Raw genomic sequence first — 56,434 nt, forward strand, 5'->3', positions numbered from 1 at the left:
CTTCCAGGGCCTACTGAACACCCGGAAGTAACAAAAAAAGCGACCTTAGGGTCGCTTTTTTTGTTTCTGCCTTTGGCAAAAAACTATCTTGTATTGCCTGTCAGGGCCTCATCGCCGGCAAGCCAGCTCCCACCTCGACCGCATTGATCTCAAGCCTTACGCTATACCTGTGGGAGCTGGCTTGCCGGCGAATGGGCTGCGACGCAGCCCCGGCAATCTCAGCGGCGACGCTCTTCTTCCCGTAAGGTGAGCACCTCAACCCCATCCTCGGTCACCGCCACCGTATGCTCCCACTGCGCCGACAAGCTGTGGTCGCGGGTAATCACCGTCCAGCCATCCTTCAGCGTGCGCGTCCCGCGTCCGCCCTGGTTGATCATCGGTTCGATGGTAAACACCATCCCCGGCTTCAACTTCAGGCCCATCCCGCGCTGGCCAATGTGCAGCACCTCCGGCCCTTCATGCATCTGTTGGCCGATGCCATGCCCGCAATACTCACGTACGACGCTGTAGCCCGCCGCTTCGGCATGGGTCTGGATGGCATGGCCGATATCACCCAGCGTAGCCCCGGGGCGTACCTGTTCGATGCCTTTCCATAGCGCGTCATAGGTGGTGTCGACCAGGCGCTGCGCCTCATCGCTGATCGGCCCGATGCTGTACATCTTTGACGAGTCGGCGATATAGCCGCCTTGTTCCAGGGTGATGTCGACGTTGATGATCGAGCCTTCCTTCAGCACTTCATCGACCTTGGGCATGCCATGGCACACCACATGGTCCACCGAGGTGTTGAGCGAATAGGGGAAACCATACTGGCCCTTGCTCGCCGGGCGGGCCTTGAGCGTGCCGACGATGAACGCCTCGGCGCGGTCATTGATCTGCATGGTGGTCACGCCGGGGCGGATGAAGCTGTCGAGGTCGGCGAACACCTGGGCAAGCAGCTGGCCGGCGCGGCGCATCAGGTCGAGTTGGGCGGGGGTCTTGATAATCACCTGGGACATGGGGGGAGGGCAGTGGCTCGTGCTGGAATGTGCCCCAGCATAGCGCCATGGGGTGTGGGGTTGCCATCGCATGGTGCACAGCCTGTACCGGCCCCTTCGCGGGTGAACCCGCTCCCACAGGGATATCGCAAGGCCTGAGGGCAGTGATGTACCTGTGGGAGCGGGTTCACCCGCGAAGAGGCCGGCACAGCTGGCCCATTAATTGCTGATCTACCGCTACCCAGGGCTATCAACGTCGACAGCCCACAAAACTTCACGACAAAGGCGCCGTGTTGCCCCGCTTGCCCAGCAAGCAGGGGCAGCCGGCGCCTTTTTGCGTTCCCTACAGGAGCCCGCCCATGGCCAACAGCGAAGTGCGCAGCGTCTGCCCCTACTGCGGCGTTGGTTGCGGCATCGTCATGAGCGTTGCCGATGGCAAGGTCGGCAAGATCAGCGGCGACAAGCAGCACCCCAGCAACTTCGGCCGCCTGTGCACCAAAGGCCTCACCGCACACCTGCCGCTGACCGCCGCCGGGCGCATGGAGGATGCCTATGTGCGCCAGCAGCGCAGCCAGCAGCCAGCGCGTACCGGCATCGACCAGGCCATCGCCGCCGCCGCCGGGCGTTTGCGCGGCATCATCGACCAGTACGGCCCCGACGCCCTGGCGCTGTACGTGTCCGGGCAGATGTCGCTGGAGGCCCAGTACCTGGCCAACAAGCTGGCCAAGGGCTTTATCCGCACCCGTCACATCGAGTCCAACTCGCGCCTGTGCATGGCCAGCGCCGGCAGCGGCTACAAGCTGTCGCTCGGTGCCGATGGCCCGCCCGGCAGCTACCAGGACTTCGAGCACGCCGACGTATTCCTGGTGATCGGCGCCAACATGGCCGACTGTCACCCGATCCTGTTCCTGCGCCTGCTCGACCGGGTCAAGGCGGGTGCCAAGCTGATCGTCGTCGACCCGCGGCGTAGCGCCACCGCCGACAAGGCCGACCTGTTCCTGCAGGTGCGCCCCGGCAGCGACATGGCCTTGCTCAACGGCCTGCTGCACCTGCTGCTGCGTAACGGCCACACCGACCCCGACTTCATCGCCCGCCACACCGAAGGCTGGGACGAACTGCCGGCCTTTCTCGATGACTACACCCCTGACCGGGTGGCCGCCATCACCGGGCTGGCCGAGGCCGACATCATCAAGGCCGCCGAATGGATCGGCGGCGCCAGCAACTGGATGAGCTGCTGGACCATGGGCCTGAACCAGAGCATCCACGGCACCTGGCACACCAATGCAATCTGCAACCTGCACCTGGCCACGGGCGCCATCTGCCGCCCCGGCAGCGGGCCGTTCTCGCTGACCGGCCAACCCAATGCCATGGGCGGCCGCGAGATGGGCTACATGGGCCCCGGCCTGCCAGGCCAACGCTCGGCGCTGGTAGCGCAAGACCGCGCCTTCGTCGAGCAGCAGTGGCAACTGGCCCCGGGCAGCCTGCGCAGCGAAGGCGGCGAGGGCACGGTGGCGCTGTTCGAGCAGATGAAAAGCGGCGTGGTAAAGGCCTGCTGGGTCATCTGCAGCAACCCGGTGGCCAGTGTCGCCAACCGCCAGCAAGTGATCGACGGCCTGCGCCAGGCCGAACTGGTGATTACCCAGGATGCCTTCCTCGACACCGAGACCAACCGCTACGCCGACATCCTGCTACCGGCTGCGCTGTGGGCCGAAGGCGAGGGCGTGATGATCAACAGCGAGCGCAACCTCACCCTCATGCCACGTGCCGTCGAACCGCCCGGGCAGAGCCTGCCAGACTGGCAGATCATCGCCCGGGTCGCCTGCGCCATGGGCTATGCCGACGCCTTCGACTACCCCGATGCCGAGGCGGTGTACGAGGAGATCCGCCGCTTTCACAACCCAACCACCGGCTACGACCTGCGGGGCATCGGCTATGCCGAACTGCGCGAGCAGCCGCACCAGTGGCCCTGCGCCCCGGGCCGCGACAACCCGCGCAGCCCGCTGCGCTATCGCAACGACGGCAGCAGCCAGACGCTGTTGCGCGATGCCCAGAGCGAGTGCCCGGTGTTGGCCTTCCCGACCACCAGCGGTAAGGCCCGCTTCTTCGCCCGGCCCTGGTTGCCGGCGGCGGAGCTGCCGGATGCCGATTACCCCATGGTGCTGAATACCGGCCGCGTGCAGCACCAGTGGCACACCCTGACCAAGACCGGCAAGGTACCGGCGCTGAACAAGCTGGAGCCCGGACCCTTCGTGGAAATCCACCGCGACGATGCTGCCCGGCTGGGCATCGCCGAAAAGGACCAGGTGGCCATTCGCTCGCGCCGCGGGCAGGCCTTGCTGCCCGCGCGAATCAGCGACCGGGTCATGCCTGGCAACTGCTTTGCCCCGTTCCACTGGAACGACCTGATCGGCGAGCAACTGGCGATCAACGCCGTGACCTGCGATGCGGTCGACCCGCTGTCGCTGCAGCCGGCGTTCAAGCATTGTGCCGTGACCCTGGAGCGGGTTGCCGGTGAGCGCATCGAAGCCCTTGATCTGAACACTGCCAATCCGGAGCCAGCCCGCATGCTGACCGCTACCCTGTCCCGTCTGCTTGGCCTGGACACCCTGCCAGCTCCGGTGCTGGCCGAGGAAGAGCGCCATTACCTGCAAGGCTTCCTGCTGGGCCTGGACCAGGCCCGCGCCGAGGGCGTGTCCTGCCTGCCGGCCAGTGCGCCGCTGGCCGCCAACCGCCGGTTGTTCGTCGATGGCTTGCTGGCCGGGCTGTTCGCCCAGCCGGCGGTGCTGCCCGATGCGGCGTTGATAGCACCACGGCACCAGGTGCTGTGGGCTTCGCAAACCGGCAACGGCGAGCTGTTGGCCGAACGCTGTGCCGAGCGCCTTCGCGGTGCCGGCCTCGACGTGCAGCTCAGTTGCATGGAAGCGGTCAGCCCGCGCCAGCTGCAGGGCGCCGCCAGCGTGGTGCTGATCGCCAGCACCTTTGGCGATGGCGACGCGCCCGACAGCGCAGCGGCATTCTGGCAAGCCTTGCAAGGCGAGGAGGGCGCCCACTGCGCCGAACTGCCTTTTGCCGTGCTGGCCCTGGGCGACTCCAGTTACGACCAGTTCTGCGGCTTTGGCCGCAAGCTCGACCAACGCCTGGCCGAGCTGGGTGGGCGGCGCCTGCTGCAGCGGGTGGACTGCGAGCCGGACTTCGAAGACGCCTTCGCCGCCTGGTTGGATGCGCTGCTGCCCACGCTAGGCAGCGCTGCTGCACCGCAACCAGTCACCGAGCCTGCGCCCGTGGCGGCCTATGGCAAGCAGCAACCCTGGGCTGCCACCTTGCTGGAAAACCGCCTGCTCAACGGCCCGGGTGCCAGCAAGGAAACCCGTCAACTGGTGTTCGACCTGAGCGGCAGCGGTTTCACCTATGCCGCCGGTGATGCCTTGGGCGTGTGGCCGCGCAACTGTCCGGCCCTGGTCGACGAGCTGCTGGTGCTGATGCAGCTCGATGGCCAGACCATGGTTCAGCTGAAAGGCCATCCCGCCATGCCGCTGGCCGAAGCCCTGCAAGCGCACCTGGAGATCGCCAAGGTCACCACGCAGCAGCTGCAGGCCTTCGCCGGCAATGCCCCGGACCTGCAGCGCCTGCTGCAGCCCGAGTGCAAGGCCGAGCTGCAGGACTGGTTGTGGGGGCGGCAACTGGTCGATGTGCTGCGAACCTTCCCCCAGCAGCTGCCGCTGGCCAGCTGGCTGGAGCTGCTCAAGCCGTTGCAGCCGCGCCTGTACTCGATCAGCTCCAGCCCGCTGGCGCACCCGCAGCAGGTGCACCTGACCGTTTCCACGGTGCGCTATGGCGCGCGCAAAGGGGTGTGTTCAAGCTTCCTTGCCGACCGTGCGCAGGCACTGAAGGTAGCCATCTTCCCGCAAGTGTCGAAGCACTTTCGCCTGCCCGAGGACGACAGCGTGCCGGTGATCATGGTCGGCCCCGGCACCGGTATTGCGCCGTTCAGGGCCTTCCTCGAAGAGCGAGAGGCACGTGGGGCGAAAGGGGCCAACTGGCTGTTCTTCGGCGAGCAGTACGCGGCCACCGATTTCTATTACCAGGAGCAGCTGCAGGCCTGGCAGGCTGCAGGGCACCTGCGTCTGGACACGGCGTTTTCACGCGACCAGGCCGAGAAGGTCTACGTGCAGCAGCGCATGCTCGAACAAGGCGCGCAGTTGTGGCAGTGGCTGGAGGCGGGGGCATACTTCTATGTGTGTGGCGATGCACAGCGTATGGCCAAGGATGTGGATGCGGCGTTGCGGGCCATCGTCGCCGAGCATGGCGGCATGGATGCAGCGGCGGCTGCGGCTTATGTCGAAGCGCTGGGCAGGGCCAAGCGGTATCGGCGGGATGTGTATTGATGTGCTCCAAGATGGGGAGTGATGCACTTGGAATGTGCATTTGCTGTACTGGCCTCTTCGCGGGTAAACCCGCTCCCACAGGTACAGCACAGGTCTGAAAAATTGTGGAGATCCCCTGTGGGAGCGGGTTCACCCGCGAAGAGGCCAGCACAGGCAAACCAGTTGGCACACTCCCTGCTTTACCCTGAATACAACAAAGCCCACTGATCAACGGCGATCAACCCGGGCCCCCTACCGTGATGAATACAGGCAAAGGCGCCTGGAGCTTCGGCTCCAGGCGCTTTTTTTTTTGATCGAGGATCGGCTTATGAAGGCAACAGCGAGCAGCGGGCAACGAGAGCGACTGGTCATCGTCGGCAACGGCATGGTCGGCCACCATTGCGTCGAACAACTGGTCAGCCGCGGCGCCCTGCAGCGCTTCGAGGTGCATGTGTTCGGCGAAGAGCGCCAACGCGCCTACGACCGCGTGCACCTGTCCGAGTACTTCGGCGGCAGCTGTGCCGAAACCCTGGCCCTGTGCGAGCAGGACTTCTACGGTACCAACGGTGTGCACCTGCACCTCGGCGAAGCGGTGCTGGAAATCGACCGTGAGCGCGGCGAAGTGGTCACCGCCGAGGGCCGCTATGGCTACGACCAGCTGGTGCTGGCCACAGGTTCCTACCCCTTCGTGCCGCCGATCGAAGGTTCCAGCGGCAATGCCCGCCTGGTCTACCGCACCCTTGACGACCTCGACGGCATCCGCGCTGCCGCAGCCAGTGCCCGCCGTGGCGTGGTAGTGGGCGGTGGCCTGCTTGGCCTGGAAGCAGCCAACGCCCTCAAGTCGCTGGGCCTGGAAGCCCACGTGGTGGAATTCGCCCCGCGGCTGATGCCGGTGCAGCTGGACGGCGAGGGCGGTGCCGCGCTCAAGGCACAGATCGAAGCGCTGGGCGTTGGCGTGCATCTGTCGCGCGCCACCCAGTCGATCAGTGCGGGTGAAGACTACCGCTACCGCATGAACTTCGATGGCGGCGAGCACCTGGAAACCGACCTGATCGTGTTCTCCGCGGGTATCCGCCCGCAGGATGCCCTGGGCCGTGCCTGTGGCCTGGACATCGCCGCGCGTGGCGGCGTGGTGATCGACAACCATTGCCGCAGCAGCGACCCACGCATCTTTGCCATCGGCGAGTGCGCCTCGTGGAACGGCAGCGTGTTCGGCCTGGTTGCCCCGGGCTACAGCATGGCGCGCAACCTGGCGGCATTGCTGATGGGTGAAGCCGCTGGCGAATTCACCGGTGCCGACATGTCGACCAAGCTCAAGTTGCTGGGCGTGGATGTCGGCTCCATCGGCGATGCCCATGGCGCCACCCCGGGCGCACGCAGCTACCGCTTCATCGACGAAGCCAACAGCGCCTATCGCCGGCTGGTGGTGGATGCCAGCGGCAAGCATGTGCTCGGTGCGGTGCTGGTGGGCGACAACAGCTACTACGACACCCTGCTGCAGTACGCCCAGAACGGCATCGCCCTGCCAGCCGACCCCGCGGCACTGATCCTGCCGCAAGGCGGCGGCGCACCGGCCCTGGGCGCCGATGCGCTGCCCGACAGCGCGACCATCTGCTCGTGCCACAACGTCAGCAAGGGCGCGGTCTGCGCCGCCATCGACAGCGGCTGCGGCGACCTTGCCGCAGTCAAGGGCTGCACCAAGGCCGCCACCGGTTGTGGTGGTTGCGCGGCACTGCTCAAGCAGGTGTTCGAGCATGAGCTGACCGCCCGTGGCGTGGCGGTGGACAAGAGCCTGTGCGAGCACTTCGCCTACACCCGTCAGGAGCTGTACGGGCTGGTGCGGGTAGAGGGTATCCGCACTTTCAACGAACTGCTCGAACGCCACGGCAAGGGCCACGTTGGCTGCGACATCTGCAAGCCGGCGGTGGGCAGTATCCTCGCCTCGTGCTGGAACCAGCCGATCATGGACCCGGCGCTGGTGCCGCTGCAGGACACCAACGACACCTTCATGGCCAACATGCAGAAGAACGGCACCTACTCGGTGGTGCCGCGCATCCCCGGTGGTGAGATCACCCCCGACAAGCTCATCGTGATCGGCCAGGTGGCGAAAAAGTACGACCTGTACACCAAGATCACCGGCGGCCAGCGCATCGACCTGTTCGGCGCCCAGTTGCACGAGCTGCCGCTGATCTGGGGCGAGCTGATCGAGGCCGGCTTCGAAACCGGCCATGCCTACGGCAAGTCGACCCGCACGGTGAAATCTTGCGTCGGCAGCACCTGGTGCCGTTACGGCGTGCAGGACAGCGTCGGCATGGCCCTGCGCCTGGAAGACCGCTACAAAGGCCTGCGCAGCCCGCACAAGCTCAAGTTCGCGGTGTCCGGCTGCACTCGCGAATGCGCCGAGGCACAGAGCAAGGACATCGGCGTGATCGCCACCGACAAGGGCTGGAACCTGTACGTGTGCGGCAATGGCGGCATGCGCCCGCGGCATGCCGAACTGTTTGCCACCGACCTCGACGACGAAACCCTGGTGCGCCTGATCGACCGCGTGCTGATGTTCTACATCCGCACCGCTGACAAACTGCAGCGCACCTCGGTGTGGCGCGAGAACCTGGAAGGTGGGCTGGACTACCTGAAGCAGGTGATCATCGACGACAGCCTGGGTCTGGCCAGCGAGCTGGAGGCGCAGATGCAGCATGTGGTCGACCAGTATGAATGCGAATGGGCCAACGCCCTCAACGACCCCGAGAAGCTCAAGCGCTTCCGTACTTTCGTCAACGACCGCCGCGCCGACCCGGACGTGCACTTCGTGCGCGAACGCGAACAGCGCCGGCCTGCTGCGCCACTGCACCTGATCCCAACCGTCGAGGAGGCTGTCTGATGAACTTGTCCAATGCTGCTGTGAAAACCCACGAGAACTGGCAGGCGGTGTGCCAGGCGGATGACCTGGTGGCCGACTCCGGGGTGGTGGTCTGGCTCGACGGGGCCCAGGTGGCGCTGTTCTACCTACCGGGGCAGGCGCAGCCGCTGTACGCGGTGGACAACCGTGACCCGCGGTCCGGCGCCAACATCATCGGCCGCGGGCTGGTGGGCAGTGTGCAGGGTGAGCTGGTGGTGGCCGCGCCGTTGTACAAGCAGCACTTCAGCCTGGAGAGTGGGGAATGCCTAGAAGATGGCGGGCAGCGGCTGCGGGTGTGGCCGGTGCGGTTGAACGGGGAGGCGGTGGAGTTGGCTGTGGCCTGATATTCGTCTGCCGCCTGCACCGGCCCTTTCGCGGGCGCGCCCGCTCCCACAGGTACTGCACAGGTCTGGAGAGCTGTGGAGATCCCTGTGGGAGCGGGTTCACCCGCGAAAGGGCCGGTACAGGTTAGTTGCATGCGGTAAGCTTGAGCCCATGAACCTCGACACCCGCATCAAGTACCGCCACCTGCTGTGCTTCCTGGAGATTGCCCGGCAGGGCAGCCTGGCCAGGGCTGCCGACATCCTGGCAATCAGCCAGCCAGCCATCTCCAAGACCCTCAAGGAACTCGAAGACCTGCTGGAAACGCGCCTGTTCGCGCGCAGCCGCCAGGGCGTCGAGCTGACCCCGGCCGGCACGCGTTTCATGCGCTACGCCGGGCCCAGCGTGCAGGCCCTGCGCGATGGCGTCAGCAGCCTGCGTGGCGAGGCGCGGGCGCCGTCGCAGGTGCGCATCGGCGTGTTGTCCACGGTCGAAGGCCTGCTCATGCCCGAAGTGCTGTGCCGCCTGCACCAGCGCCATGAGGCGCTGGTAATCAGTGTGGTCACAGGGGTCAGCGCGCAGCTGCTCGGCCAGTTGCGCCTGGGCGAACTGGAACTGGTGGTCGGGCGCATGACCGACAGCCCACAGATCCAGGGCCTGTCGTTCGAGCACCTGTACAGCGAATCGATGAGCCTGGTGGTGCGGCCCGGCCACCCGTTGCTGGCCGGCACGCCGGTGGAGCGGGCGCAGGTGGGCCGTTACCCGTTGGTATTGCCGCCCGCAGGCACCACCATCCGCCAGCATGCCGACAGCCTGTTCGTGCAATGTGGCATCCAGATGCCCGCCCAGCGCCTGGAAACCCTGTCGCTGGCACTGAGCCGGCGCTACCTGCTGGGCAGCGATGCCGTGTGGGTGGCACCGCGCGATGCGGTGCTGCTCGACCTGCGCCGGGGCGAGCTGGTCGAGCTCGACCTGGGTGTGCGCGAGCCTGGCGGCTCGGTCGGCATCTGTCGCAATGCCGCCTTGCCGCAGAGCCTGCCCGGCCAGTGGGTATGCGAGGTGTTGCGCGAGGTAGCGGGGCAGTACCGAGAGGGCAGCTACCCCTGAACGCAGGTTTGGCCCTATCGCCGGCAAGCCAGCTCCCACAGGGATAGCACCTGCTTCGGGGCCTGTGGTCAATCTGTGGGAGCTGGCTTGCCGGCGATAGGGCCAGTGCAGGCTTCTCAGCATTCAGCTAAATAAATCCCCCGCAAAACCGGGCAAAGGCGCCGCAACCGGTCAATACTGGCCAGTGGCTGCACATCCTTTGATGAATAAGCGTTTAACTACTGAACTTCCTTACCAAAACCCGCTCCTATGCCGGTAGCCATTGGTCATGGCCGCCTGCTAAGCTCGCGGCTTTACCCTGATTGCCCTTTTGGCGCATGAACAAGGAAATAGCATGAAACAGCATCGTTTGGCGGCTGCGGTTGCCCTGGTAGGCCTGGTACTGGCTGGCTGTGATCAACAGACCAGCAGCCCCGAGCTGAAGACTCCGGCACAGAAAGCCTCCTACGGTATCGGCCTGAACATGGGCAAGAGCCTGGCTCAGGAAGGCATGGAAGACCTTGATTCGAAAGCAGTCGCCCTCGGCATCGAAGACGCCGTTGGCAAGAAGGAACAGCGCATCAAGGACGAAGAGCTGGTAGAGGCCTTCACCGCGCTGCAGAAGCGTGCCGAAGAGCGCCTGGCCAAGGCCAGCGAAGAAGCCGCCTCCGCCGGCAAGAAGTTCCTCGAGGAAAACGCCAAGAAACCAGGCGTGGTCACCACTGCCTCGGGCCTGCAGTACGAAGTGGTCAAGAAGGCCGACGGCCCGCAGCCCAAGGCGACCGACGTGGTCACCGTCCACTACGAAGGCAAGCTGATCGATGGCAAGGTGTTCGACAGCTCCGTCGAGCGCGGCAGCCCGATCGACCTGCCGGTCAGCGGCGTGATCCCGGGTTGGGTCGAAGGCCTGCAGCTGATGCACGTCGGCGAGAAGTACAAGCTGTTCATCCCGGCTGAACTGGCCTACGGTGCGCAGAGCCCAAGCCCGCTGATCCCGGCCAACTCGGTACTGGTATTCGACCTGGAACTGATCGCCATCAAGGATCCGGCCCAGCTGCAAGGCGCCGAGCCGGAAGCGGAAGCTCCTGCCGAGGCCCCGGCCGAAGCGCCTGCCAAGTAACACTGGCTGGCCTACGCAAAACGCCCCGTCCTGACGGGGCGTTTTCGTTTGTGCCGGGTAGTTGGACGAACCTGCAACTGCTGATACTGTCCGAGGAAATGCAGCGTGAAGAAGCAGAATGCTTCTGACGCAAACCGTTTGCGGCGTACGCACCCAAGGTGTGAAACGACTGTGTAAAAAACGCCCGATCTGACCGGGGCCCTTGCCTGGCAGGCACCCGGGGTCGGAAACGTCGCCCTGTTCACAAGGTTATCCACAATAAATGTGGATAACCTTTTCCTCTTGGAGGCTCCATGAGCGCACCCTGGAATTTCGCCCGTTTCCTGCCCTTGGCCGAGCGCCTGCTCAGCCGTGGCCGGTTGCCGGCCTTGCTGTTTGCGGTAGCCCGCAAAGGCCCGCGCATCGGCCAGTTGCGTGAAGACGTGAAGCTGCTGCAGTCGCTGTGCCTGGCCTGGTGGCGCGGCGAGTATCGCGCCATCAGCCCCAAGGCGCTGGTCACCATCGTCGCCGGGCTGCTGTATTTCGTCAGCCCCATCGACGCCATCCCCGACTGGCTGCTGGGCGTGGGTTTTCTAGACGACATCGCGGTACTGGGTTGGGTGCTTAAGACCGTGGCCGACGAACTGGCGCGCTTCAAGGCCTGGCGTGACAGCCAGGCGCCCGAACGGCTGCGCGTGGTCGAGCGCCTGCCAGCCACCCCCGAAGCGCTGCGGTTGGAACGCAACACGCAGTGAAACTGGCCGCAACCGCAGCGCAACTGCACAGACCCCAGAGTTGGTAATATAATTGGCATAAGGGTTATGCCTACGGATTACATGCTGTAATCCTTTTTAAAGGGGTTTGTAATGGGTATTCAGGTCATCAGCCGGGACGGTCAACCCGAGTACGCCGTCGTTCCCTGGGAACAGTACCAGGCACTGCTCAAGGCCGCAGGGCAGGCACCTGCCGAGGTGGTTGCCAGTGAAGCACAGGGCGATGCAGCCAGTGCGCCATTGCCGGCCTTCAGCGAGGTGGCACAGATTCGCCAGGCCAAGGGCATTGCCCCTGAGCAACTGGCGCGCAATGTCGGGGTAAGCCCGGCTTACCTGGCCATGATCGAATCGGGCGAACGCCAGCCGGATGCTGCCATCCGCCGAGCCCTGGCCTGGCATCTGGGGGTGGCTGGCTGGAGCGAGCCATCATGAGCCAGGTCAGGATCAGCCGTCAGCACTGGGATAACCTGCTGGGCGAGCTTGACCTGGCCCGTCGTCAACGTCACTTGCTGACGTATCGAGCGCTCATCGAGCGCTTGCAGTTGCCCAGCCCGGCCATGCAGACGCTGACAGCCGCGCTGGAGTACCTGGCGGTGCTGGATGCCCGCGCCGAGCAGCCATTGCGCAGCTCGCTGGTGATCAGCCAGGGTGCCAGCCGTTTGCCGCGTACTGGTTTTTTTGAGTGCGTTGAACGGTTGGGCCGATTTTCCGGGCCGGTCGACGGCATGGAAGCGGCCTCATGGCATGCCTCCGAGGTGGTCAGGGTGTTCGAGTACAGCTACCCCGAAACGGCCTGAAGCGTTACCTGTTCTGGCCTCTTCGCGGGTAAACCCGCTCCCACAGGTTCACCACAGGTCTTGAGTCTTGTGTTGTACCTGTGGGAGCGGGTTTACCCGCGAAGAGGCCGGAACAGGCAAAGCATCTCTGTGGATCAGCCCACAAGCCCTGCCATCGGCATCTACCACCGCCAATGACTCCAGGTGCCGGTGCCGGCCAAACAACTCCAGCAACTGCCCAATCGTGGCATTGAGCCGCACCGTCGGCTGTCCGGCCTGCGGAACGTTCATCAGCGCCGGTAGCGGCCTGCTTTCGCGCGCCCCCAGCTCCTGCGGCCGCCCCAGCAGGTAGCCCTGCACCAGGTCCACGCCCATCTCCATCAGCACCGCCAGCTCTTCCGCCAGCTCGATGCCTTCGGCAATTACCTGCGCCTTCGACGCCCGGGCAATCTGCAGTATCGAACCGACGAACTCACGCTTGAGCGGGTCGCGGTGGATGCCATCGATAAAATGGCGGTCGATCTTCACGTATTCGGGGCGCAGCTCCGACCACAGGCGCAGGCTGGAATAACCCGCCCCCAGATCGTCGATGGCAATCGAGAAGCCCATGTCCCGGTAGTGGTGCAGGGCATTGGACAGCAGTTGAAAGTCGTCGGTCGGGGTGTGTTCGGTCAGTTCGATCACCACCCGGCTGGGTGGCAGGCCGACCTGTTCGAGCAGTTTCAGGGTCTGGCCGGAGGGGTAGTGCGGCTCCAGCAGCGATTCCGGAGAGATGTTGAGAAACAGCTTGCCCTGCAGCTGCTGTTCGCTGAAACGCCGGCAGGCGCTTTCCCGGCAGGCAGCCTCCAGCTCGGTCAGGCGGCCGGCCTGGCGGGCGATGGTAAACAGGTTCAGCGGCGCGTGCAGCGGGCTGTTGGACGGCCCTCGGCTCAATGCTTCATGGCCGAAAACCCGTTGCTCGCTCAGGCACATGATCGGCTGGAACAGACTGTGGATGCTGCGTTGAGCCAGGATGGCACTCAAGGCACTGAGCTGTTCGGCGACGGTCATGACGTATTCCTGAAAATGAAAGGGCCGGGCGTTTCCACGCCCGGCCCCTCTATTTCACGACAGCGCGATGACTGTTTGATGACAAGTGAAGCTAATTTGCCATCATTGCCGCAGTGCCTTACTTCTTGGCCACCTTGGTGCTCGCGCTCAGGTAGTCGATCAGGATGCGACCGGTTTCCGACAGATAGGCATCGTCTTCCGGCTTGGTGTTTTCATCCTCGGTCGGCAGCGCGTCCTCGTCCTCTTTCTTCAGCTCCTTCAGCGGCTCTTCACCCTTGGCCTTGCGGCGGATGTTCTCCAGCGCCAGCTGCTTGGCTTCGATTTCGTCGTGGCGTGCACGGCGGTCCTGCTCGTTGAGGCTGACGGTCTTCTCGTTCATCAGCTTCTGGGTCAGGGCCAGGCGGTCGCGGATGTAGGTGAACTCCGCGTCCTTGTCGCTGCGCGCTTCATGCTGCGCCTTGAGTTGGGCCAGGAACGGCTTGAACGGGTCGGCCGCCGGCTTGACCACCGGGCGAATGGTGTCCCATGGCATGGCCTCGGGCAGGGCGCTCTCGCCGATTTCCTTGGTGTCGATGATCGACGGGTAGTCGATGTCTGGCAGCACGCCCTGGTGCTGGGTGCTCTGCCCGGAAACCCGGTAGAACTTGGCCAGGGTTAGCTTCAGCTCGCCATGGTTGAGTGGCTGGATGGTCTGCACGGTGCCCTTGCCGAAGGTCTGGCCACCGATGATCAGCGCACGGTGGTAGTCCTGCATGGCACCGGCGAAGATCTCCGAAGCCGAGGCCGACAGGCGGTTGACCAGCAGCGCCAGCGGGCCCTTGTAGAAGGCACCGGGGTTTTCGTCTTCCAGCACGTCGACACGGCCGTCGCTGTTGCGCACCAGCACGGTCGGGCCTTTCTCGATGAACAGGCTGGTCAGCTCGGTGGCTTCCTGCAGCGAGCCGCCGCCGTTGTTGCGCAGGTCGATGACCACGCCGTCGACTTTTTCTTTCTGCAGTTCGGTGAGCAGCTTCTTCACGTCCCGCGTGGTGCTCTTGTACTCCGGGTCACCGGCGCGGTAGGCCTTGAAGTCGAGGTAGAAGGCCGGGATCTCGATGATGCCCAGCTTGTAGTCACGCCCGTCCTGCTTGAGCTTGAGCACCGACTTCTTCGCTGCCTGCTCTTCGAGCTTCACCGCCTCGCGGGTGATCGACACGATCTTGCTGGTCTGGTCGCTAGGCGCGTTGCTCGCCGGGATGATCTCCAGGCGCACCACCGAGCCTTTCGGGCCGCGGATCAGCTTGACCACTTCGTCCAGGCGCCAGCCGACCACGTCGACCATTTCCTTGTTGCCCTGGGCCACGCCGATGATCTTGTCGGCCGGTGCCACCTGCTTGGTCTTGGCCGCCGGGCCAGCCGGCACCAGGCGCACGATCTTGACCTGGTCGTTGTCGCTCTGCAGCACTGCGCCGATGCCTTCCAGCGACAGGCTCATGTTGATGTCGAAGTTTTCCGCGTTGTCCGGCGACAGGTAGTTGGTGTGCGGGTCGTAGGACTGGGCGAAGGTGTTGATGTAGGCCTGGAAGATGTCCTCGGCACGGGTCTGGTCCAGGCGCGACAGCTGGTTCTTGTAGCGCTTGGTCAGGGTTTCCTGGATTTGCTTGGGTTCCTTGCCGGCGATCTTCTGGCGCAGCACTTCGTCCTTGACGCGTTTGCGCCACAAGTCGTCGAGCTCGGCCTGGTCCTTCATCCACGGGGCGTCCTTGCGGTCGATCAGCAAGGTTTCCTTGGCGTTGAAGTCGATCTTGTCCACGCCCTTGTTCAGCTCGGCCAGGGCGAAGTCCAGGCGTTGCTTGACGCGGTCCAGGTAGCGTTTGTAGATGGTGAAGCCCGGGTCCAGGTTACCGCTCTTGAGGAAATCGTCGAATTGCGTTTTCCATTTGTCGAATTCGGCGATGTCGGCAGCGGTGAAGTAGCTGCGCGCCGGGTCCAGCAGCTTGATGTAGCTGTCATAGATGATGACCGAACGGGCGTCGTCCAGCGGCGGCTTGCTGTAGTGGTGGCGCTTGAGCAATTCCACCACGTTGAGGCTGGCGACGATCTCGTCGCGGTCCGGCTGCAGGCTGTCCCATTTGTTGGCGGCCGCCGCATTGCCGCCGAGCGTGAGGCTGCCCAGGCCGATCATCAGCGCCAGGGCGGTGCTTGGGAGGAAATGCTTCATGCTGATTCGACGTGGAGACAATTGATCACGCATAGTAGGCCGTCTTTTCTGTTCACCGGTTGCAAAAAACCGGATGCATACTGCAAAAAGCCTGGGGACTTGGCGTTCCCAGGCTCGGTCATATGATTCAACTATGGAGGCACTGTGAAGGCATTGCAAGGCGTTGACGGACATGTGGCTTGGGTCGAGGCTGAGCGCCCGGCCTGCGACGCGGGTCAAGTGCGCATTCGCGTGGCCGCAGCGGGGCTGAACCGCGCCGATCTGCTGCAGATGAAAGGTTTGTATCCACCACCGCCAGGCGCCAGCCCCTACATGGGCCTGGAGTGCGCCGGGGTGATCGAGGAAGTGGGTGCCGGTGCCGACTGGCGGGTGGGTGACCGGGTGTGCGCGCTGCTGGCAAGCGGCGCCATGGCCGAGGAAGTGGTGGTGGATGCCCGCCACGTGCTGCCTGTGCCCGAAGGCCTGAGCCTGCACGAGGCGGCGGCGTTGCCGGAGGTGTATGCCACTGCCTGGCTGAACATCTTCCAGCTGGGTGGCGTGAAAGCTGGCGAGAAGGTGCTGGTGCATGCTGGCGCCAGCGGCGTTGGCTCGGCCGCCATCCAGCTGTGCAAGGCATTCGGCAGCCCGGTGTGGGTCAGCGTCGGTTCGCAGGACCGCCTGGCCTACTGCGAGGCGCTGGGCGCCACCGGCGGTGTGGTGCGCAACGAGAACCTGGAGGCGCTGGAAGGTTTCGGCCCGTTCGATGTGATTCTCGACCCGGTTGGCGCCAGCTACGGCGAGCTCAACCTCAAGCTGCTGGCGCGTGACGGGCGCTGGGTGATCATCGGCCTGATGGGCGGGCGCAAGTTCGAAATGGACCTGGCACAGGTACTGGGCAAGCGCCTGGAGATTACCGGCTCCACGCTGCGCAACCGCGACGACGGCTTCAAGGCCGAGTTGCTGCGCGATTTGCAGCAGCAGGTTTGGCCGCTGTTTGCCGAAGGGCGCCTGTCGCCGCAGCTGGTGGATACCTACCCGGTGGAGTTTGCCCAGGCGGCGTATGCCGAGCTTGAGACCAACCAGGTGTCGGGCAAGTTGGTGATGGTGATCGACCCAGGCCTGGTGTAGGCAGGCCCGGCCTCTTCGCGGGTGAACCCGCTCCCACAGGGATTACCACAGGCTTGAAAACTGTGTGGTCCCTGTGGGAGCGGGTTTACCCGCGAAAGGGCCGGTGCAGGCGATGTGGTTACCTCAGGCCCAGCTCAGGATCGGCCACTTGTTGACCTCGGCATGCTCCCGCAACACCGCATCCGGGTTCACCACATGCGGATGATCCACCTTCAACAACAACGGCAAATCGTTCCGCGAGTCGGAATAGAAACTCGCCCCCTCCAGGTTCTCCTGCTCCTGGTCCAGCCACTCCAGCAACCGCGTGATCTTCCCTTCGCGATAGGTCAGCACACCGTGGGTCTTGCCGGTATAAACCCCGTTCACCGCCTCCAGTTCGATCGCCAGGTATTCGTCCACCCCAAGCCGCGCCGCAATCGGCCCGACCAAGTGCGTACCCGACGCCGAAATGATCAGGATGCGATCCCCGCGCTTGCGGTGCTCGGCAATGCAGCGGCAGGCGTCGCCGTAGATGATCGGCTCGATCACCTCTTCGACCCACGGCGTCACCAGGTGCTCGACCTCTTCCAGGGTGCGCCCGGCAATCGGTTCCAGGCTGAAGGCCATGTACTCCTCCATCCGCAGATGGCCCCTGCCGTAGGCTTCCATCAACTCATGGTCGCGGCGCAGGAAGTCCTTGCCGTCGACCCAGCCCAGCCGGGCCATCTGCTCGCTCCACAGCGACGCGCAGTCGCCGTGGATCAGGGTTTCGTCCAGATCGAAAATTGCCAGTGCCATGGTGTTGATTCTCCTTAGGCCACTTCTCGTAGCGCCGTGGGGTCGATCGACAAGCTTACCCGTTGCCCGTCCGCGTGCAGGTCGGACGGTGAGCGGTTGAGCACGTCGACCACCAGTTCCACCTCGCGCACCCGCACCCGGTAGCGGATCACGTTACCCAGCAGGCTGTGGCTGCGCACTTCGGCGTCCAGTTCGCCGTTGATGCCCAGGGTGATCGACTCGGGGCGGATCGCCAGGCGGCTGGCCACCGGGCGCTGCAGCAGGCGGCTGGCGCTGTCGGCGTCGAGCAGGTTGTAGTTGCCGATGAAGCCGGCGGCAAACAGGTCCACCGGCGCGGTGTAGAGGGTTTCGGCATCGCCGCTCTGGACGATGCGGCCCTGGTTCATCAGGAAGATGCGGTCGGACATGGTCAGCGCTTCTTCCTGGTCGTGGGTGACGAAAATGGTGGTCAGCCCCAGCTCGCGCTGGATGGCGCGGATCTGCTCGCGCAGGTGCTTGCGGATGCGCGCATCCAGCGCCGACAGCGGCTCGTCGAGCAGCAGCAGGCGCGGGCGGGTGACCAGCGAACGGGCCAGGGCCACGCGCTGGCACTGGCCGCCGGACAACTGGTGCGGGTAGCGCCCGGCGAAGTTGCCCAGCTCCACCAGCTCCAGCGCCTCGCGTACCCGGGCCTGGCTTTCGTCGGCCTTGACCTTCTGCATGCGCAGGCCGAAGGCGACGTTCTGCTCCACGGTCATGTTGGGGAACAGCGCATAGCTCTGGAACACCATGCCGATACCGCGCTTTTGCGGGCTCAGCGGCACGATGTCATGGCCGTCGAGCAGGATCTGCCCGCTGTCCACCGGGGTGAGCCCGGCGATGCAGCGCAGCAGCGTGGACTTGCCGCAACCGGACGGGCCAAGCAGGGTAACGAACTCGCCGCGTTCGATACGGCAGTCGATGTTCTCGAACACCGGGCTGCCGGCATAGCTTTTTTGCAGTTTCTGTACGCTGACGAAGCTCATGTCAGGTCTTGTCCTTGTTCAGGCGGTTGGCGACCCACGTCAGTACCAGCACGAAGGCGAAGTACGAGATCACCAGCGCGCTGTTGAAGTGGCCGCTGCTGTTGCGCATGTTGTTCAGGTAAACCTGCAGGGTCTCGTAGCGGGTGCCGACCAGCAGGTTGGCGAACACGAACTCGCCAAACAGGAACGAGAACGACAGCAGCAGTGCCACCATCAGGCCCTTGCGCAGGTTCGGCAGCACCACCAGCAGCGCCGCCTGCCAGGTGCTGGCGCCCAGCAGCTGGGCGGCGTCCATCAGGTCGCGCAGGTTGATCGCCTGCAGGTTGTTGGTAATGGCCCGGTACATGAACGGCAGGGCAATGGTGAAGTAGCAGCCGATCAGGATCCACGGCGTGCCGACCATGGCCATGGGCCCGCTGCCATACAGCTGCAGCAGCCCCACCGACGACACCACCGGCGGTACCGCGAACGGCAGCAGGATGAGGATGTTCATCAGCGCGTCGAGCCTGGGGAAGTGGTAGTGCACCACGAACAGCAGTGGCAGGATCAGCACCACCGACAGCAGCAGTGCGCCCACGCACACCAGCAGCGACTGGCCGAAGGCAGCCAGGAAACGCGGCTCGCTCCACAGCGCGATGTACCACTTGAAGGTCAGGCCGCTGGGCAGCAAGCTGGCCGACCAGCTGGTGGCCAGCGAGTAGAGCAGGGTGCCGGCCAGCGGCAGCAGCAGGATGAGGAACAGCAGGTAGACCACGGCGCGGTGGTACCAGCCGCCGGAACGGGCGTCAGCGCGCATGGTAGCTCCTTTTCAGCAGCCATTGATGCACCACCGTGACCAGCGTCATCAGCCCCACCAGGACCATCGCCAGGGCGCTGGCCAGGTTGGGATCGAGGCTGATGTCACCGGCCACCAGGCCGGCGATGCGGATCGGCAGTACGTTGAAGTTGCCGGTGGTCAGCGCGTACACGGTGGCATAGGCACCGAGGGCGTTGGCCAACAGGATGACGAAGGTGCCCAGCAGTGCCGGGGTCAGCACCGGCAGGCCGATGTGCCGCCAGAATTGCCAGTGGTTGGCGCCCAGCAGCGCGGCCGACTCGCGCCAGTCTTCACGCAGGGCGTCGAACGCTGGGTACAGCAGCAACACGCCAAGCGGGATCTGGAAGTAGGTGTACACCAGGATCAGCCCGCTCTTGGAATAGATGCTGAAGTCCTCCAGCAGGCCGACCTGCTTCAGCAGCAGGGTCAGCGCGCCGTTGAAACCGAGCAGGATGATGAAGGCGAAGGCCAGCGGCACCCCGGCGAAGTTGCTGGTCATGTTGGCGAAGGCGCTGACGAAGTCGCGCAGCTTCGAGTCCACCTGGCGCAGCGAGTAGGCGCCGAGGGTGGCGATGACGATGCCGAACAGGCTCGACCAGAAGCTGATCTCCAGGCTGCGTTGCAGCGCCTGCAGGTAGAACTTCGAGGCGAATACCTTGCTGAAGTTGTCCACGCCCCAACCTGCTTCCGATTGCAGGCTGTTGATCGCCACCCAGGCCAGCGGGGCGATCTGGAAGATGACGAAGAACACGGCGAACGGTAGCAGGCAGAGCAGGGCCAGGTAGCGGCCACGGGCGCTGCTGCTCTTGGGTGTGGTCACTTCAGCAACTCCCGGCAGACACTCTTGTCATGCGGTGCGCCGAGCAGCTCGCAGATGGTCCCGCACAGCTCGGTCTGCAGCGGTTTGGCCGCAGGGTCGAGGCTGAAGGCATCGCCGAAGACGAACAGTGGCACTTCGCGCTCCTCGGTCAGCAGGCCATTGTGCGAGCGGTCGTTGTTCATGCCGTGGTCGGCGGTGACCAGTACCTGGTAGCCCTCTTCGAGCCAGCCTGGCAGGTAGTCGGCCAGCAGGATGTCGGCGCTGCGCGCGGCGTTGCGGTACTGGCTGCTGTCCAGGCCGTGGTGGTGGCCGACATCGTCGATGCTCATCGGGTGCACCAGCAGGAAGTTGGGGGCGTGGCGGCGGCGCAGGTATTCGCCATCGGCCAGCAGGTGCGAATCGGGGTAACGGTCGTCCCAGTAGAACAGCCCGTGCTGGATCGGCAGTTTCGGTGCGTGGGTATGGCGGTCGCGCTGCGGGTCGAAGGGCGAGCGGTTGTACAGCTCGCTCATCCAGTGATAGGCCGCCGCCGCAGTGCCCAGGTTGGCCTCGCGGGCGTAGTGGAACACGCTGCGCTGGTTGGACAGGCGGTTGACGTTGTTGTGCACGATGCCGCTGTCGATCGGCGGCACACCGGTGAGGATGCACTCGTACAGCGGCCGCGACAGCGACGGTAGTTCGCATTCCACGCGGTACAGCGCGGCACGGTCGGCCTCGACGTAGGCGTGCAGGTGGCCCATGGCGTGGTGGGCGACCTGGTAGTTGAGGCCGTCGAGCAGGACCAGGATGACGTTGTGGCTCATTCAATACTCCGCAAAGGAACCGGGGAGGGCTTCGCCCTCCTTTCGCGACACAAGGCCGCTCCCACAGGGACAGCGAAAACCTCTGGGGCGACGCAGGCCCTGTGGGAGCGGCCTTGCGTCGCGATGGGCTGCGCAGCAGCCCCAGGATGGTCCTGCCTTACTCCATCTCGATGATCACCTGCTCCTGCCACATCTGCGGCAGTTTCTTCGAGCTCGCTTCCCAGGCCTCGGCATTCTTGATCGGCTGCGCGGCCTTGTACTGTTCGTTGGGCAGCAGCTTGGCCTGCACATCGTCCGGCAGCTTCAGGTGCTCGGCACGGATCGGCCGCGCATGCCCCTTGGCCAGGTTGATCTGCCCGGCGTCGCTGAAGATGTATTCACGCGTCAGCTTGGCCGCGTTCGGGTGCTTGGCGTACTTGTTGATGACGGTGGTATAGCCGGAGATCACCGAGCCATCCGACGGGATCAGCACTTCGAAACGCTTGGGGTCGATCTGTTCACGGTAGCTCAGGCCATTGAAGTCCCACACCACGCCCACTTCCACTTCGCCCTTCTCCAGGGTCTGGATGGTCGGGTTGGCCAGCGACAGGCGCTTCTGCTGGGCCAGCTTGGTGAACAGCTGCAGGCCCGGTGCCAGGTTGGTCTCGTCACCCTTGTAGGCGATCGCCGCAGCCAGCACGCCGTTGGCGGCCTGGGCAGCGGTGCCGACGTCACCGATGGCGACCTTGTACTTGCCTTTTTCCAGGTCATGCCAGGAGGTTGGCCGCTCGCCTTCCTTGACCAGGTCCTTGTTGATGATGAAGGCGATGGTGCCGGTATAGGCCAGCGCCCAGTGGCCGTCCTTGTCCTTGGCCCAGGTCGGCACCTGGTCCCAGGTGCTCGGCTTGTACGCTTGGCTCACGCCCTTGCTCACGGCGATCGGGCCGAAGGCGGCACCCACGTCGCCGATGTCGGCGCTGGCGTTGTCCTTCTCGGCTTCGAACTTGGCGATTTCCTGGGCCGAGCTCATGTCGGTGTCGCTGTGCTTGAGGCCGTACTTGCTGGCCAGGTCTTCCCAGGTGCCTTTCCAGTTGGCCCAGGCATCGGGCATGCCCACGCTGTTGACGTTGCCTTCCTTGCGGGCGGCGTCTTCCAGGGCCTTGAGGTCGGTATCGGCGGCCATGGCCGTGGTACACAGGGCGATGGCCGAACCGAGCAGTGACGCCATGAACAACTTTTTCATCCGAAGCTCCTTGGGTGGGTGCCTTTAGCGATGGTTGTTATGAGTGAAGCCGTTGTCTGGTGACCGTTGGTCTAGGTCAGCAAACCTTGAGCCAAGGTAGGCTGCTTGCGTGACAGTTTGATGTAGGGAAGGGCCGGTGAAGGCCCTGAAGCTACAGCGTAGACCACGGAACCGCCCCGGTTCTGCTGGGTTGGCGCGTTTCTGGCAGTGCCTGGCCAAAGCCTTGTCACAGGATGTTCATCAGCCCTGCCTAGGCTTGCACTATTCTCCAAGTGCCCTGTTCTGGGGCTGGACTAGTCCAGATAGGTAACCTTTGATGCAGTCGATGCCACCGCGTGCGGTAACAGCCATCTGTCACGCTCTGCAGGAGCAGATCGAGCACGGCCTGCTGGCGCCGGGCGGCAAGCTGCCGGCCGAGCGCAAGCTCAGCGAGGTGTTCGATACCACGCGCATTACCCTGCGTGAGGCGCTGGTGCAGCTGGAAGCCCAGGGGCTGATCTACCGCGAAGAGCGCCGCGGCTGGTTCGTCGCGCCCGAACGGCTGACCTACGACCTGATCGAGCGCAGCCACTTCCATGCCATGGTCCGCGACCAGGGGCGGGTGCCCAGTACCGAACTGTTGTCGGCGCGGCTGCAGCCGGCCTCGGCGGCCATCTGTGCGCGCTTGCAGCTGCCGGCGTTGTCCAGTGTGGTGCGTATCTGCCGGTTACGGCGGATCGATGGGCGGGCAGTGCTGTATGCCGAGCACTACCTCAACCCCCGGTACTTCCCGGAGATTCTCGAACAGGACCTGGCCCAGTCGCTGACCGAGATTTATGGGCGGGTGTATGGCATCCAGTATGGGCAGGTGTGCTTCGAGATCTTGCCGACGGCGTTGCCGGTGGAGGCGGCCAGTGCCTTGAAGGTGTCGGCGGGAAGCCCAGGGCTGCATATCACCCGGGTCAACAGTGACCAGCATGGGCACCTGATCGACTGTGACCTGGAGTATTGGCGGCATGATGCCATCCGCATCCGCGCCCAGGCTGGATGAAAAGTTGGCTTCTTCGCGGGTAAACCCGCTCCCACAGGGACCGCACAGGTTTCAGCCTTTGCACAGTACTTGTGGGAGCGGGTTCACCCGCGAAGAGGCCCTAACTGGAGGAACCGGCAGTCACTACCTGCACTGACAACCTTGGCGTGGCCAAATCCAGCCCCGCCTCATCCAGCTGCCGCTTCAACGCCAGGTTGAACGCCCGCGAAACCTCCCACTGCTTGATCGGCGCAGTCTTGAACCGCGCCCGCAATATCGCCGACCCCGACTCGAAGCTCTCCACCCCCTGAAGCTCCAGCGGCGACCAGATGTTGCGGCGCATCAGCGGGTCGTTGCGCAGCTTCTGCCCAACTTCGCGAATCAGCGTGATCGCCTGGTCGATGTTCATGCTGTGCGGGATCGCCACGCGGAAGATCGCGTAGCCGAACTCGCGCGAGTAGTTCTTGATGCTCTTGATCTCGCTGAACGGGATGGTATGCACGATGCCGTCGATGTCACGCAGGCGCACGGTACGGATGGTCAGCCCCTCCACCGTGCCCAGGTGGCCACCCACATCGACGTAGTCGTCGATGGCCAGCGAGTCCTCGATGATGATGAACAGCCCGGTGATCAGGTCGGCCACCAGTGACTGCGCACCAAAGCCGATGGCCAGGCCGATCACACCGGCACCCGCCAGCAGCGGGGTGACGTTCATGCCCATGTTGGCCAGGGCGACGATCACCGCGATGATGAAGATGACCACGAACATCACGTTGCGGATCAACGGCATCATGGTTTGCGCGCGGGCGTTGGCCAGGCCTCGGCGCGAACGCACCAGGGCGTGGTGCACGGCGGTGTCGGCAAGGATCCACACCAGCCAGGCGACGATCAGCGTGCCGGCCAGGCCCAGCAGGCGCACGCTTATGTCGTGGCCGTCGCCTTCGGCGAAGCTGATCATCGACAGGCCCCACACGCGCAGCCCCAGCTCGATGAACACCAGCCAGATGAACAGGTGCACCAGCAGGTAACCGAAGTTGCGCAGGCGCTCGGCATACACCGCCTGGCGCTTGTTGGCGCGCTTGGGGTTGGCGGCGTGGCGGCGCACCAGGCCGTTGAGCACCATGCACACCACCACCAGCACCGTGCACATCAGCGACTGGCGCAGGGCGGTGCTGGTGTCGCCGGCCGAGATGAAGGTAGCGAACAGCGAAATCGCCACCAGGATCAGTGCCGGCACGAACCAGAAGCTGCCGAGGATCTCGATGGTGTCGCTGAGGGTGCGCCGGGTCAGGCGCCGTGACAGTGGCTGGTTGCGGATCAGGTGGGCGATCGGGCGGCGGAAGCGCAGGATGAACAGCCCGGTGCACAGCGCCGCAATCACGTTGGCCAGGGTGGCCAGTGCGTGGGCCAGGTGGGTGCCGAGGGCGACCATCAGGCGCGGGTCGCTCATCGCTTCGCCAAACGCGGCGAAGCTGCCGATCAGCCATAGCGGGCGAAACGCCTGGTGGCGCAGGATGTGCAGGGCGCGGTGGCGGTGGGGGCCGTCGAGCAGCGAGAAGGCGATCACGCAGATGGCCGAGAAGCAGGTGCCGACCACCAGTGCGTAGGCCAGCACCATGGCCAGCGACTTGCCCAGCGACGGCGGCAGCACGAAGCTCAGGTACACGGTGAACAACAGCGCAACCAGCCACGGGCCCAGCTTGCGCAGGGCAAAGCGCACAAGGTCCCAGGTGCGCGGGTGCTGTGGCAGTTCCTCGCTCAGGCCAAAACGCAGGCGTACCCGATGCCCGACCCAGTTGAAGACGTAGGCCAGCACGCTCCAGACGGCAATGACGGCGGCAAAGCCGAACAGGATGGCCGGCCACTGGTGCACCGGCACCATCAACTCGGTCAGTTCGGCCTGGGCCTGTTCGATTTCCGCGGCCCAGCGATGGAACGGGCTGGCATCGCCGCTGAACTGCTTTTCGAAGTCATGCAGGGCGCCGCCGATCAGGCCGAGCACGCCCTGTTCGACGGTGGGTTGCGATTGCCTGGTGGCGTCGCGCAGCTTTTTCAGGTCGGCCAGCAGCTTGGCCCGCTGCTGGTCGTTTTCCAGGTTCTTGATCACCTCGTCCAGCGACTTGCCCAGCGGTTCGCTGGCCTCTGGCTGCGCGGGCGCGCTGCCACCCAGCAGGCCTGGCAGGCCCGCAGCCTGTAGCGGGGTGACAAACAGGAACAGCAGCAGGAACAGGCAACGCAGGAGGGCAGGCACTGGCAAAACTACCTCAGGTCAAACGATTGGCCGAGTGTAGAGGTTTATGACGGCAGTTTCTCGAGGATCTTCCAGCAGGTGAGGCCGAAGATGCCCAAGGTACCGATCCACATCATCAGTACGCCGATGTTGCGCTCGCGCAGGCTGAAACCGATGGTCAGCAACATCAGGAACAGAAACACCGGCACGAACAGGGACAGGAACGGGGACATGGACAGCAATCCTTTTGCAGTGGGGCCATGTAACAAGCATAGCGGGTAGCGGGCGAAGCGGGATTGACCTTGAGCAGGCCCGGCCTCTTCGCGGGCATGCCCGCTCCCACAGGTACTGCACAGGCCTTGAATGCTGTGATGCTCCTGTGGGAGCGGGCGAGCCCGCGAAGAGGCCGGTCCTGGCTACATCAAAGCATCAAGGCAACTCGCGGCAACGGTAGAAGGCGCTCAGCACCTTCACCAGGTGCGCCAGGTCATGGCTGCCGCACAGCTCGCGAATCGAATGCATGGCAAAGGTCGGCAAGCCGATATCCACCGTACGCACGCCCAGGTGGCTGGCTGCAATCGGCCCGATGGTCGAGCCACAGCCCATGTCGCTGCGTACCACGAAGCTCTGCACCGGCACTTCCTCGGCCATGCACAGGTGGCGGAAGAACCCGGCGGTCTCGCTGTTGGTAGCGTAGCGCTGGTTGTTGTTCACCTTGATTACCGGCCCGGCGTTGAGCTTGGGCCCGTGGTTGCCGTCGTGCTTGTCGGCGTAGTTGGGGTGCACGCCGTGGGCGTTGTCGGCCGACACCATCAGCGAGCGCTGGATGGTGCGCACGTAGGCGTCGCCATCCGGCAGCAGGCGTTGCAGGGTCTGCTCCAGCATCGGCCCGTCGGCGCCACAGGCCGAGCAGCTGCCGACTTCTTCATGGTCGTTGCACACCAGTACACAGGTTTCGTCGCTGTCGGCGGCCAGCAGGGCCTGCAGGCCGGCGTAGCACGACAACAGGTTGTCCAGGCGCGCACCGGCGATGAAGTCGCCGTTCAGGCCGACCAGCGCGGCGTCCTGGGTGTCGTAGAAGCTCAGCTCGTAATCCAGCACCACATCGGCGATCAGTTCGTGCTCGCGGGCCAGTTGCTCGGTGAGCAGGGCGCGGAAGTCGATGCGTTCGTCACCTGCTACCTGGGCCAGGATCGGCGGCAGCTCGTTCTGCGGGTTGATCGCCCAGCCTTCGTTGGCGGTGCGGTTCAGATGGATTGCCAGGTTGGGGATGACCGCGATCGGCAGCTTGAAGTCGATCAGCTGGCTTTCGACTTTGCCGTCACGGCGGTAGGTGACCCGGCCGGCCAGCGACAGGTCGCGGTCGAACCAGGGCGCCAGCAGGGCGCCGCCATACACTTCGACGCCCAGCTGCAGGAAGCCCTGGCGCTGCAGCTCGGGCTGCGGCTTGACCCGCAGGCACGGGCTGTCGGTGTGGGCGCCGACCATGCGGATACCGTTCAGCAACGGTGCCTGCTTGCCCAGCTTGATGGCGATGATCGACGAGTCGTTGCGGGTGACGTAGTAGCGGCCGCCAGGCACTGTGGCCCAGCTGTCGCGCTCGTCCAGGCGCTGGTAGCCGGCAGCTTCCAGACGCTGGGCCAGGCTGGCGGTGGCGTGGAAGGGCGTGGGGGAGGCCTTGAGGAAGTCGATAAGGCCAGAATTCAGTACGTCGCGCATAGCTCACTCCAGACAGCAGTGGCGCGAGTTTAGCGTATTAGGTCGACAAATTGTGTCTGCCTCTTCGCGGCTGAAGCCGCTCCCACAGGTACTGCACAACCGTCGAAAGTGGTGCGGTCCCTGTGGGAGCGGCTTTAGCCGCGAAGAGGCCAGTACAGGCTGTACACAATCAGAAGGGCGCAGGGCACTCGAACTTCAACCGCTCCCCGGACACCGGGTGGGTAAAGCTCAGCATCGAGGCATGCAGGCACAGCCGCTCGTGGGCAGCCAGTGCCTCGGGGTTGGCATACAGCCGGTCGCCCAGCAGCGGGTGCCCGATCGACAGCATGTGCACGCGCAACTGGTGCGAACGCCCGGTAATCGGTGTCAGCTCTACCCGGCAGTAATCACCGCAGCGCTCGACGATGCGCCAGAAGGTCAGCGCATGCTTGCCCTGTTCGTGGTCCACCACATGCCGTGGCTTGGTCGGCGGGTCGTAGCGCAACGGCAGGTCGATGCTGCCGCTGTCCAGCGCCGGCTGGCCCCAGCACAGCGCGGTGTAGGCCTTTTCGGTTTCGCGGTCGTGGAACTGGCGCGACAGCTCACGGTGGCTGTCGGCATCCCGGGCCAACAGGATGATGCCGGAAGTTTCCCAGTCCAGGCGGTGCACGATCAGCGCGTCGGGGTAGCCGTTTTCCTGCAGGCGGGTGATCAGGCAGTCCTTGTTGTCCTCGGCGCGGCCGGGTACCGACAGCAGCAGGGTCGGTTTGTTGATCACCAGGATGGCGGCGTCTTCGTGCAGGATCTGGATGTTGGACAGCGGCATTGCTTGGTCTCGGTTATATCGGGGAAAACACTGGGGCCGCCTTGCGGCCCATCGCCGGCAAGCCAGCTCCCACAGGTACAGCGCGAACCCTGTGGGAGCTGGCTTGCCGGCGATGGGCTGCAAAGCAGCCCCAATGATCCAGGCCTGGTCGCGAAATCAGCGATCCGGCAAGGTGATGTTCAGCTCCAGAATCGAACAGCTACCCTGGTTTTCCAGCTCGATATGCACATCATCGTTGCCGATGTTCACATATTTGCGGATCACTTCCAGCAGTTCTTTCTGCAGCGCTGGCAGGTAGTCCGGTTCGCTGCGTTGGCCGCGCTCGTGCGCCACGATGATCTGTAGACGCTCTTTCGCTACCGACGCGCTGGTAGTTTTCTGTCTGCCACGAAAGAAGTCAAAAAGGTTCATGGTTTACTTGCCTCCAAACAGGCGCGCGAAGAATCCTTGCTTCGGCACTTCGATGAACCGCAGGGGCTTTTCTTTGCCCAGCAGACGGTCGACGGTATCGCTATAGGCCTGGCCGGCATCGCTCTGGTCGTCGAGGATGACCGGGATACCCTGGTTGGAAGCCTTGAGCACTGCCTGGCTCTCGGGGATCACACCCTTGAGCTTGATCGCCAGGATCTCTTCGACGTCGGCGATGCTCAGCATTTCGCCCTTTTCCACGCGCTCCGGGTGGTAGCGGGTGATCAGCAGGTGTTCCTTGATCGGCTCTTCGCCGTTCTCGGAGCGGCGCGACTTGCTCGACAGGATGCCCAGCATGCGGTCGGAGTCACGTACCGAGGACACCTCGGGGTTGGTGACCACGACGGCCTCGTCGGCAAAGTACATGGCCAGGTGTGCGCCTTTCTCGATACCGGCCGGCGAGTCGCAGATGACGAAGTCGAAGTCTTTCTTCAGCTCCATCAGGACCTTTTCCACGCCTTCCTGGGTCAGCGCGTCCTTGTCACGGGTCTGGCTGGCGGCCAGCACGTACAGGTTCTCGAGGCGTTTGTCCTTGATCAGGGCCTGTTGCAGGTTGGCTTCGCCGTTGACCACGTTGACGAAGTCGTACACCACGCGGCGTTCGCAGCCCATGATCAGGTCGAGGTTACGCAGGCCCACGTCGAAGTCGACGATGACGGTCTTGTGGCCACGCAGTGCGAGGCCGGTACCAATGGCGGCGCTGGTGGTGGTCTTGCCCACACCCCCCTTGCCGGAAGTAACCACGATAATCTTGGCCAAGGTGTTTCACCCCTAAAATAATCGGGACACAAGTCCCTGCAAAAATACAAATAAACGGCAACGGTAAGAAAAGTTGCACTAAAAATGCTGGCAAGTATCCGTTAAAGACGGGTGATGTTCAACACGTCGCCAGACAGGCTGACTTGCACGCCAGTGCCCCACAGCGGGTCGCGGCGCAGGTCTTCGCATACCTTGTACTGGCCGGCGATGGAAACCATTTCGGCGGTCATCTGCTGGCAGAAGATACGTGCCTTGGTATTGCCTTTGATGCCGGCCAGGGCGCGGCCGCGCATGGCGCCGTACACATGGATGTTGCCATCGGCCAGAAGTTCCGCCCCCGGGCTGACCGAGCCGGTCACCACCAGGTCGCCGCCCTGGGCGTAGATCTGCTGGCCGCCACGTACTGGCGAAGTGATGATGCGGGTCGGGCGCACCTCGGGTTCGAGGATTGGCGGCGGGACAGGGGCCGGCTCGGGCTTCTTCACCTCGGGTTCGGGCTCCAGCGGCCGTTCGCGGGCGCCGGATGGCGGCAGCACCGGCAGGTCGATGGCGATGGCGGCGGCGATGTCCTCGATGCGGTTGGCGCGGATGGCCAGGGTACGCAGGCCGTGGTGGCGGCAGATCCGCATCAAGCCGGGCAGGTCGATTGCCCCCTCGTCGGCCGGCAGCTTGTCCAGCGCCAGCACCAGCGGCGTGTTGCTGAAGAAGTTCGGTGCCTGGGCGACTTTGGCCGCCAGTTGGCGGTCGAGGGCTTCAAGGTCATTGCGCGCCAGTTCCAGCACTGTAATGGCGAGCATGCTGCCCTTGAGCTGGAACACGGAGGCGGTGTCGGGTGTGTGGTTTGGGCTCATGGTCTGCATAGACGGCTTGTTGCGAAAAAAGTGCCCTGACTTATAACGATAAGACCGGTTGCCCGCAACATGCGCTGATCCGTTGTAGAATGCGCGGCCTTTGTCTTTCCGGAAGCTTCAATGGAACGCCCGCGTTTTCGTCCCTATTTCCTTCACCCACGTTTCTGGGGCCTGTGGCTGGGCCTGGGCCTGCTGTGGCTGGTGGTCCAGTTGCCGTACCGGGTCCTGTTGAAAGTCGGTGCCGCGCTGGGAGCGGTGATGTACCGCTTTGCCGGTGAGCGGCGGCGCATTGCCGCGCGCAACCTGGAGCTGTGCTTCCCGGAGCTGTCGGTCGACGAACGGCAGCGCCTGCTCAAGGCCAACTTCGCCTCCACCGGTATCGCCTTCTTCGAAATGGCCATGAGCTGGTGGTGGCCCAAGGCCCGGCTGGCGCGCCTGGCCCATGTCGAGGGGCTGGAGCACCTGCAGGCCGCCCAGCAGGCGGGGCAGGGGGCCATCCTGATGGCGGTGCACTTCACCACCCTGGAAATCGGCGCCGCGCTGCTGGGCCAGCAGCACACCATCGACGGCATGTACCGCGAGCACGGCAACCCGCTGTTCGACTTCATCCAGCGCAGCGGCCGCGAGCGGCATAACCTCGACTCGCTGGCGGTGGAGCGCGAGGACGTGCGCGGCATGCTCAAGCTGCTGCGTTCGGGCCGGGCGATCTGGTACGCACCCGACCAGGACTACGGCGCCAAGCAGAGCCTGTTCGTGCCACTTTTCGGCATCCCGGCGGCGACGGTGACTGCCACCACCAAGTTTGCTCGGTTGGGCAAGGCGCAGGTGATTCCGTTCACCCAGAAGCGCCTGGAGGATGGCAGTGGCTATCGCCTGGTGATCCACCCGCCGCTGGCGGACTTCCCCGGGGAGAGCGAAGAGGCTGACTGCCTGCGCATCAACCAGTGGGTGGAAAGCGTGTTGCGCGAATGCCCCGAGCAGTACCTGTGGGCGCACCGCCGGTTCAAGTCGCGGCCCGAAGGGGAGCCGCGGCTGTATGACAAGAAGAAGCGCTGAATTTTCTTTTGCCTGTGCAGGCCTATTCGCGTGTGAACCCGCTCCCACAGGTTCCCCGCAGGGCCGGGCATTGTGCGGTCCTGTGGGAGCGGGCAAGCCCGCGAATAGGCCGGGCCTGAAAGCACACCAACCCCAGGAAGGACTCCTATGGCCCCACCCCCGGTAACCGGTCTTATCCTTTCTGGCGGCGGCGCCCGCGCTGCCTACCAGGTCGGCGTGCTGGCCGGCATCGCCGAGCTGCTGCCCGCTGGCGCGCACAACCCGTTCCCGGTCATCGTCGGCACCTCCGCCGGCGCCATCAACGCCGTCACCCTGGCCAGCGGCGCCACTCATTTCAACGATGCCGTACAACGGCTCACCGCCTTCTGGCAGAACTTCCGCAGCCACCTGGTCATCCGTAGCGACTGGCCCGGTGTGGTCCGCCAGGCCAGCCGCTTCGTCGCCCACAACCTGCTGGGCGTGGGCGGCCCGGCACCAGTGGCGCTACTGGACAGCAGCCCATTGCGCGGCTTGCTGCAGGCGCACCTGAACCTGGACGGTATCGCCCACTCCCTGGCCGCCGAGCAACTGCGCGCCGTCGCGGTGACCGCCTTTGGCTACGAGTCCGGCCAGGCGGTGACCTTCTACCAAGGGCGCGGCACCATCGAAGCCTGGTTGCGCCACCGCCGCATCGGCATGCCCACGCCGTTGACCATCGACCACCTGCTGGCCAGCGCGGCCATCCCGCTACTGTTCGCCCCGGTGCGGCTGGGCGACGAATATTTCGGTGATGGCGCGGTACGCCAGTCGGCGCCGATCAGCCCGGCCCTGCACCTGGGTGCCAGCCGGGTACTGGTAGTCGGGGTCAGCGGCAACCCGCAGCGGCCGGCGCCACCATTGCCGACCCAGCGCGTGTTCAGCGGCCAGCAGCCGAGCCTGGCGCAGATCGGCGGGCACATGCTCAACAGCACGTTCATTGACAGCCTGGAAGACGACATCGAGCTGCTGCAGCGCCTCAACCACCTGAGCCACCTGTTGCCGGCGCACCTTGACGCCCGGCGCCTGGGCCTGGCGCCAATCGACGTGCTGGTGGTGGCGCCCAGCCAGCCGCTGGACGAAATTGCCGCGCGGCATCGGCGCGAGTTGCCGGCGGCCTTGCGCATGTTCCTGCGCGGGCCGGGGGCGACACGTACCAGCGGGGCGGGGGTGTTGAGCTATTTGCTGTTCGAGGCCAGTTACTGCAGCGAGCTGATAGAGCTGGGGCGAAAGGATGCCTTGGCCAAGAAGCGGGAGCTTTGCCAGTTCCTGGGGATTTGATGTTGCTTGTGCCGGCCTCTTCGCGGGTAAACCCGCTCCCACAGGGATCGCACGATACCTGTGGGAGCGGGTTTACCCGCGAAGAGGCCTGGCTTGCCTACTCGGCTATCTGCAACTTGCGCGCCTGGGTATACACATACCGCACCTTCTCGTACTCGAACGGCGAGTTGAGCTGGCCATAGCGGAATTTGGTGCTGTAGCGCTTGTCCACCACGCGCAGCACGGTAATTTCCGGGTGGTCGCTGCTGGCTTCGGCCACGTTCAGGTAGTTGATCGCCTGTTCGCCTGCATAGTCCACCACCAGCCCGGTGGTATCGCGCAGGTTCGACGGCCCCAGCACCGGCAGCATCAGGTACGGCCCGTCCGGTACGCCATAAAAGCCCAAGGTCTGGCCAAAGTCTTCACTTTGCCGCGGCAGGCCCATCTTGGTCGCCGGGTCCCACAGCCCACCCACGCCGATGATGGTGTTGAACATCAGCCGCGCGGTGATCTCCGCCGAGCGCTTGGCCTTCAACTGCAACACGCTGTTGAACAGGTTCGGCACGTCGCCCAGGTTGTTGAAGAAGTTGGTCACCCCGGTGCGCACGAAGCGTGGGGTGACGTACTGGTAGCCGCTTACCATCGGCAGCAGCACCCATTGGTCCAGGCGGTAGTTGAAGTGATAGACGCGCCGGTTGATCGACTCCAGCGGGTCGTACACGTTCAGCGCTTGCAGGGTGGAGCGCTCGAACTCGCGCTGGTCCAGCCCCGGGTTGAATTTCAGCTCGCGCAACGGGTCGACGAAACCATCGGCCTCGGGCGCCAGTGGTGCCTCGGTGACTTGCGGGTCGGCCTCGATCACGCTGGCCCGGGGGGCGGTTTCGGCGGCCAGGGCCTGGCCGGCGGCGAACAGGGCAGTGGCGAAGAGGAGTTTGTTAACCACGGAAGAACTCCAGCATGGCGTCACTGTTGACGCGGTAATTGAGGTTGCCGCAATGGCCGCCATGGGGGTAAAGGGTCAGGCGCTCACCGAACACCTTGCGCAGGAAGCCGATGTCACCGGGGCCGAGGATGACGTCGTCGGCGTTGTGCATCACGGCGATCTTGTCGCTGCTGCTAAGGTAGTCTTCCAGCGCATACAGGCTGACCTGGTTGACCAGTTGCAGGATGCTGTTGCCGTCGGTGCGGGCGCGCCACATGGGGATGACCTGCTCGGTCATGTAGCAGTCGAAGTCGCACTGCAGGGCACGCTTGAAGAACGGCGTGAGGCTGCTGCCCTCGGTGATCGGGAACTTCGGCGGAATGATCAGGCCGCGGCGGTTGATCAGGTCGGAGGTGAAGGCAATGTCGGCCGCCGAGAAGCGGAACGAGGTGCCGATCAGCATGGCCATCTGCTCGTTGGACAGGTGCTGGCGTGACTGCTGGAAGTCGTACAGCAGGGCTTCATTGAGGTCGATGTAGCCCTTTTCCTGGAAGTAGCGGGTCAGCTTGGCCAGCATCAGCTCGTAGAAGGTGGTGCTGCGGTCGATGCCCTTGACCTGGGTCTGCACCAGCTTGTCCAGGTTGTTGATCGAGGTGTACAGGTTGACCGGCGGGTTCAGCAGCAGCACCCGCTTGAAGTTGAAGCTGCGGCGGGTTTCGTCCAGGTGGCTGACGAAGGCAGCGTCGAGTGCGCCCAGGCTGTAGCCGGTGAGGTAGAACTCGCTGATCGGCAGGCGCGGGTGCTGGGCGCGCACGGCCTGCATCACCCGGTACATGTCTTCGGCATCATCCTGGCTGACGCCTGGGGTGGCGAAGCGCGAGGCGGCGCTCATGAAGTCGTAGCTGGTGGGCGAGGACAGCTGCACCACGTGGAAGCCGGCCTGGTAGAACAGCTTTTTCAGGTATTCGTTGATGCTGCTGGTGTAGGGCGCACCGGTGCCGGCGATGATGAAGATCAGCGGCGCCTCGTGGTCCTGGCGGGCTAGGCGGTACTTGAGCTTCTTCACTGCCCAGAAGTTGTCGGGCAGGGTGAACTCACGGTCCGGGCGCAGGTTGAGGCTGTAGTCGGACTGGCTGATTTCGTCGTCGCCGGGCAGGGTGGGTCGCTGGTCCGGCGGCGTGGTGGCGATGGTTGCCTCGAACGGGTTGGTCAAGGGGTAGCCATAGCTTGCGGCGTCGATATCCCGCGCCGAAGCGGCCACAGCCATGAGCAGGCCGCCGAGCAAGGCAGCGAGGCGCAAAGATCGAAGCATGTAATCCCCCAAAAGAACGCAAGGTCGAGCAGTGTGCAGGCTAGGACCACAACGGGCCGGGCAAAGTTGCCAGGTGCGGTGGTCTTTGGTGTGCTTGTTATCTGCAACATAGCTGCAGGGATGTGATTTTGCCTTACAACTGGGCATAAGCGATCATGGATGCTTTCGATTTCCGCTATTGGAGAACTGGATGTCTCGTTCGCTGCCGGCTGCGCTGCTTGTGCTGTTTCTGGGGCTTTGGCTTGCTGCCAGTTATGGCGTGCGCTACGGGCTGATGGAGGACGGGCAGTGGGTGGGACTGTGCACGGCGCCGGCGGCGTACTGGCAGTGTGAGGTACGGTCGTTGCTGGGGCTGGGCATTCATCTTCAGGTGATGGCCTGGGGCGGGCTGGGGCTGGCGCTGCTGGCGCAGTTGGTTGCAGGGCGTGGCGGCTGGTGGCTGGCAGTGGTGGCGTTGGTGTTCGCGGTGCCGGCACTGGTGCTGTATACCGCCAGTATTGCCGTGTTCGCGCTGGTGCTGGCGGGGTTGCGGCTGGTCAGGTCGCCGGAGTAAGGCTGAAAGGGGCCGCTTTGCGGCCCATCGCAGGCAAGCCAGCTCCCACAGGGACCGCGCCGATTTGATAGGCAGCATAACTCCTGTGGGAGCTGGCTTGCCTGCGATGGAGCGCGAAGCGGTCCCAAGGATATCAGGCCGGGCGCAGGCGCAAGCTCCGCCACAAGGCTGCGGTCATCAGCACACTCACCCCGGCCCACCCCCAGGCCTGTTGGTTCTCCAACCCTTCCACAAACAACTGCGGCGCCACCCCGGCACCGACGATGAAGGCCAGCAACGCCACCTCCGCCCGCCGCGCCGGCACCGGCCACAGTGCAAACACCAGCGCCGGCAATGCCAACGCTGCGCTGGGGAAGCTGCGATAGCGTGGGTCGAACACCATCGCCAGCATGCTCACCGCCGCGGCAAAACCCGCTGCCAGCAACAGCCAGCCGGCCCGCGCCTGCAGCCAGGCGTACAGGCGCTCGCGCCAGCCCGTGCGCCGCGCCAGGGCCAGCACGGCATGGGCCAGCACCAGCAGGTTCAGCCCTGCCAGCAGCACCGCCCACAGCCACTCCCCGGCAAAGCGCGCATGGGTGCGCATCAACTCGCCCCAAAGCCCCAGGCAGCTTGCCCCAAACGCCGCCAGCAACGGCAGCAGCATGGCCGCCGCCGGGGTGGCGGGGCGCCCGGCAAGCATCAGCATCAGCACCATCAGCAGGGCACTGGCCAGCAACCACTGCGGCCAGTAAGGCAGGTTGCTCACCGGCCCTTCGAGTACGCCCTTGTCCTGCCGGTCGGCATCGTAAAGCCCCCAGTAGCCGCCGACCGCCCCCTCATTGGCGCGCTTCCATGGCTGGTCGAACGCCTCGATCAGGTTGTAGTGCCAGCCGTTGCTTTCAGCCATGGCCACGAACCCGCGAATGAAGCGCGCCTCGTTGACCCGGCTGGGCTCCGCGGTTTCGCGCTGGCGGCCTTCGCTGGGCCAGCCGGTTTCGCCTATCAGGACGTCCTTCGGCGCGAAGCGTGTGCCGAACACCCGGCGTACATCGGCGACATGGGCCAGGGCTTCGTCGATGCCACGCGGGTCGTCTTCCCAGTAAGGCAGCAGGTGGATAGTCAGGAAGTCCACCGCAGGCGCCACCTGCGGGTGCTGCAACCAGAACTCCCACACATCGGCGTAGGTCACCGGCACCTTGACCTGGCTTTTCACCCGGGCGATCAGCGTGGCCAGGTGCGCGCCGGTCACTTCCTTGCGCAGCAGCGTCTCGTTGCCGACGATCACCGCGCTGACCACGTCGGGGTTGGCATTGGCGGCGGCGATCAGCAGCTCGATTTCTTTCTCGGTGTCGGCCGGGTGGGCGTTGACCCAGGCACCCAGCATCACCTTCAGGCCATGCTTGCGTGCCAGCGCCGGGATTGCCTCAAGACCGGTCTGGGAATAGGTACGGATGCACTGAAAACGCTCGGCCAGCAACGCCAGGTCGGCATCCATGCGCGCCGGGCGCAGGCGCAACGGCTGGTCGTAGGGCGACTGGTCCTTGTCGAACGGGGTGTACGAGGCGCATTGCAGCTTGTGCGTCGGGCTGGCCGCGTCGGGCAGTTGCACCGGCTTGCCAAGCCCGTACCAGAGCCCTCCGAGCCCGAGCAGGGCGAGCAGGCAGGCAAGCAGGTACAACGGCAGCAGCAGGCGGGTAGAACTGGGCATCGGGCGGTCCATCGTCAGGCGCAAAAGGGTAGATAGTAGCCCGGCGCCAAACCTTTGGCATGCAAGGATCGCGCAGGTCGGCGCAGGCCGATGGCGCTAATGGCATAGTGCTGTCGCATATGGGGCGGCTACAGGTCGTAGCTGGAGCAGGTCGACTATTGTTGCAGGACGATGATGCAAATTCCGAGACCTGACGAGGGGATGCTTTGATGGCTGCTATTACAAGAATGCGACGTTTCCTGGGTGTGGGCACCGCCATGGTACTGGCCATGAGTGCGGCACAGGCAATGGCCAAAGAAGTCAGCATTGGTTACGTGGATGGTTGGGCTGACAGCGTGGCGACCACCAACGTGGCCGCCGAAGTGATCAAGCAGAAGCTCGGCTACGACGTGAAGTTGCAGGCCGTGGCCACCGGGATCATGTGGCAGGGCGTGGCAACCGGCAAGCTCGATGCCATGTTGTCGGCCTGGTTGCCGGTGACCCATGGCGAGTACTGGGCCAAGAACAAGGACAACGTGGTCGACTACGGCCCGAACTTCAAGGACGCCAAGATCGGCCTGATCGTCCCTGAGTACGTCAAGGCGGTGAGCATCGCCGACCTCAAGACCGACGACACCTTCAAGCAGAAGATCGTCGGCATCGACGCCGGCTCCGGCGTAATGCTCAAGACCGACCAGGCCATCAAGGACTACGACCTGACCGGTTACAAGCTGCAGGCAAGTTCTGGCGCGGCGATGACTGCGGAACTGGGCCGTGCCTATGCCAAGCAGCAGTCGATTGCGGTGACCGGCTGGGTACCGCACTGGATGTTCGCCAAGTGGAAACTGAAGTTCCTCGAAGACCCGAAAGGCGTGTATGGCGCCGCGGAAACCGTGAACAGCATCGGCAGCAAGGAACTGGCCACCAAGGCCCCGGAAGTGGCGGAGTTCCTGAAGAAGTTCAACTGGCAGTCGAAGGACGAGATTGGCGAAGTGATGCTGGCTATCCAGGAAGGCGCCAAGCCTGAAGCGGCGGCCAAGGACTGGGTGGCCAAGCATCCTGAGCGTGTGAAGGAGTGGACTGGCAAATAACAACCTGTCAGGGCCAGTTTTGCTGCTTCGCGGGTGAACCCGCTCCTACAGGGATATCACTGCCTTCCGGGCTGGTGATACCCCTGTGGGAGCGGGTTTACCCGCGAATGGGCCATCACTTTGTTACGCAACCGGTAAAACACCGTTGCATCTAAGACTAAGGTCGTCTGGTTGGCGTCCGATAGCCGCATAAAGTAAGGGTCGTGGGTTCCACCCCTATCTGTGCTGCTAGGACAAAAACAATGAACGACAGCATTTACCTCTCGATACAAAACAGCCCCCGCTTCAAGGAGCTGGTCACCAAACGCGAACGGTTCGCCTGGATTCTCTCGGCGATCATGCTCGGCCTGTACTGCGCCTTCATCCTCCTGATCGCCTACGGTCCTCAGATTCTGGGCACCAAGCTCAGCCCTGAGTCGTCGATTACCTGGGGTATTCCCCTGGGCGTCGGCCTGATCGTCTCGGCATTCGTCCTGACCGCCATCTACGTACGCCGCGCCAACGGCGAATTCGATGAGCTGAACAAGGCCATCCTGAAGGAGGCGCAACAATGATTCGCCACGCCAAAGCCCTGGCCGTACTGGCCTGCGGAGCCTTCGCACCCGCCGTGTGGGCCGCCGATGCCCTGACCGGCGAGGTGCAGAAGCAACCGCTGAACGTCTCCGCGATCGCCATGTTCGTGGCCTTCGTCGCCTTCACCCTCGGCATCACCTACTGGGCCTCCAAGCGCAACAAGTCGGCGTCGGACTACTACGCCGCCGGTGGCAAGATCACCGGCTTCCAGAACGGCCTGGCGATTGCCGGTGACTACATGTCGGCCGCCTCGTTCCTGGGTATTTCCGCACTCGTGTTCACCTCTGGCTACGACGGCCTGATCTACTCGATCGGCTTCCTGGTCGGCTGGCCGATCATCCTCTTCCTGATCGCCGAACGCCTGCGCAACCTGGGCAAGTACACCTTCGCCGACGTGGCCTCGTACCGCCTCGGGCAGAAGGAAATCCGCACCCTGTCGGCCTCCGGTTCGCTGGTGGTGGTGGCGTTCTACCTGATCGCACAGATGGTCGGTGCCGGCAAGCTGATCGAGCTGCTGTTCGGCCTGGACTACCACGTGGCGGTGATCCTGGTGGGTATCCTGATGTGCCTGTACGTCCTGTTCGGCGGCATGCTGGCCACCACCTGGGTACAGATCATCAAGGCCGTGCTGCTGCTGTCCGGTGCCAGTTTCATGGCGCTGATGGTGATGAAGCACGTGGGCTTCGACTTCAACACCCTGTTCTCCGAAGCGATCAAGGTGCACGCCAAGGGCGAGGCGATCATGAGCCCGGGCGGCCTGGTCAAGGACCCGATCTCGGCGTTTTCGCTGGGCCTGGCGCTGATGTTCGGTACCGCCGGCCTGCCGCACATCCTGATGCGCTTCTTCACCGTCAGTGACGCCAAGGAAGCGCGCAAGAGCGTGCTGTACGCCACCGGCTTCATCGGCTACTTCTACATCCTCACCTTCATCATCGGCTTTGGCGCCATCCTGCTGGTCAGCACCAACCCGGACTTCAAGGACGCCGCTGGCGCCCTGCTGGGTGGCAACAACATGGCAGCGGTGCACCTGGCCAATGCCGTGGGTGGCAGCGTGTTCCTCGGCTTCATCTCGGCTGTTGCCTTTGCCACCATCCTGGCAGTGGTTGCCGGCCTGACCCTGGCCGGTGCTTCGGCGGTGTCCCACGACCTGTACGCCAGTGTATGGCGCAAGGGCAAGGCCAACGACAAGGACGAGATCCGCGTGTCGAAGATCACCACCGTCGCCCTGGGCGTACTGGCGATCGGCCTGGGCATCCTGTTCGAGAAGCAGAACATCGCCTTCATGGTCGGCCTGGCGTTCTCCATCGCGGCCAGCTGCAACTTCCCGGTACTGCTGCTCTCGATGTACTGGAAGAAGCTGACCACCCGCGGCGCCATGATCGGCGGTTGGCTGGGCCTGGTGAGCGCGGTGACGCTGATGATCCTCGGCCCGACCATCTGGGTGCAGATCCTCGGCCACGAGAAGCCGATCTACCCGTACGAGTACCCGGCGCTGTTCTCGATGCTGATCGCCTTCGTCGGTATCTGGTTCTTCTCGGTCACCGACAAGTCCAAGGCTGCCGAAGACGAACGTGCGCTGTTCTTCCCGCAGTTCGTGCGTTCGCAGACTGGCCTGGGCGCTTCGGGTGCTGTTTCGCACTGATCCTTCCGGCAATGAAAAAACCGCGCTTCGGCGCGGTTTTTTTTGTGTTTTCGTTGCTAGATCATGCCTAGTAGCAACAAAACCAGCAGAACTACCAGCACCACGCCGATGATGCCGGACGGGCCATAGCCCCAGCTGCGTGAGTGCGGGAAGACCGGTAAGCCACCAATCAGCAGAAGGATCAGGATGATGATGAGAATCGTGGTCATGACGGAGTCCTTGCGTGGTTGAGGGTCAAGGGCCTCGGACTGCTGGCCTCTTGTATATAAGGACTGGTGGTGAACGTTAAAGATTCCATTTGAATGGTTGCCAGTGCCGGCCTCTTCGCGGGTAAACCCGCTCCCATAGGGACAGCGCAACCCTCAGGCTTGTGATGATCCTGTGGGAGCGGGTTTACCCGCGAAGAGGCCGGTACTGACCACACAGTCATGCCCCTCCATTCACTACCTTGATGAACCCTGCCTGCCCCCCAGGCCTTGATTAGACTGGTTGCACAACCCATCAGAACAAGGCCAGCCACCATGCAAAACCGCATCATGATCACCGGCGCCGGATCCGGCCTCGGTCGCGAGATCGCCCTGCGCTGGGCGCGTGAGGGCTGGCGCCTGGCGCTGGCCGATGTCAACGAAGCCGGCCTGCGCGAAACCCTGGAGCTGGCCCGCGCAGCTGGCGGCGAAGGCTTTGTCCAGCGTTGCGATGTGCGCGACTACAGCCAGCTCACCGCCCTGGCCCAGGCTTGCACCGAACAGTTCGGTGGTATCGACGTGATCGTCAACAACGCCGGCGTCGCTTCGGGCGGGTTCTTCGCCGAACTGTCGCTGGAAGACTGGGATTGGCAGATCGCGGTCAACCTGATGGGCGTGGTCAAGGGCTGCAAGGCCTTCCTGCCGCTGCTGGAGCGCAGCAAGGGGCGGATCATCAACATCGCTTCGATGGCCGCGCTGATGCAGGGCCCGGGCATGAGCAACTACAACGTGGCCAAGGCCGGCGTGCTGGCCCTGTCGGAAAGCCTGCTGGTCGAGCTACGCCAATTGGAGGTGGCGGTGCATGTGGTGTGCCCGTCGTTCTTCCAGACCAACCTGCTGGACTCGTTCCGCGGGCCGAACCCGGCGATGAAAGCCCAGGTTGGCAAGCTGCTGGAAGGCTCGCCGATCAATGCGGCGGACATCGCCGAGTACATCCACCGGCAGGTTGCCGCTGGCGAGTTCCTGATCCTGCCCCATGAGGCCGGGCGCCAGGCCTGGCAACTGAAGCGCCAGGCCCCTGAGCGGCTGTACGACGAGATGGCTGAAATGGCGGTGAAAATGCGGGCCAAGGCTCAGTCGCGATGATTCGTCTGTAAGGAAAGTTACCTGGAAATGTAGGGCGCTTCTGAAACACGGCAGAGCTATTGAGTAGCCCTATGCCGTCAAGGCAGGCTCCGGTTTTCCCTTTCGCTGGAGGATCGGAGCATGCTGGTAATAGGGCGCGAAGTGGGAGAGATCATCGTGATTGGTGATGACATTCGGATCATGGTCGTGGAAACGCGGGACGGGGTGGTGCGCTTTGGCGTGGATGCACCACGGCAGGTGCCGGTGCATCGGGCCGAGGTGTACAAGCGCATCAAGGAAGGGCAGCAGGCCAAAGCCCGCAGGGTTTGATGTTGCCTGTGCCGGCCTCTTCGCGGGCACGCCCGCTCCCACAGGTACTGCACCGCTCTCAGACTTGTGAAATTCCTGTGGGAGCGGGCGAGCCCGCGAAGAGGCCAGGCCTGCTAGTCGAGCAGCTCGCGGGGCACATCATGCTTGGCCAGCAACTGGCACTGCTGGCTTTCCAGGTCGAACAGGATGAACGCCTGGCCCTTGGCCAATGCCTGGCGCACCCGCAGCACGCGGGTTTCCAGCGGGGTGTCGTCGCCGTTGTCGGTACCGTCACGGGTGACGAAGTCCTCGATCAGGCGGGTCAGGGTTTCGGCTTGCAGTTGGTCGTAGGGGATCAGCATGGTGGGCGTTGCCTAGGGTGTTGGTGGGGGCATGCTACGCGAAACATTCGGGATTTTGGGGCCGCGTTGCGGCCCAATCGCCGGCAAGCCAGCTCCCACAGGGACAGCACAAAGCCTGGGCCTGTGGTGATCCTGTGGGAGCTGGCTTGCCGGCGATTGGGCTGCAAAGCAGCCCCAGGGCCCTCAGCCCTTGTTGCCAACCAGGCTATCCACCGCCGGCACCCGCGTATCGCTTTCCATCTGCGCATCATGTTCAAGCTGATGGCTGAAGCGCTCCAACGACGCATTGGCCGGCTGCGAATCACTGGCGAACACCGGCGGGCTCAGCAGGTACGCCGACAACAAGCGGCTCAACGCCGCCAGGCTGTCGATGTGTGTGCGCTCGTAGCCATGGGTGGCATCGCAACCAAAGGCCACCAGCGCGGTACGAATATCGTGCCCCGCCGTCACTGCCGAATGGGCATCGCTGAAGTAGTAGCGGAACAGATCGCGCCGCACCGGCAGGTCGTGGTCGCCGGCCAGCTTCAGCAGGTGCCGGGACAGGTGGTAGTCGTAAGGCCCCGACGAGTCCTGCATGGCCACGCTCACCGCATGCTCGCTGGAGGCCTGCCCGGGCGCCACCGGGGCAATGTCGATGCCGACGAACTCGCTGACATCCCAGGGCAGGGCGCCAGCCGCTCCCGAGCCGGTCTCTTCGGTGATGGTGAACAGCGGGTGGCAGTCGATCAACGGTTGGCGGCCGCTTTCCACCACGGCTTTCAGCGCCGCCAGTAGTGCTGCCACGCCGGCCTTGTCGTCCAGGTGGCGGGCGCTGATGTGGCCGCTTTCGGTGAATTCGGGCAGCGGGTCGAAGGCAACGAAATCACCGATGCTTACACCCAGCGCCTCGCAGTCGGCGCGGGTGGCGCAGTAGGCGTCCAGGCGTACCTCAACGTGCTCCCAGCTGATCGGCATCTGGTCGATGGCGGTGTTGAAGGCATGCCCGCTGGCCATCAGCGGCAGCACGCTGCCCCGGTATACGCCGGTATCGGTGAACACGCTGACCCGGCTGCCTTCGGCGAAGCGGCTGGACCAGCATCCGACCGGTGCCAGGGCCAGGCGGCCGTTGTCCTGCAACTGGCGCACGCTGGCGCCGATGGTGTCCAGGTGAGCGGACACGGCGCGGTCAGGTGAGGTCTGGCGGCCCTTGAGGGTGGCGCGGATGGTGCCGCGGCGGGTCAGCTCGAAGGGGATGCCCAGCTCGTCCAGGCGCTCGGCCACATAGCGCACGATGGTGTCGGTGAAACCGGTGGGGCTGGGGATGGCGAGCATCTCCAGCAGCACGCGCTTGAGGTAGTCGAGATCGGGTTCGGGATGTCGGTCGGACATGGTTGGGGACTCCTTTACTCCTGTGCCGGCCTCTTCGCGGGTAAACCCGCTCCCACAGGTCCACCACAGCCCTCGATACTTGTGGGGTCCCTGTGGGAGCGGGTTTACCCGCGAAGAGGCCAGCAGCGGTTACGCCAAAGGCCGGCTATGCGGAAACAGCAGGTCGATAAAACGCTCGGCGGTCGGTTGCGGTTCATGGTTGGCCAACCCGGCACGCTCGTTGGCCTCGATGATCACGTACTCCGGTTGCCCGGCATCACGCACCATGAAGTCCAGCCCCACTACCGGGATCTCCAGCGCCCGTGCAGCGCGCACGGCGGCGTCGGCCAGCACCGGGTGCAGGCGTTCGGTCACGTCTTCCAGGGTGCCGCCGGTGTGCAGGTTGGCGGTGCGTCGCACGGCCAGGCGCTGGCCGGCGGGCAACACGTCGTCGTAGCCAAAGCCCGCCGCGCGCAGGGTGCGCTCGGTTTCGTCGTCCAGCGGAATGCGGCTTTCGCCACCGGTTGCGGCCTGGCGCCGACGGCTCTGGGCATCGATCAGCTGGCGGATGCTGTGCTTGCCATCGCCCAGCACCTGCGCCGGGTGACGGATGGCTGCGGCGACCACTTCGTAGCCGATCACCACGATGCGCAGGTCATGCCCGGCATGGAAGCTTTCCAGCAACACGCGGCTGTCGAACTGGCGAGCATGCGCCACGGCGTGGGTGATGTCGTCGATGCAGGTGAGGTTCACCGCCACGCCCTGGCCTTGCTCGCCATCGACCGGCTTGACCACCACCGCGCCATGCTCGTCGAGAAACGCCAGGTTGTCGTCGGCATTGCCGGCCAGTTGCTGCGCCGGCACCTGCAGCCCGGCATTGTGCAGGGCATGCTGGGTCAGGCGCTTGTCCTGGCACAGGGTCATGGTCACGGCGCTGGTCAGGTCGCTGAGCGACTCACGGCAGCGAATGCGGCGCCCGCCCAGGCTGAGGGTGAACAGGCCGCCGGCGGCATCGTCCACTTGTACCTCGATGCCCCGGCGCAGCGCCTCGTCGACGATGATGCGTGCGTACGGGTTGAGGTCGGCTTGAGGCCCCGGCCCCAGAAACAGCTGCTCGTTGATGCCGTTCTTGCGCTTGACCGCGAAGGTCGGCAGGTTGCGAAAACCCAGTTTCTGATACAGGCGCTTGGCCTGGCGGTTGTCGTGCAGCACCGACAGGTCCAGGTAGGCCAGCCCACGGCTCATGAAGTGTTCGATCAGGTGGCGCACCAGCACTTCACCCACGCCGGGGCGGGTGCAGTGCGGGTCTACCGCCAGGCACCACAGGCTGCTGCCGTGCTCGGGGTCGTCGAACGCCTTGGCGTGGTTCAGGCCCATGACGCTGCCGATCACCGCGCCGCTGTCTTCGTCCTCGGCCAGCCAGTACACCGGGCCGCCCAGATGCAGAGGGGTGAGCAGCTCGGCGTCGACCGGCAGCATGCCGCGCGCCTGGTACAGGGTGTTGATCGCCTGCCAGTCGCCCGGGTTCTGCGCCCGGCGCACGCGGAAGCCGCGGAACACCCGCTGCGCCGGGCGGTAGTCGGTGAACCACAGGCGCAGGGTGTCGGACGGGTCGAGAAACAGTTGCTGCGGGGCCTGGGCCAGCAGCTGCTGGGGCGCGGCCACGTACAAGGCGATGTCGCGCTCGCCGGGGCGTTCTTCCAGCAGGTCGGCGGCGAGGTCGGCCGGGTTGGGGTAGGTGTGTCCGATCAGCAGCCGGCCCCAGCCGCAATGCACGGCGCGCGGCTGGTCGTGGGGCTGGCTGCCATCGCCGGCCAGGCGCGCCTGCAGGCGCTCGTAGGACGGCGCCTGGCCGCGCAGCAGGCGCTGACCGTAAGCGATTTCATGGGCTTTCATCGGTCAGATTCCTTGTTCGCTCAGCCACAGGTTCAGCGCCGCCAGCTGCCACAGTTTGGAGCCGCGTAGCGGTGTCAGCTGGCCGTGCGGGTTGCTCAGCAGGCGGTCGAGCATGGCCGGGTTGAACAGCCCGCGGTCCTGGCTGGGGTCGGTCAGCAATTCACGTACCCAGCCGAGGGTGGCGCCTTCCAGGTGCTTCAGGCCCGGCACCGGGAAGTAGCCCTTCTTGCGGTCGATCACCTCGTGCGGGATCACCCGCCGCGCCGCCTGCTTGAGCACCTGCTTGCCGCCGTCGGGCAGCTTGAAGCGTGCCGGAATGCGTGCCGAAAGCTCCACCAGCCGGTAGTCGAGGAATGGCGTGCGCGCCTCCAGGCCCCAGGCCATGGTCATGTTGTCGACCCGTTTGACCGGGTCGTCGACCAGCATCACCGTGCTGTCCAGGCGCAGCGCCTTGTCAACCGCATCGGGGGCACCGGGGCGGGCGAAGTGTTCACGGACGAAGTCGCCGGCCGCGTCGGTTTCCAGCAGCCAGGGTGCCTGCACGGTGTCGCGGTACTCGGCGTGGCTGCGATCGAAGAAGGCCTCGCGGTAGGCGGCAAACGCATCCTCGGCGCCGTCCACCTGCGGGTACCAGTGGTAGCCGGCGAACAGCTCGTCGGCGCCCTGGCCGCTTTGCACGCCCTTGCAGTGCCGGGCCACTTCCCGCGACAGCAGGTAAAAGGCGATGCAGTCGTGGCTGACCATCGGCTCGCTCATGGCGCGGAAGGCGGCTGGCAACTGCTCGATGATCTCGTGCTCGGCGATGCGCAGCTGGTGGTGACGGGTGCCGTAGTGCTTGGCGATCAGGTCGGAATACTGGAACTCGTCGCCGCGTTCGCCGCCGGCATCCTCGAAACCGATGGAGAAGGTCGACAGGTCGTCCACGCCCACTTCGCGCAGCAGGCCGACCAGCAGGCTGGAATCGACCCCACCGGACAGCAGCACACCCACGTCCACCGCTGCCCGTTGGCGAATGGCCACGGCGTCGCGGGTGGCGTCGAGTACGCGGGTGGTCCAGCCTTCCAGGTCCAGCTCACGTTCATCGGGGTTGGCGCCGTAGTGCAGTTGCCACCAGGTCTGGCGTTCCACTTCGCCATGGCGGTCGACGCGCATCCAGGTACCGGGTTCCAGCTTTTGCACGTTGGCCAGCAGGGTACGTGGCGCCGGCACCACGGCGTGGAAATTCAGGTAGTGGTTGAGTGCCACCGGGTCGAGCATCGGGTCGATGTCACCACCCTTGAGCAGCGCCGGCAGGGTCGAGGCGAAGCGCAGGCGCTCGCCGTTGCGCGACAGGTACAAGGGTTTGACGCCCAGGCGGTCGCGGGCGATGAACAGGCGCTGGTTGTCGCGCTCCCAGATGGCCAGGGCGAACATGCCATTGAGCTTGGGCAGCAGGGCCGCGCCCCAGGCGTGGTAGCCCTTGAGCAGCACCTCGGTGTCGCCGTCGGACCAGAAGCTGTAGCCCAGGGCCTGCAGCTCCTGGCGCAGTTCGGGGAAGTTGTAGATGGCGCCGTTGAAGGCCAGCGAAAGGCCCAGGGTGTTGTCGACCATCGGCTGGGCAGAGCCGTCGGACAGGTCCATGATTTTCAGGCGCCGGTGGCCGAGGGCGATCGGGCCTTGGCTATGGAAGCCCCAGGCATCCGGGCCGCGGGGCGCCAGGTGGTGGGTTATGCGCTCTACCGCAGCCAGGTCGGCTGGGCGAGGGGCTTGGTCGATGGGGGTGAAACGCAACTCTCCTGCTAATCCGCACATAGGTCCTTACCGGTTTTTCCGTTGGGGAGGGGGTGCCCCGGATTAGGGCACCTTAAGGAACTGACCCATGTGGTTTGTGAGAGTTTTAGATCGATCTGTTATATGGGGCTGCTGCTCAGCCCTTGGCGGGCTCGCCCGCTCCCACAGGTTCACCACAGGCCTGGGGACTTGCGCGGTCCCTGTGGGAGCTGGCTTGCCGGCGATTGGGCTGCGCAGCAGCCCGGCCCGATCACTTGCCGCGAATCAACCTGCGCAAGGCAAACCGGTTCGGGTGGCACGCCTCCGCCACCGCCCGTGGCAACGGCAGCGGTTCCCCGCATACCCACGCCGCCACCAGTTCGCCGCTCAACGGCGCCGTGATCAATCCGCGCGAGCCATGCCCGCTGTTCACATACAACCCATCCAGCCAGGGGCAGGCTACATCCGGCACCTGCCGCGCATCCCGGCCCAGCACTGCGTAGGCCTGGGCGAACGCCTGCGCATCCGCCACCGGCCCGACGATCGGCAGGTAATCCGGGCTGGTGCAACGGAACGCCGCACGCCCCTGCAATTGCCCAGGGTCCAGCTCGGCGGTACCCAGGCGCTGGGCCAGGTCGACCGAAATCTCGTCCAGCAATGCCAGGTTGCCCTGGTGCTCGGCCACCGTCGGTGCCAGGTCTGTGCTGTGGAAGTCGAAGCTCGCGCCCAAGGTGTGTTCATCCCCGCGCGGCGGCGCTACATAGCCTTCCGCACACACCACGGTGCGCAGCGCGCGGCTGCTGGCCGTGGCCGGCAGGCGGGTAATCTGGCCGCGGATGCGCTTGAGCGGCAGCTGCGCGCATGGCTCGAAGCGCAGTACGTCGGCGGCACCGGCCAGGACCACCACCGGCGCGCTGGCCAGCAAACGTTCGCCAGCCCAGGCTTGCCACTGCCCGTCGACCTTGCGCAGTTCGAGCACCTCCTGGTGCGTCAGCAGGCGAATACCCGGGTGCTGCAACTGCTGCTGGCACAGCGCCGGCGGGTGCACCCAGCCACCTTCGGGATAGAACAGCCCACCAGACGGCAAGGCCACGCCGGCGATGGCTTCGGCCTCTGCACGCTCCAGCGAGTGCAACAGGCCAGGTTCGAAGGCGCCAGCCAGCTTGCCCTGGCGTTCGGCTTCCTTGCTGTCGAAGGCCAGTTGCAGCACGCCGCAGGCATCCCAGTCGCGGCCACGTTGCAGGCGCTGCAGCTGGCGCCGGGTGTAACCGAAACCGGCCAGGATCATCTGCGACAGCGCCGTGCCGTGGGCGGACAGCTTGAGGTACAGCACCCCTTGCGGGTTACCCGAAGCTTCCCGTGCCGGGGTGTCGTGGCGTTCCAGCACGGTAACCTGCCAGCCACGCCGGGCCAGGCTGGCGGCGGTTGTGCTGCCGGCGAGCCCGGCGCCTATCACCAGCGCTTCACGCGGCTCCGCCACGGCAGCCGGGCGCGCGTACCATGGCGCGGCGGGGCTGGGCACAGGGCCGACATAGGCGCCGCTCATCACTTCCCATTTCTTGCCGATGCCCGGCACCTTCTTCATGGCGAAGCCGGCGTCGACCAGGCTGCGGCGTACCCAGCCGGTGGTGGTGAAGGTGCCTAGCACCGTGCCTGGGTGTGACAGCCGTGCCAGCTGCGCGAACAGCTCCGGGGTCCACATGTCGGGGTTCTTGGCCGGGGCGAAGCCGTCGAGGAACCACACATCGATCTGCGCATCGAGTTGCGGCAGCTGTTCCAGTACGTCGCCTATCAACAGGGTGAGGGTGACCCGGCCGTTGTCGAAGGTGAACTGTTGGAAGCCAGGGTGCACTGCCACGTACTGCTCCAGCAGGGGCTCGGCATAGGCGGCAAGTTCAGGCCACAGGCATATGGCGCGGGCCATGTCGTCGCGATCGAGGGGGTACTTTTCGACGCTGACGAAATGCAGGCGGGCCTCGGCATGGGCGTGCTGCTCGAACAGTTGCCAGGCGCAGTAGAAGTTCATGCCGGTGCCGAACCCGGTTTCGCCGATCACCAGGCAGGCGTGCGGGGCGAGGTTGGCAAAGCGCTCGGCCAGGCGGGTTTGCCCAAGAAACACGTGCTTGGTTTCTTCGATGCCTTCGTTGACTGCGAAATAGACGTCGTCGTATTGCCGCGAATGGGGGCGGCCCTGGTCGTCCCAGTCGATCTGGGCGTGCTGGAGGAGGGTGGACATGGTTGGCTCGGTTGCAGCGGATGGGCGGATTTTATGCCATCTGATGATTTTGCGCTGGCTGTACCGGCCCTATCGCCGGCAAGCCAGCTCCCACAGGTACCCCACAAGGTTTGGGCCTGTGGTGACCCTGTGGGAGCTGGCTTGCCGGCGATAGGGCCCATACAGGCGATACATAAATCCGCTAGTCTTGCTTATCCATTGAAGGAGCCAGTGCATGTTCGAATCCGCCGAAATTGGCCACAGCATCGACAAGGAGGCTTACGACGCCGAGGTACCCGCTTTGCGCGAGGCCCTGCTCGAAGCCCAGTACGAACTCAAGCAGCAGGCGCGTTTCCCGGTAATCGTGCTGATCAACGGTATCGAAGGCGCCGGCAAGGGCGAGACGGTCAAACTGCTCAACGAGTGGATGGACCCGCGCATGATCGATGTGCTCACCTTCGACCAGCAGACCGACGAAGAGCTGGCGCGCCCGCCGGCCTGGCGCTACTGGCGGGCCCTGCCACCGAAGGGGCGGATGGGCGTGTTCTTCGGCAACTGGTACAGCCAGATGCTGCAGGGGCGGGTGCACGGGGTGTTCAAGGACGCCGTGCTCGACCAGGCCATCACCGGCGCCGAGCGGCTGGAGGAGATGCTGTGCGACGAAGGTGCGCTGATCATCAAGTTCTGGTTCCACCTGTCCAAGAAACAGATGAAGGCGCGGCTGAAATCGCTCAAGGACGACCCGCTGCACAGCTGGAAGATCAGCCCGCTGGACTGGCAGCAGTCGGAGACCTACGACCGTTTCGTGCGCTTTGGTGAGCGCGTGCTGCGCCGCACCAGCCGTGACTATGCGCCGTGGCATGTCATCGAGGGCGTCGACCCGAACTACCGCAGCCTGGCGGTAGGTCGCATCCTGCTGGAAAGCCTGCAGGCGGCACTGGACAACAACCCCAAAGGCAAGCACCGGGGCAACGTTGCTCCGCTGGGCCGCAGTATCGACCAGCGCAGCCTGCTTGGCGCGCTGGACATGACCCTGCGCCTGGACAAGTCCGACTACCAGGAGCAACTGGTCACCGAGCAGGCCCGCCTGGCCGGCCTGCTGCGCCACAAGCACATGCGCCGGCATGCCTTGGTGGCGGTGTTCGAAGGCAACGACGCTGCCGGCAAGGGCGGTGCCATCCGCCGCGTGGCCGCCGCGCTGGACCCGCGCCAGTACCGCATCGTGCCGATTGCCGCGCCCACTGAAGAAGAACGCGCGCAGCCATACCTGTGGCGGTTCTGGCGGCACATTCCGGCGCGTGGCAAGTTCACCATCTTCGACCGTTCCTGGTATGGCCGGGTGCTGGTGGAGCGGGTGGAAGGCTTCTGCAGCCCGGCCGACTGGATGCGTGCCTACAGCGAGATCAACGATTTCGAGGAACAGCTGGTGAATGCCGGCACGGTGGTGGTCAAGTTCTGGCTGGCGATCGACCAGCAGACCCAGCTGGAGCGCTTCGAAGAGCGCGAGCAGATCCCGTTCAAGCGCTACAAGATCACCGAGGACGACTGGCGCAACCGCGACAAGTGGGACGACTATGTCCAGGCGGTGGGTGACATGGTCGACCGCACCAGCACCGAGATTGCACCCTGGACGCTGGTGGAGGCCAACGACAAGCGCTGGGCGCGGGTGAAGGTGTTGCGCACCATCAACCAGGCGCTTGAGGCGGCGTTTGCCAGGGACAAGAAATAATCGAAGTTCCTGTTTGCCTGTGCCGGCCTCTTCGCGGGTGAACCCGCTCCCACAGGAATACCACAGGGCTGAATCTTGTGTGATCCCTGTGGGAGCGGGTTTACCCGCGAAGAGGCCAGAACAGGCAGCATATCTGCCAAGCCATGCCGCAGAAGAATGACCTGATGAATTCTTTTCCCGGCACTTGCCACCGTCCCCGCCCTCCAAGCCCGTAGAATTCAACTACCCCCACCACGGGCTTGATCGAGGATTTTATGCACACCATTACCGGCCGCTGGGGCTATGGCCTGTTCCTGGCACTTCTGACTGCATTGCTCTGGGGCATCCTGCCGATCAAGCTCAAGCAGGTGCTGCAAGTGGTAGACCCGGTCACCGTCACCTGGTACCGCCTGCTGGTTTCCGGTGGCCTGCTGTTTGCCTGGCTGGCCGCCAAGCGCAGGTTGCCCTCCTTGCGCAAACTGGCGCCCAAGGGCAAAGGCCTTGTGGTAGTGGCCGTGCTTTGCCTGATGGGCAACTACGTGCTGTACCTGATCGGCCTCAACCTGCTCAGCCCGGGCACCGCGCAACTGGTCGTGCAGATTGGCCCCGTTCTGTTGCTGGTGGCCAGCGTGTTCGTGTTCCGCGAGCGTTTCAGCCTGGGGCAGGGCGTGGGCCTGCTGATCCTGCTGGCGGGGTTCGGGCTGTTTTTCAACCAGCGTTTGGAAGAGCTGCTGACCTCGCTCGGCACCTATACCACTGGCGTGCTGACCATCCTGCTGGCCACCAGCATCTGGGTGTTCTATGCGCTTAGCCAGAAGCAGTTGCTGACTGTGTGGCATTCGCAGCAGGTAATGATGGTGATCTACCTCAGCTGCGCCGCGCTGCTGACGCCCTGGGTCCAACCGTTGGAGGCGTTGCAGCTGACCCCGGTGCAAGGCTGGCTGTTGCTGGCCTGTTGCCTGAATACCCTGGTGGCCTATGGCGCGTTCGCCGAGGCGCTGGCGCACTGGGAGGCGTCGCGGGTGAGTGCCACGCTGGCGCTGACCCCGCTGGTGACCTTTGTCGCGGTGGCGTTGGCGGCGTTGGTGTGGCCTGAATATGTGCACGCCGAGGACATCAATGCCCTGGGCTATGTGGGGGCGGTGACCGTGGTGCTGGGCTCTGCGTTGGTGGCGCTGGGGCCTTCGCTGGTGGCCGGGTGGCGCGCCCGCAGGGCGCGGTTGGCCCAGGTCTGACAGGCCTGCGCGCTCTTGTGGGAGCGGCCTTGTGTCGCGAAAGGGCTGCAAGGCAGCCCCAGCAATTTCTGCATCAAGGCAGAGATCCTGGGGCCGCTTTGCGGCCCTTTCGCGACACAAGGCCGCTCCCACAATGACCGCGTAATGGCCTGCTGCCCTGGTTAGCCCTTGCCCCCCGGAGCCAGCATGTTCTCCGGCCTCACCCACTGGTCGAACTGCTCATTGGTCAGGTACTTCAACTCCAGTGCCGCCTCGCGCAAGGTCTTGCCTTCGCCATAGGCCTTCTTGGCAATTTCCGCCGCCTTGTCATAGCCAATATGCGGGTTCAGTGCCGTCACCAGCATCAGCCCCCGTTCCAGGTGCGCCGCCATCTGCTCGGCATCCGGCTCGATGCCCGCCACGCAGTGCTGCTGGAAGTTGCGGCAGCCGTCAGCCAGCAATTCGATCGACTGCAGCAGGTTGTGGATGATCACCGGCTTGAACACGTTCAGCTGCAAATGCCCCTGGCTGGCGGCAAAGCCGATCGCCGCGTCGTTGCCCAGTACCTGGCAGGCCAGCATCGACAGCGCTTCGCACTGGGTCGGGTTGACCTTGCCTGGCATGATCGAGCTGCCCGGCTCGTTGGCCGGCAGGCGTACCTCGGCCAGCCCGGCGCGGGGGCCGGAACCCAGCAGGCGCAGGTCGTTGGCGATTTTCATCAGCGCCACGGCCAGGGTCTTCAGGGCGCCGGCCAGGCTGGTCAGCGGCTCGTGGCCGGCGAGGGCAGCGAACTTGTTCGGTGCAGTGACGAACGGCAGGCCGGACAACGCCGCCAGCTCGGCGGCGATGGCTTCGGCAAAACCATGCGGGGCGTTGAGCCCGGTACCCACGGCAGTGCCGCCCTGGGCCAGTTCGCACACCGCCGGCAGGGTGGCGCGGATGGCGCGCTGGGCATAGTCGAGCTGGGCGACGAAGGCCGACACCTCCTGGCCGAAGGTGATCGGCGTGGCGTCCATCATGTGCGTGCGGCCGGTCTTCACCAGCTTGTGGTGGCGTGCCGACAGCTCGGCCAGCCCCGAGGACAGCTCTGCGATGGCCGGCAGCAGCTTGTCGTGCACCGCGTGCGCCGCAGCGATGTGCATGGCGGTGGGGAAGCAGTCGTTGGAACTCTGCGAGCGGTTGACGTGGTCGTTGGGGTGTACGGGTGCCTTGCCGCCACGGCCCTTGCCGGCCAGTTCGTTGGCACGCCCGGCGATCACTTCGTTGACGTTCATGTTGCTCTGGGTGCCGCTGCCGGTCTGCCAGACCACCAGCGGGAACTGGTCGTCATGCTGGCCGCCCAGCACTTCGTCGGCGGCCTGCTCGATCAGCCGGGCGATGTCGGCTGGCAAGTCGCCGTTACGGTCGTTGACGCGGGCCGCGGCCTTCTTGATCAGCGCCAGGGCGTGCAGCACCGCGATGGGCATGCGTTCCTTGCCAATGGCGAAGTTGATCAGCGAACGCTGGGTCTGCGCACCCCAGTAGGCGTCCTCAGGAACTTCGACCGGGCCCAGGCTGTCTGTCTCGATACGGCTCATTCTGTACTCACTCCTGTGTAGTTCGAAATCGCAGTTTAGGCCCTGATTCGACCGAGCGGTTCCGTCGCTCGTCGTGCCACTTGAGCACATCGCCACCACGGCGCAGAATGCTCTACTCTGAGGTACCCGCCTCCCTCTCTTCTGAAGGAAATGCAATGACCCGTCTCCGTGTCCTTTGTGCCGCCGTTGCCCTGGCTTGCGCCAGCGGCCAGGTACTCGCTGCCACCGCCAGCCACAACGCTGCTGCCGAGAAATTCCTGACCCTGGCCAACGCCGACAAGCTGGGCACCCCGGTGTACATGCAGGTCCAGCAGATGTTCGCCCAGCGTTTCGCCCAGACCAAGGCCCCGACCACCAAGCAGGCGGTGCTGGAAAGCTACCAGGCCAAGGCCAACGCCGCGCTGGACAACGCCATCGGCTGGAACAAGCTGAAGCCGAAGATGGTCGACCTGTACACCCAGACCTTCACCGAGCAGGAGCTCAAGGACCTGGTCAAGTTCTACGAATCGCCGCTGGGCAAGAAAGTGCTGCGCGAAATGCCCAAGGTCACCCAGCAGTCGGCCCAGCTGACCCAGCAGAGCCTGGAGCCAGCGGTACCGGTGGTGAACAAGCTGCTGGACGACATGACCAAGGAGCTGGACCCGAACGCTGGCAAGGCCGCCGCCCCGGCGAAGAAGTGAGTACGCCGCGATGACCATGCAACAGCGTATCGAACAGCAGCTGGCCGCCCTGGCGCCGCAACACCTGCAAGTGCTCAACGAAAGCCACATGCACAGTCGTGGTCAGGAGACCCACTACAAGGCAGTGATCGTCAGCGAGCAGTTTGCCGGGTTGAACAGCGTCAAGCGCCACCAGAAGGTGTACGCCACCATGGGTGAGCTGATGGGCGAGATCCATGCCCTGGCCATCCACACCTACACCGCCGAAGAGTGGGCCAAGGTCGGCGTTGCACCGGCCTCGCCGGTGTGCGCGGGCGGCGGGCACTGAAACCTTGCTGTTGTTCTGGTAGAATCCGCAACATCCCAAAAGGGGGCTGCTGTGCAGCCCATCGCCGGCAAGCCGGCTCCCACAGGTAAAGCGCCCTTCTTGAGTGTGGCGCAATACCTGTGGGAGCTGGCTTGCCGGCGATGGGGCGCGCAGCGGCCCCCTGTTTCTTGTGTAACCCGGTCCGCCCCTTACGAGGGCAACCACTGGAGATCCTGCTTCATGTCCCAACCCATCGTCGTCGCGGCGCTGTACAAGTTCGTCACCCTGGAAGACTACGTCGAGCTGCGCGAGCCGCTGCTCAAGACCATGCTCGACAACAACGTCAAGGGCACCCTGCTGCTGGCCCACGAGGGCATCAACGGCACCGTGTCGGCCACCCGCGAAGGCATCGACGGCCTGCTGGCCTGGCTGCGCAACGACCCGCGCCTGGCCGATGTCGACCACAAGGAATCGTACTGCGACGAACAGCCGTTCTACCGCACCAAGGTCAAGCTCAAGAAAGAGATCGTCACCCTCGGCGTACCTGGCGTGGACCCGAACCAGGCGGTCGGTACCTACGTCGAGCCCAAGGACTGGAACGCGCTGATCAGCGACCCGGAAGTGCTGCTGATCGACACCCGCAACGACTACGAAGTGGCCATCGGTACCTTCAAGGGCGCCATCGACCCGAAGACCGAAACCTTCCGCGAGTTCCCCGACTACATCAAGGCCAACTTCGACCCCAGCAAGCACAAGAAGGTTGCCATGTTCTGCACCGGTGGTATCCGTTGCGAAAAAGCCTCCAGCTACATGCTCGGTGAAGGCTTCGAGGCGGTCTATCATCTTAAGGGCGGCATCCTGAAATACTTCGAGGAAGTGCCTCAGGAAGAAAGCCTGTGGGACGGCGACTGCTTCGTCTTCGACAACCGCGTCACGGTGCGCCATGACCTGAGCGAAGGCGAGTACGACCAGTGCCACGCCTGCCGCCACCCGATCAATGCAGAGGAGCGCGCGTCCGAACACTATTCGCCAGGGGTCAGCTGCCCGCATTGCTGGGACACCCTGAGCGAGAAGACCCGGCGCAGCGCCATCGACCGGCAGAAGCAGATCGAGCTGGCCAAGGCGCGCAACCTGCCGCACCCGATCGGTTACAACTACAAAGCCGAGGCTTGATGCATGTCTGCACGCCTGATCTATGTGATGGACCCGATGTGCTCCTGGTGCTGGGGTTTCGCACCCGTGGCCGCGGCCCTGATCGCCCAGGCGCGTGACGCAGGCGTGCCCACCCGCCTGGTGCCGGGCGGGCTGCGTACCGGCGGCAGTGCCCTGGACAGCTCTACCCGCAAGTACATCCTCGAACACTGGCAGGCGGTGGCCGATGCCACCGGCCAACCGTTCCGCTTCGAGGGGGCCATGCCCGACGGCTTCGTCTACGACACCGAGCCGGCCTGCCGTGCCCTGGTCACCGCCCGCGAACTGGACGCCGAGCGCGTCTGGCCGCTGCTGGCGCTGATCCAGCGCTCGTTCTACGAGCAAGGCGTGGACGTTACCGTTGCACCGCATCTGGTCGACCTGGCCGAACAGGCAGGCTTCGACCGTGCCGTGTTCGCCGAGGCCTTCGCCCGTGCCGATACCCGCGCCGCCACTGCAGCCGATTTCAGCTGGGCCCAGGACCTGGGCATCGCCGGTTTCCCGACCTTGCTTGCCGAACGCAATGGCCAACTGGCCCTGCTGACCAACGGCTACCAGCCGCTGGAT

50 protein-coding genes (1 of these 50 cut by a window edge) are annotated in these 56,434 nt (G+C 64.6%); 24 read left to right on the plus strand and 26 right to left on the minus strand.

Annotated elements, in window-relative coordinates:
- Positions 1-218: 218 nt before the first annotated feature.
- Positions 219-1,067: a type I methionyl aminopeptidase gene (gene map, locus RYH74_RS18320; protein ID WP_084785070.1), complete on the minus strand. Its 849-nt coding sequence runs from the start codon at positions 1,065-1,067 to the stop codon at positions 219-221.
- A 266-nt stretch (positions 1,068-1,333) separates the two neighbouring features.
- Here map and RYH74_RS18325 point away from each other — a divergent pair, with 266 nt between their 5' ends.
- The 8 genes from RYH74_RS18325 to RYH74_RS18360 all read left to right on the plus strand — a co-directional run bounded on the left by RYH74_RS18325 (position 1,334) and on the right by RYH74_RS18360 (position 12,313).
- Complete coding sequence (locus tag RYH74_RS18325) at positions 1,334-5,359, plus strand: bifunctional nitrate reductase/sulfite reductase flavoprotein subunit alpha (protein ID WP_317409866.1); 4,026 nt, start codon at positions 1,334-1,336, stop codon at positions 5,357-5,359.
- Positions 5,360-5,666: 307 nt separating this feature from the next.
- A complete protein-coding gene (nirB, locus tag RYH74_RS18330) occupies positions 5,667-8,219 on the plus strand; it encodes a nitrite reductase large subunit NirB (protein ID WP_025338051.1) in 2,553 nt (850 codons plus the stop codon).
- Entirely contained in the window at positions 8,219-8,581 is a 363-nt protein-coding gene (nirD, locus tag RYH74_RS18335; RefSeq protein WP_075044032.1) for a nitrite reductase small subunit NirD, read from the plus strand. The genes nirB and nirD overlap by 1 nt, the downstream gene beginning before the upstream one ends.
- Before the next feature lie 151 nt (positions 8,582-8,732).
- Complete coding sequence (gene pcaQ / locus RYH74_RS18340) at positions 8,733-9,665, plus strand: pca operon transcription factor PcaQ (protein WP_085692390.1); 933 nt, start codon at positions 8,733-8,735, stop codon at positions 9,663-9,665.
- A 334-nt stretch (positions 9,666-9,999) separates the two neighbouring features.
- Entirely contained in the window at positions 10,000-10,764 is a 765-nt protein-coding gene (locus tag RYH74_RS18345; RefSeq protein ID WP_003257347.1) for an FKBP-type peptidyl-prolyl cis-trans isomerase, read from the plus strand.
- 293 nt (positions 10,765-11,057) lie between these two features.
- The gene (locus RYH74_RS18350; RefSeq protein WP_015269270.1) at positions 11,058-11,498 is read left to right on the plus strand and encodes a YkvA family protein; all 441 of its coding nucleotides are present in this window, start codon (positions 11,058-11,060) and stop codon (positions 11,496-11,498) included.
- 111 nt (positions 11,499-11,609) lie between these two features.
- Entirely contained in the window at positions 11,610-11,948 is a 339-nt protein-coding gene (locus RYH74_RS18355; RefSeq protein ID WP_039614580.1) for a multiprotein-bridging factor 1 family protein, read from the plus strand.
- Positions 11,945-12,313 carry a hypothetical protein gene (locus RYH74_RS18360; protein ID WP_013971408.1) on the plus strand — a complete coding sequence of 123 codons (369 nt, stop codon included), beginning with the start codon at positions 11,945-11,947 and terminating at the stop codon, positions 12,311-12,313. The genes RYH74_RS18355 and RYH74_RS18360 overlap by 4 nt, the downstream gene beginning before the upstream one ends.
- A 48-nt stretch (positions 12,314-12,361) precedes the next feature.
- On the opposite strand, the gene RYH74_RS18365 is transcribed toward RYH74_RS18360, so the two are convergent.
- The gene (locus RYH74_RS18365; protein WP_317409867.1) at positions 12,362-13,342 is read right to left on the minus strand and encodes an EAL domain-containing protein; all 981 of its coding nucleotides are present in this window, start codon (positions 13,340-13,342) and stop codon (positions 12,362-12,364) included.
- A gap of 118 nt (positions 13,343-13,460) precedes the next feature.
- Positions 13,461-15,542, minus strand: a complete 2,082-nt coding sequence (locus RYH74_RS18370) for a carboxy terminal-processing peptidase (protein WP_162276774.1) — start codon at positions 15,540-15,542, stop codon at positions 13,461-13,463.
- Positions 15,543-15,686: 144 nt separating this feature from the next.
- On the opposite strand from RYH74_RS18370, the gene RYH74_RS18375 reads away from it, so the two are divergent.
- Positions 15,687-16,649: an NAD(P)H-quinone oxidoreductase gene (locus RYH74_RS18375; protein WP_317409868.1), complete on the plus strand. Its 963-nt coding sequence runs from the start codon at positions 15,687-15,689 to the stop codon at positions 16,647-16,649.
- A 123-nt stretch (positions 16,650-16,772) separates the two neighbouring features.
- On the opposite strand, the gene RYH74_RS18380 is transcribed toward RYH74_RS18375, so the two are convergent.
- The 6 genes from RYH74_RS18380 to RYH74_RS18405 all read right to left on the minus strand — a co-directional run bounded on the left by RYH74_RS18380 (position 16,773) and on the right by RYH74_RS18405 (position 22,092).
- Entirely contained in the window at positions 16,773-17,426 is a 654-nt protein-coding gene (locus tag RYH74_RS18380; RefSeq protein ID WP_075044037.1) for an HAD family hydrolase, read from the minus strand.
- A 14-nt stretch (positions 17,427-17,440) separates the two neighbouring features.
- Positions 17,441-18,430 (minus strand): ABC transporter ATP-binding protein, encoded by a 990-nt coding sequence (locus tag RYH74_RS18385; RefSeq protein ID WP_286101198.1) that lies wholly within the window; start codon positions 18,428-18,430, stop codon positions 17,441-17,443.
- A gap of 1 nt (position 18,431) precedes the next feature.
- Complete coding sequence (locus tag RYH74_RS18390) at positions 18,432-19,226, minus strand: ABC transporter permease (RefSeq protein ID WP_013971414.1); 795 nt, start codon at positions 19,224-19,226, stop codon at positions 18,432-18,434.
- Positions 19,216-20,067: an ABC transporter permease gene (locus tag RYH74_RS18395; RefSeq protein WP_046616725.1), complete on the minus strand. Its 852-nt coding sequence runs from the start codon at positions 20,065-20,067 to the stop codon at positions 19,216-19,218. Before RYH74_RS18395 ends, RYH74_RS18390 begins: the two co-directional genes overlap by 11 nt.
- Entirely contained in the window at positions 20,064-20,870 is an 807-nt protein-coding gene (locus tag RYH74_RS18400) for an alkaline phosphatase family protein (protein WP_075044040.1), read from the minus strand. The genes RYH74_RS18395 and RYH74_RS18400 overlap by 4 nt, the downstream gene beginning before the upstream one ends.
- 157 nt (positions 20,871-21,027) lie before the next feature.
- Positions 21,028-22,092 (minus strand): ABC transporter substrate-binding protein, encoded by a 1,065-nt coding sequence (locus RYH74_RS18405; RefSeq protein ID WP_085617658.1) that lies wholly within the window; start codon positions 22,090-22,092, stop codon positions 21,028-21,030.
- A 316-nt stretch (positions 22,093-22,408) separates the two neighbouring features.
- Here RYH74_RS18405 and phnR point away from each other — a divergent pair, with 316 nt between their 5' ends.
- Entirely contained in the window at positions 22,409-23,122 is a 714-nt protein-coding gene (gene phnR, locus RYH74_RS18410; protein WP_025338064.1) for a phosphonate utilization transcriptional regulator PhnR, read from the plus strand.
- A 100-nt stretch (positions 23,123-23,222) separates the two neighbouring features.
- Here phnR and RYH74_RS18415 read toward each other — a convergent pair whose 3' ends face one another.
- The 7 genes from RYH74_RS18415 to minC form a co-directional block, all read right to left on the minus strand.
- Positions 23,223-25,352, minus strand: a complete 2,130-nt coding sequence (locus RYH74_RS18415) for a mechanosensitive ion channel family protein (RefSeq protein ID WP_317409869.1) — start codon at positions 25,350-25,352, stop codon at positions 23,223-23,225.
- A 44-nt stretch (positions 25,353-25,396) separates the two neighbouring features.
- On the minus strand, positions 25,397-25,564 hold the full coding sequence (locus RYH74_RS18420; protein WP_170929313.1) for a hypothetical protein: 168 nt from the start codon (positions 25,562-25,564) through the stop codon (positions 25,397-25,399).
- Positions 25,565-25,760: 196 nt separating this feature from the next.
- On the minus strand, positions 25,761-27,050 hold the full coding sequence (locus tag RYH74_RS18425) for a M18 family aminopeptidase (protein WP_025338066.1): 1,290 nt from the start codon (positions 27,048-27,050) through the stop codon (positions 25,761-25,763).
- Positions 27,051-27,219: 169 nt separating this feature from the next.
- On the minus strand, positions 27,220-27,855 hold the full coding sequence (locus tag RYH74_RS18430; RefSeq protein WP_011532730.1) for an RluA family pseudouridine synthase: 636 nt from the start codon (positions 27,853-27,855) through the stop codon (positions 27,220-27,222).
- Positions 27,856-28,011: 156 nt separating this feature from the next.
- On the minus strand, positions 28,012-28,266 hold the full coding sequence (gene minE / locus RYH74_RS18435) for a cell division topological specificity factor MinE (protein ID WP_025338068.1): 255 nt from the start codon (positions 28,264-28,266) through the stop codon (positions 28,012-28,014).
- A 3-nt stretch (positions 28,267-28,269) separates the two neighbouring features.
- On the minus strand, positions 28,270-29,082 hold the full coding sequence (gene minD / locus RYH74_RS18440; RefSeq protein WP_013971423.1) for a septum site-determining protein MinD: 813 nt from the start codon (positions 29,080-29,082) through the stop codon (positions 28,270-28,272).
- A 101-nt stretch (positions 29,083-29,183) separates the two neighbouring features.
- Positions 29,184-29,942: a septum site-determining protein MinC gene (gene minC / locus RYH74_RS18445; RefSeq protein ID WP_025338069.1), complete on the minus strand. Its 759-nt coding sequence runs from the start codon at positions 29,940-29,942 to the stop codon at positions 29,184-29,186.
- Between the two features lie 111 nt (positions 29,943-30,053).
- Here minC and RYH74_RS18450 point away from each other — a divergent pair, with 111 nt between their 5' ends.
- Together RYH74_RS18450 and RYH74_RS18455 are read left to right on the plus strand one after the other, a co-directional pair.
- Positions 30,054-30,989 carry a lipid A biosynthesis lauroyl acyltransferase gene (locus tag RYH74_RS18450; protein ID WP_024086430.1) on the plus strand — a complete coding sequence of 312 codons (936 nt, stop codon included), beginning with the start codon at positions 30,054-30,056 and terminating at the stop codon, positions 30,987-30,989.
- Positions 30,990-31,136: 147 nt separating this feature from the next.
- The gene (locus tag RYH74_RS18455; protein ID WP_317409870.1) at positions 31,137-32,285 is read left to right on the plus strand and encodes a patatin-like phospholipase family protein; all 1,149 of its coding nucleotides are present in this window, start codon (positions 31,137-31,139) and stop codon (positions 32,283-32,285) included.
- Between the two features lie 97 nt (positions 32,286-32,382).
- On the opposite strand, the gene RYH74_RS18460 is transcribed toward RYH74_RS18455, so the two are convergent.
- Together RYH74_RS18460 and RYH74_RS18465 are read right to left on the minus strand one after the other, a co-directional pair.
- The gene (locus RYH74_RS18460; protein ID WP_085589961.1) at positions 32,383-33,207 is read right to left on the minus strand and encodes a VacJ family lipoprotein; all 825 of its coding nucleotides are present in this window, start codon (positions 33,205-33,207) and stop codon (positions 32,383-32,385) included.
- A complete protein-coding gene (locus RYH74_RS18465) occupies positions 33,200-34,498 on the minus strand; it encodes a serine/threonine protein kinase (protein ID WP_025338072.1) in 1,299 nt (432 codons plus the stop codon). The genes RYH74_RS18460 and RYH74_RS18465 overlap by 8 nt, the downstream gene beginning before the upstream one ends.
- Before the next feature lie 190 nt (positions 34,499-34,688).
- Between RYH74_RS18465 and RYH74_RS18470 the strand changes: the two genes are divergently transcribed.
- Complete coding sequence (locus RYH74_RS18470) at positions 34,689-35,051, plus strand: hypothetical protein (RefSeq protein WP_084785071.1); 363 nt, start codon at positions 34,689-34,691, stop codon at positions 35,049-35,051.
- 133 nt (positions 35,052-35,184) lie between these two features.
- Here RYH74_RS18470 and RYH74_RS18475 read toward each other — a convergent pair whose 3' ends face one another.
- Entirely contained in the window at positions 35,185-36,750 is a 1,566-nt protein-coding gene (locus RYH74_RS18475; RefSeq protein ID WP_317409871.1) for a beta (1-6) glucans synthase, read from the minus strand.
- A gap of 197 nt (positions 36,751-36,947) precedes the next feature.
- Here RYH74_RS18475 and RYH74_RS18480 point away from each other — a divergent pair, with 197 nt between their 5' ends.
- The 3 genes from RYH74_RS18480 to RYH74_RS18490 all read left to right on the plus strand — a co-directional run bounded on the left by RYH74_RS18480 (position 36,948) and on the right by RYH74_RS18490 (position 40,023).
- Complete coding sequence (locus RYH74_RS18480; RefSeq protein WP_025338075.1) at positions 36,948-37,808, plus strand: glycine betaine ABC transporter substrate-binding protein; 861 nt, start codon at positions 36,948-36,950, stop codon at positions 37,806-37,808.
- Positions 37,809-38,050: 242 nt separating this feature from the next.
- Entirely contained in the window at positions 38,051-38,362 is a 312-nt protein-coding gene (locus RYH74_RS18485; protein WP_003260090.1) for a DUF485 domain-containing protein, read from the plus strand.
- Positions 38,359-40,023 carry a cation acetate symporter gene (locus tag RYH74_RS18490; RefSeq protein ID WP_013971432.1) on the plus strand — a complete coding sequence of 555 codons (1,665 nt, stop codon included), beginning with the start codon at positions 38,359-38,361 and terminating at the stop codon, positions 40,021-40,023. Before RYH74_RS18485 ends, RYH74_RS18490 begins: the two co-directional genes overlap by 4 nt.
- Positions 40,024-40,079: 56 nt before the next feature.
- Here RYH74_RS18490 and RYH74_RS18495 read toward each other — a convergent pair whose 3' ends face one another.
- Positions 40,080-40,232, minus strand: a complete 153-nt coding sequence (locus tag RYH74_RS18495; RefSeq protein WP_013971433.1) for a DUF3309 family protein — start codon at positions 40,230-40,232, stop codon at positions 40,080-40,082.
- Between the two features lie 312 nt (positions 40,233-40,544).
- Here RYH74_RS18495 and RYH74_RS18500 point away from each other — a divergent pair, with 312 nt between their 5' ends.
- Complete coding sequence (locus tag RYH74_RS18500) at positions 40,545-41,354, plus strand: SDR family oxidoreductase (RefSeq protein ID WP_085692402.1); 810 nt, start codon at positions 40,545-40,547, stop codon at positions 41,352-41,354.
- 120 nt (positions 41,355-41,474) lie between these two features.
- Entirely contained in the window at positions 41,475-41,663 is a 189-nt protein-coding gene (gene csrA / locus RYH74_RS18505; protein WP_025338083.1) for a carbon storage regulator CsrA, read from the plus strand.
- Positions 41,664-41,776: 113 nt separating this feature from the next.
- Here csrA and RYH74_RS18510 read toward each other — a convergent pair whose 3' ends face one another.
- From RYH74_RS18510 to mnmC, 5 genes are all read right to left on the minus strand, one after another.
- Entirely contained in the window at positions 41,777-42,004 is a 228-nt protein-coding gene (locus RYH74_RS18510; RefSeq protein ID WP_003252629.1) for a YheU family protein, read from the minus strand.
- Between the two features lie 183 nt (positions 42,005-42,187).
- Positions 42,188-43,372, minus strand: coding sequence for an osmoprotectant NAGGN system M42 family peptidase (locus RYH74_RS18515; protein ID WP_025338084.1), 1,185 nt, complete (start codon positions 43,370-43,372; stop codon positions 42,188-42,190).
- A 129-nt stretch (positions 43,373-43,501) separates the two neighbouring features.
- A complete protein-coding gene (ngg, locus tag RYH74_RS18520) occupies positions 43,502-45,247 on the minus strand; it encodes an N-acetylglutaminylglutamine synthetase (protein WP_075044049.1) in 1,746 nt (581 codons plus the stop codon).
- Between the two features lie 3 nt (positions 45,248-45,250).
- Positions 45,251-47,038 (minus strand): N-acetylglutaminylglutamine amidotransferase, encoded by a 1,788-nt coding sequence (locus tag RYH74_RS18525; protein WP_317409872.1) that lies wholly within the window; start codon positions 47,036-47,038, stop codon positions 45,251-45,253.
- A 229-nt stretch (positions 47,039-47,267) separates the two neighbouring features.
- Entirely contained in the window at positions 47,268-49,232 is a 1,965-nt protein-coding gene (gene mnmC, locus RYH74_RS18530; protein ID WP_317409873.1) for a bifunctional tRNA (5-methylaminomethyl-2-thiouridine)(34)-methyltransferase MnmD/FAD-dependent 5-carboxymethylaminomethyl-2-thiouridine(34) oxidoreductase MnmC, read from the minus strand.
- A gap of 214 nt (positions 49,233-49,446) precedes the next feature.
- Here mnmC and pap point away from each other — a divergent pair, with 214 nt between their 5' ends.
- Positions 49,447-50,940: a polyphosphate:AMP phosphotransferase gene (gene pap / locus RYH74_RS18535; protein ID WP_025338088.1), complete on the plus strand. Its 1,494-nt coding sequence runs from the start codon at positions 49,447-49,449 to the stop codon at positions 50,938-50,940.
- 254 nt (positions 50,941-51,194) lie between these two features.
- Complete coding sequence (locus RYH74_RS18540) at positions 51,195-52,154, plus strand: DMT family transporter (protein WP_317409874.1); 960 nt, start codon at positions 51,195-51,197, stop codon at positions 52,152-52,154.
- A 161-nt stretch (positions 52,155-52,315) separates the two neighbouring features.
- Here the strand turns inward: RYH74_RS18540 and RYH74_RS18545 are convergent, their stop codons facing one another.
- Positions 52,316-53,710, minus strand: a complete 1,395-nt coding sequence (locus RYH74_RS18545; protein ID WP_025338090.1) for a class II fumarate hydratase — start codon at positions 53,708-53,710, stop codon at positions 52,316-52,318.
- 155 nt (positions 53,711-53,865) lie between these two features.
- Here RYH74_RS18545 and RYH74_RS18550 point away from each other — a divergent pair, with 155 nt between their 5' ends.
- From RYH74_RS18550 to RYH74_RS18565, 4 genes are all read left to right on the plus strand, one after another.
- Positions 53,866-54,390: a DUF2059 domain-containing protein gene (locus RYH74_RS18550; protein WP_025338091.1), complete on the plus strand. Its 525-nt coding sequence runs from the start codon at positions 53,866-53,868 to the stop codon at positions 54,388-54,390.
- A gap of 10 nt (positions 54,391-54,400) precedes the next feature.
- On the plus strand, positions 54,401-54,697 hold the full coding sequence (locus RYH74_RS18555) for a BolA family protein (RefSeq protein WP_003252644.1): 297 nt from the start codon (positions 54,401-54,403) through the stop codon (positions 54,695-54,697).
- A 219-nt stretch (positions 54,698-54,916) separates the two neighbouring features.
- Positions 54,917-55,849 carry a rhodanese-related sulfurtransferase gene (locus tag RYH74_RS18560; protein WP_075044053.1) on the plus strand — a complete coding sequence of 311 codons (933 nt, stop codon included), beginning with the start codon at positions 54,917-54,919 and terminating at the stop codon, positions 55,847-55,849.
- 3 nt (positions 55,850-55,852) lie between these two features.
- Positions 55,853-56,434, plus strand: the 5' portion of a protein-coding gene (locus tag RYH74_RS18565; RefSeq protein WP_317409875.1) for a DsbA family protein. Its footprint extends 51 nt past the window's final position; 582 of the gene's 633 nt are visible here — the first part of the coding sequence; its start codon is at positions 55,853-55,855; the stop codon falls past the right edge of the window.

Origin of the sequence: Pseudomonas sp. LSJ-87, assembly GCF_032971465.1 — a bacterium.
In the GTDB taxonomy this organism is placed as follows: domain Bacteria; phylum Pseudomonadota; class Gammaproteobacteria; order Pseudomonadales; family Pseudomonadaceae; genus Aquipseudomonas; species Aquipseudomonas putida_Z.

Excerpts from the sequence above, each read along its gene's own strand:
- map (WP_084785070.1), bottom strand. The coding sequence starts at position 1,067 with ATGCGATGGCAACCCCACACCCCATGGCGCTATGCTGGGGCACATTCC.
- RYH74_RS18325 (WP_317409866.1), top strand. The coding sequence starts at position 1,334 with ATGGCCAACAGCGAAGTGCGCAGCGTCTGCCCCTACTGCGGCGTTGGT.
- nirB (WP_025338051.1), top strand. The coding sequence starts at position 5,667 with ATGAAGGCAACAGCGAGCAGCGGGCAACGAGAGCGACTGGTCATCGTC.
- nirD (WP_075044032.1), top strand. The coding sequence starts at position 8,219 with ATGAACTTGTCCAATGCTGCTGTGAAAACCCACGAGAACTGGCAGGCG.
- pcaQ (WP_085692390.1), top strand. The coding sequence starts at position 8,733 with ATGAACCTCGACACCCGCATCAAGTACCGCCACCTGCTGTGCTTCCTG.
- RYH74_RS18345 (WP_003257347.1), top strand. The coding sequence starts at position 10,000 with ATGAAACAGCATCGTTTGGCGGCTGCGGTTGCCCTGGTAGGCCTGGTA.
- RYH74_RS18350 (WP_015269270.1), top strand. The coding sequence starts at position 11,058 with ATGAGCGCACCCTGGAATTTCGCCCGTTTCCTGCCCTTGGCCGAGCGC.
- RYH74_RS18355 (WP_039614580.1), top strand. The coding sequence starts at position 11,610 with ATGGGTATTCAGGTCATCAGCCGGGACGGTCAACCCGAGTACGCCGTC.
- RYH74_RS18360 (WP_013971408.1), top strand. The coding sequence starts at position 11,945 with ATGAGCCAGGTCAGGATCAGCCGTCAGCACTGGGATAACCTGCTGGGC.
- RYH74_RS18365 (WP_317409867.1), bottom strand. The coding sequence starts at position 13,342 with ATGACCGTCGCCGAACAGCTCAGTGCCTTGAGTGCCATCCTGGCTCAA.
- RYH74_RS18370 (WP_162276774.1), bottom strand. The coding sequence starts at position 15,542 with ATGAAGCATTTCCTCCCAAGCACCGCCCTGGCGCTGATGATCGGCCTG.
- RYH74_RS18380 (WP_075044037.1), bottom strand. The coding sequence starts at position 17,426 with ATGGCACTGGCAATTTTCGATCTGGACGAAACCCTGATCCACGGCGAC.
- RYH74_RS18385 (WP_286101198.1), bottom strand. The coding sequence starts at position 18,430 with ATGAGCTTCGTCAGCGTACAGAAACTGCAAAAAAGCTATGCCGGCAGC.
- RYH74_RS18390 (WP_013971414.1), bottom strand. The coding sequence starts at position 19,226 with ATGCGCGCTGACGCCCGTTCCGGCGGCTGGTACCACCGCGCCGTGGTC.
- RYH74_RS18400 (WP_075044040.1), bottom strand. The coding sequence starts at position 20,870 with ATGAGCCACAACGTCATCCTGGTCCTGCTCGACGGCCTCAACTACCAG.
- RYH74_RS18405 (WP_085617658.1), bottom strand. The coding sequence starts at position 22,092 with ATGAAAAAGTTGTTCATGGCGTCACTGCTCGGTTCGGCCATCGCCCTG.
- phnR (WP_025338064.1), top strand. The coding sequence starts at position 22,409 with ATGCAGTCGATGCCACCGCGTGCGGTAACAGCCATCTGTCACGCTCTG.
- RYH74_RS18420 (WP_170929313.1), bottom strand. The coding sequence starts at position 25,564 with ATGTCCCCGTTCCTGTCCCTGTTCGTGCCGGTGTTTCTGTTCCTGATG.
- RYH74_RS18425 (WP_025338066.1), bottom strand. The coding sequence starts at position 27,050 with ATGCGCGACGTACTGAATTCTGGCCTTATCGACTTCCTCAAGGCCTCC.
- RYH74_RS18430 (WP_011532730.1), bottom strand. The coding sequence starts at position 27,855 with ATGCCGCTGTCCAACATCCAGATCCTGCACGAAGACGCCGCCATCCTG.
- minE (WP_025338068.1), bottom strand. The coding sequence starts at position 28,266 with ATGAACCTTTTTGACTTCTTTCGTGGCAGACAGAAAACTACCAGCGCG.
- minC (WP_025338069.1), bottom strand. The coding sequence starts at position 29,942 with ATGCAGACCATGAGCCCAAACCACACACCCGACACCGCCTCCGTGTTC.
- RYH74_RS18450 (WP_024086430.1), top strand. The coding sequence starts at position 30,054 with ATGGAACGCCCGCGTTTTCGTCCCTATTTCCTTCACCCACGTTTCTGG.
- RYH74_RS18455 (WP_317409870.1), top strand. The coding sequence starts at position 31,137 with ATGGCCCCACCCCCGGTAACCGGTCTTATCCTTTCTGGCGGCGGCGCC.
- RYH74_RS18465 (WP_025338072.1), bottom strand. The coding sequence starts at position 34,498 with ATGCTTCGATCTTTGCGCCTCGCTGCCTTGCTCGGCGGCCTGCTCATG.
- RYH74_RS18470 (WP_084785071.1), top strand. The coding sequence starts at position 34,689 with ATGTCTCGTTCGCTGCCGGCTGCGCTGCTTGTGCTGTTTCTGGGGCTT.
- RYH74_RS18475 (WP_317409871.1), bottom strand. The coding sequence starts at position 36,750 with ATGGACCGCCCGATGCCCAGTTCTACCCGCCTGCTGCTGCCGTTGTAC.
- RYH74_RS18480 (WP_025338075.1), top strand. The coding sequence starts at position 36,948 with ATGGCTGCTATTACAAGAATGCGACGTTTCCTGGGTGTGGGCACCGCC.
- RYH74_RS18485 (WP_003260090.1), top strand. The coding sequence starts at position 38,051 with ATGAACGACAGCATTTACCTCTCGATACAAAACAGCCCCCGCTTCAAG.
- RYH74_RS18490 (WP_013971432.1), top strand. The coding sequence starts at position 38,359 with ATGATTCGCCACGCCAAAGCCCTGGCCGTACTGGCCTGCGGAGCCTTC.
- RYH74_RS18495 (WP_013971433.1), bottom strand. The coding sequence starts at position 40,232 with ATGACCACGATTCTCATCATCATCCTGATCCTTCTGCTGATTGGTGGC.
- RYH74_RS18500 (WP_085692402.1), top strand. The coding sequence starts at position 40,545 with ATGCAAAACCGCATCATGATCACCGGCGCCGGATCCGGCCTCGGTCGC.
- csrA (WP_025338083.1), top strand. The coding sequence starts at position 41,475 with ATGCTGGTAATAGGGCGCGAAGTGGGAGAGATCATCGTGATTGGTGAT.
- RYH74_RS18510 (WP_003252629.1), bottom strand. The coding sequence starts at position 42,004 with ATGCTGATCCCCTACGACCAACTGCAAGCCGAAACCCTGACCCGCCTG.
- RYH74_RS18515 (WP_025338084.1), bottom strand. The coding sequence starts at position 43,372 with ATGTCCGACCGACATCCCGAACCCGATCTCGACTACCTCAAGCGCGTG.
- ngg (WP_075044049.1), bottom strand. The coding sequence starts at position 45,247 with ATGAAAGCCCATGAAATCGCTTACGGTCAGCGCCTGCTGCGCGGCCAG.
- RYH74_RS18525 (WP_317409872.1), bottom strand. The coding sequence starts at position 47,038 with ATGTGCGGATTAGCAGGAGAGTTGCGTTTCACCCCCATCGACCAAGCC.
- mnmC (WP_317409873.1), bottom strand. The coding sequence starts at position 49,232 with ATGTCCACCCTCCTCCAGCACGCCCAGATCGACTGGGACGACCAGGGC.
- pap (WP_025338088.1), top strand. The coding sequence starts at position 49,447 with ATGTTCGAATCCGCCGAAATTGGCCACAGCATCGACAAGGAGGCTTAC.
- RYH74_RS18540 (WP_317409874.1), top strand. The coding sequence starts at position 51,195 with ATGCACACCATTACCGGCCGCTGGGGCTATGGCCTGTTCCTGGCACTT.
- RYH74_RS18545 (WP_025338090.1), bottom strand. The coding sequence starts at position 53,710 with ATGAGCCGTATCGAGACAGACAGCCTGGGCCCGGTCGAAGTTCCTGAG.
- RYH74_RS18550 (WP_025338091.1), top strand. The coding sequence starts at position 53,866 with ATGACCCGTCTCCGTGTCCTTTGTGCCGCCGTTGCCCTGGCTTGCGCC.
- RYH74_RS18555 (WP_003252644.1), top strand. The coding sequence starts at position 54,401 with ATGACCATGCAACAGCGTATCGAACAGCAGCTGGCCGCCCTGGCGCCG.
- RYH74_RS18560 (WP_075044053.1), top strand. The coding sequence starts at position 54,917 with ATGTCCCAACCCATCGTCGTCGCGGCGCTGTACAAGTTCGTCACCCTG.